The 55,410-nt window shown below is 62.2% G+C and carries 46 protein-coding genes; 22 read left to right on the top strand and 24 right to left on the bottom strand.

What is annotated here, in order from left to right; genetic code table 11:
- Positions 1-78: 78 nt before the first annotated feature.
- Together V3B64_RS19745 and V3B64_RS19740 are read right to left on the bottom strand one after the other, a co-directional pair.
- Positions 79-876: a siderophore-interacting protein gene (locus V3B64_RS19745; protein ID WP_004139602.1), complete on the bottom strand. Its 798-nt coding sequence runs from the start codon at positions 874-876 to the stop codon at positions 79-81.
- A 59-nt stretch (positions 877-935) separates the two neighbouring features.
- The gene (locus tag V3B64_RS19740; protein ID WP_100467709.1) at positions 936-1,496 is read right to left on the bottom strand and encodes a PadR family transcriptional regulator; all 561 of its coding nucleotides are present in this window, start codon (positions 1,494-1,496) and stop codon (positions 936-938) included.
- 568 nt (positions 1,497-2,064) lie between these two features.
- Here V3B64_RS19740 and aceE point away from each other — a divergent pair.
- From aceE to V3B64_RS19725, 3 genes are all read left to right on the top strand, one after another.
- Positions 2,065-4,752 (top strand): pyruvate dehydrogenase (acetyl-transferring), homodimeric type, encoded by a 2,688-nt coding sequence (aceE, locus tag V3B64_RS19735; protein ID WP_004139606.1) that lies wholly within the window; start codon positions 2,065-2,067, stop codon positions 4,750-4,752.
- 73 nt (positions 4,753-4,825) lie between these two features.
- Positions 4,826-5,416, top strand: coding sequence for a hypothetical protein (locus V3B64_RS19730; RefSeq protein WP_154351949.1), 591 nt, complete (start codon positions 4,826-4,828; stop codon positions 5,414-5,416).
- A complete protein-coding gene (locus tag V3B64_RS19725; protein ID WP_154351950.1) occupies positions 5,413-6,489 on the top strand; it encodes a DUF262 domain-containing protein in 1,077 nt (358 codons plus the stop codon). The genes V3B64_RS19730 and V3B64_RS19725 overlap by 4 nt, the downstream gene beginning before the upstream one ends.
- 59 nt (positions 6,490-6,548) lie before the next feature.
- Here the strand turns inward: V3B64_RS19725 and V3B64_RS19720 are convergent, their stop codons facing one another.
- Genes V3B64_RS19720 through dcm form a run of 6 tightly spaced genes read right to left on the bottom strand, consistent with a single transcriptional unit; the run spans position 6,549 to position 17,561 of the window.
- A complete protein-coding gene (locus V3B64_RS19720) occupies positions 6,549-8,342 on the bottom strand; it encodes an AIPR family protein (protein ID WP_154351951.1) in 1,794 nt (597 codons plus the stop codon).
- Positions 8,333-9,361, bottom strand: a complete 1,029-nt coding sequence (locus V3B64_RS19715; protein ID WP_154351952.1) for a PD-(D/E)XK motif protein — start codon at positions 9,359-9,361, stop codon at positions 8,333-8,335. Before V3B64_RS19715 ends, V3B64_RS19720 begins: the two co-directional genes overlap by 10 nt.
- Positions 9,342-12,311: a Z1 domain-containing protein gene (locus V3B64_RS19710; protein ID WP_329914774.1), complete on the bottom strand. Its 2,970-nt coding sequence runs from the start codon at positions 12,309-12,311 to the stop codon at positions 9,342-9,344. Before V3B64_RS19710 ends, V3B64_RS19715 begins: the two co-directional genes overlap by 20 nt.
- A 10-nt stretch (positions 12,312-12,321) precedes the next feature.
- Positions 12,322-13,779 carry an ATP-binding protein gene (locus V3B64_RS19705; protein ID WP_329914773.1) on the bottom strand — a complete coding sequence of 486 codons (1,458 nt, stop codon included), beginning with the start codon at positions 13,777-13,779 and terminating at the stop codon, positions 12,322-12,324.
- Between the two features lie 43 nt (positions 13,780-13,822).
- A complete protein-coding gene (locus V3B64_RS19700) occupies positions 13,823-15,943 on the bottom strand; it encodes a sigma-70 family RNA polymerase sigma factor (protein WP_329914772.1) in 2,121 nt (706 codons plus the stop codon).
- A gap of 40 nt (positions 15,944-15,983) precedes the next feature.
- Entirely contained in the window at positions 15,984-17,561 is a 1,578-nt protein-coding gene (gene dcm / locus V3B64_RS19695) for a DNA (cytosine-5-)-methyltransferase (RefSeq protein WP_107432262.1), read from the bottom strand.
- A 17-nt stretch (positions 17,562-17,578) separates the two neighbouring features.
- Here dcm and V3B64_RS19690 point away from each other — a divergent pair, with 17 nt between their 5' ends.
- A complete protein-coding gene (locus V3B64_RS19690; RefSeq protein ID WP_100467719.1) occupies positions 17,579-18,064 on the top strand; it encodes a very short patch repair endonuclease in 486 nt (161 codons plus the stop codon).
- Between the two features lie 498 nt (positions 18,065-18,562).
- On the opposite strand, the gene V3B64_RS19685 is transcribed toward V3B64_RS19690, so the two are convergent.
- The 4 genes from V3B64_RS19685 to V3B64_RS19670 form a co-directional block, all read right to left on the bottom strand.
- Positions 18,563-18,913, bottom strand: coding sequence for a hypothetical protein (locus tag V3B64_RS19685; RefSeq protein WP_100467720.1), 351 nt, complete (start codon positions 18,911-18,913; stop codon positions 18,563-18,565).
- A gap of 100 nt (positions 18,914-19,013) precedes the next feature.
- Complete coding sequence (locus tag V3B64_RS19680; protein ID WP_329914770.1) at positions 19,014-19,382, bottom strand: hypothetical protein; 369 nt, start codon at positions 19,380-19,382, stop codon at positions 19,014-19,016.
- Positions 19,383-19,835: 453 nt separating this feature from the next.
- Positions 19,836-20,261, bottom strand: a complete 426-nt coding sequence (locus tag V3B64_RS19675) for an energy transducer TonB (RefSeq protein WP_329914768.1) — start codon at positions 20,259-20,261, stop codon at positions 19,836-19,838.
- A 274-nt stretch (positions 20,262-20,535) separates the two neighbouring features.
- The gene (locus V3B64_RS19670) at positions 20,536-21,183 is read right to left on the bottom strand and encodes a HEPN domain-containing protein (protein ID WP_100467723.1); all 648 of its coding nucleotides are present in this window, start codon (positions 21,181-21,183) and stop codon (positions 20,536-20,538) included.
- Between the two features lie 906 nt (positions 21,184-22,089).
- Here V3B64_RS19670 and V3B64_RS19665 point away from each other — a divergent pair.
- The 7 genes from V3B64_RS19665 to V3B64_RS19635 all read left to right on the top strand — a co-directional run bounded on the left by V3B64_RS19665 (position 22,090) and on the right by V3B64_RS19635 (position 35,762).
- Positions 22,090-23,094, top strand: coding sequence for a WYL domain-containing protein (locus V3B64_RS19665; RefSeq protein ID WP_004139622.1), 1,005 nt, complete (start codon positions 22,090-22,092; stop codon positions 23,092-23,094).
- A gap of 88 nt (positions 23,095-23,182) precedes the next feature.
- Positions 23,183-24,946, top strand: a complete 1,764-nt coding sequence (locus V3B64_RS19660; RefSeq protein WP_329914766.1) for a dynamin family protein — start codon at positions 23,183-23,185, stop codon at positions 24,944-24,946.
- Positions 24,943-27,162 (top strand): dynamin family protein, encoded by a 2,220-nt coding sequence (locus tag V3B64_RS19655; RefSeq protein WP_329914765.1) that lies wholly within the window; start codon positions 24,943-24,945, stop codon positions 27,160-27,162. The genes V3B64_RS19660 and V3B64_RS19655 overlap by 4 nt, the downstream gene beginning before the upstream one ends.
- A complete protein-coding gene (locus V3B64_RS19650) occupies positions 27,159-28,982 on the top strand; it encodes a dynamin family protein (protein WP_329914764.1) in 1,824 nt (607 codons plus the stop codon). The genes V3B64_RS19655 and V3B64_RS19650 overlap by 4 nt, the downstream gene beginning before the upstream one ends.
- Positions 28,983-29,524: 542 nt before the next feature.
- Positions 29,525-30,715: a DUF6361 family protein gene (locus tag V3B64_RS19645; RefSeq protein ID WP_329914762.1), complete on the top strand. Its 1,191-nt coding sequence runs from the start codon at positions 29,525-29,527 to the stop codon at positions 30,713-30,715.
- A 131-nt stretch (positions 30,716-30,846) separates the two neighbouring features.
- On the top strand, positions 30,847-32,550 hold the full coding sequence (locus V3B64_RS19640; RefSeq protein WP_329914761.1) for a phospholipase D family protein: 1,704 nt from the start codon (positions 30,847-30,849) through the stop codon (positions 32,548-32,550).
- Positions 32,550-35,762, top strand: a complete 3,213-nt coding sequence (locus V3B64_RS19635) for a helicase-related protein (RefSeq protein WP_329914759.1) — start codon at positions 32,550-32,552, stop codon at positions 35,760-35,762. Before V3B64_RS19640 ends, V3B64_RS19635 begins: the two co-directional genes overlap by 1 nt.
- A 54-nt stretch (positions 35,763-35,816) precedes the next feature.
- Here V3B64_RS19635 and V3B64_RS19630 read toward each other — a convergent pair whose 3' ends face one another.
- Together V3B64_RS19630 and V3B64_RS19625 are read right to left on the bottom strand one after the other, a co-directional pair.
- Positions 35,817-37,109 (bottom strand): XVIPCD domain-containing protein, encoded by a 1,293-nt coding sequence (locus V3B64_RS19630; RefSeq protein WP_049462930.1) that lies wholly within the window; start codon positions 37,107-37,109, stop codon positions 35,817-35,819.
- Positions 37,110-37,136: 27 nt separating this feature from the next.
- Positions 37,137-37,997 carry a hypothetical protein gene (locus V3B64_RS19625; protein WP_049462929.1) on the bottom strand — a complete coding sequence of 287 codons (861 nt, stop codon included), beginning with the start codon at positions 37,995-37,997 and terminating at the stop codon, positions 37,137-37,139.
- A gap of 219 nt (positions 37,998-38,216) precedes the next feature.
- Here V3B64_RS19625 and V3B64_RS19620 point away from each other — a divergent pair, with 219 nt between their 5' ends.
- Positions 38,217-39,143, top strand: coding sequence for an XVIPCD domain-containing protein (locus tag V3B64_RS19620; protein WP_329914758.1), 927 nt, complete (start codon positions 38,217-38,219; stop codon positions 39,141-39,143).
- A gap of 42 nt (positions 39,144-39,185) precedes the next feature.
- Here V3B64_RS19620 and V3B64_RS19615 read toward each other — a convergent pair whose 3' ends face one another.
- Entirely contained in the window at positions 39,186-39,968 is a 783-nt protein-coding gene (locus V3B64_RS19615) for a hypothetical protein (RefSeq protein ID WP_143048150.1), read from the bottom strand.
- A gap of 219 nt (positions 39,969-40,187) precedes the next feature.
- Between V3B64_RS19615 and V3B64_RS19610 the strand changes: the two genes are divergently transcribed.
- The 3 genes from V3B64_RS19610 (at position 40,188) to V3B64_RS19600 (ending at position 43,086) form a co-directional block, all read left to right on the top strand.
- Entirely contained in the window at positions 40,188-41,333 is a 1,146-nt protein-coding gene (locus tag V3B64_RS19610) for a YncE family protein (RefSeq protein WP_329914757.1), read from the top strand.
- Between the two features lie 286 nt (positions 41,334-41,619).
- On the top strand, positions 41,620-42,132 hold the full coding sequence (locus V3B64_RS19605) for a hypothetical protein (RefSeq protein ID WP_329914756.1): 513 nt from the start codon (positions 41,620-41,622) through the stop codon (positions 42,130-42,132).
- Positions 42,133-42,141: 9 nt separating this feature from the next.
- Entirely contained in the window at positions 42,142-43,086 is a 945-nt protein-coding gene (locus V3B64_RS19600) for an XVIPCD domain-containing protein (protein WP_329914755.1), read from the top strand.
- Between the two features lie 3 nt (positions 43,087-43,089).
- Here V3B64_RS19600 and V3B64_RS19595 read toward each other — a convergent pair whose 3' ends face one another.
- A complete protein-coding gene (locus V3B64_RS19595) occupies positions 43,090-43,482 on the bottom strand; it encodes an XVIPCD domain-containing protein (RefSeq protein ID WP_329914754.1) in 393 nt (130 codons plus the stop codon).
- A gap of 75 nt (positions 43,483-43,557) precedes the next feature.
- Positions 43,558-44,037, bottom strand: coding sequence for a nuclear transport factor 2 family protein (locus V3B64_RS19590; RefSeq protein ID WP_329914752.1), 480 nt, complete (start codon positions 44,035-44,037; stop codon positions 43,558-43,560).
- Between the two features lie 222 nt (positions 44,038-44,259).
- Between V3B64_RS19590 and V3B64_RS19585 the strand changes: the two genes are divergently transcribed.
- Positions 44,260-45,072, top strand: coding sequence for an alpha/beta hydrolase (locus V3B64_RS19585; protein ID WP_329914751.1), 813 nt, complete (start codon positions 44,260-44,262; stop codon positions 45,070-45,072).
- A gap of 9 nt (positions 45,073-45,081) precedes the next feature.
- Complete coding sequence (locus tag V3B64_RS19580; RefSeq protein ID WP_097048477.1) at positions 45,082-45,255, top strand: hypothetical protein; 174 nt, start codon at positions 45,082-45,084, stop codon at positions 45,253-45,255.
- Positions 45,256-45,346: 91 nt separating this feature from the next.
- Here V3B64_RS19580 and V3B64_RS19575 read toward each other — a convergent pair whose 3' ends face one another.
- The gene (locus V3B64_RS19575) at positions 45,347-46,027 is read right to left on the bottom strand and encodes a hypothetical protein (protein ID WP_329914750.1); all 681 of its coding nucleotides are present in this window, start codon (positions 46,025-46,027) and stop codon (positions 45,347-45,349) included.
- Positions 46,028-46,160: 133 nt separating this feature from the next.
- On the opposite strand from V3B64_RS19575, the gene V3B64_RS19570 reads away from it, so the two are divergent.
- A complete protein-coding gene (locus tag V3B64_RS19570) occupies positions 46,161-46,820 on the top strand; it encodes a hypothetical protein (RefSeq protein ID WP_182267155.1) in 660 nt (219 codons plus the stop codon).
- 70 nt (positions 46,821-46,890) lie between these two features.
- Positions 46,891-47,859, top strand: coding sequence for a polysaccharide deacetylase family protein (locus V3B64_RS19565; protein WP_132809012.1), 969 nt, complete (start codon positions 46,891-46,893; stop codon positions 47,857-47,859).
- A 3-nt stretch (positions 47,860-47,862) separates the two neighbouring features.
- Here the strand turns inward: V3B64_RS19565 and V3B64_RS19560 are convergent, their stop codons facing one another.
- From V3B64_RS19560 to V3B64_RS19550, 3 genes are all read right to left on the bottom strand, one after another.
- Entirely contained in the window at positions 47,863-48,705 is an 843-nt protein-coding gene (locus V3B64_RS19560) for an MnmC family methyltransferase (protein WP_329914749.1), read from the bottom strand.
- A 127-nt stretch (positions 48,706-48,832) separates the two neighbouring features.
- Complete coding sequence (locus V3B64_RS19555; RefSeq protein WP_049399132.1) at positions 48,833-49,156, bottom strand: hypothetical protein; 324 nt, start codon at positions 49,154-49,156, stop codon at positions 48,833-48,835.
- A gap of 69 nt (positions 49,157-49,225) precedes the next feature.
- Positions 49,226-49,642: a hypothetical protein gene (locus V3B64_RS19550; RefSeq protein WP_049399133.1), complete on the bottom strand. Its 417-nt coding sequence runs from the start codon at positions 49,640-49,642 to the stop codon at positions 49,226-49,228.
- Positions 49,643-49,732: 90 nt separating this feature from the next.
- Between V3B64_RS19550 and V3B64_RS19545 the strand changes: the two genes are divergently transcribed.
- Positions 49,733-50,017 (top strand): hypothetical protein, encoded by a 285-nt coding sequence (locus V3B64_RS19545; protein WP_004139696.1) that lies wholly within the window; start codon positions 49,733-49,735, stop codon positions 50,015-50,017.
- Between the two features lie 119 nt (positions 50,018-50,136).
- Here V3B64_RS19545 and dmeF read toward each other — a convergent pair whose 3' ends face one another.
- The gene (dmeF, locus tag V3B64_RS19540) at positions 50,137-51,108 is read right to left on the bottom strand and encodes a CDF family Co(II)/Ni(II) efflux transporter DmeF (RefSeq protein WP_329914747.1); all 972 of its coding nucleotides are present in this window, start codon (positions 51,106-51,108) and stop codon (positions 50,137-50,139) included.
- A gap of 48 nt (positions 51,109-51,156) precedes the next feature.
- Here dmeF and V3B64_RS19535 point away from each other — a divergent pair, with 48 nt between their 5' ends.
- A complete protein-coding gene (locus V3B64_RS19535; protein ID WP_032130410.1) occupies positions 51,157-51,441 on the top strand; it encodes a metal-sensing transcriptional repressor in 285 nt (94 codons plus the stop codon).
- A gap of 221 nt (positions 51,442-51,662) precedes the next feature.
- On the opposite strand, the gene V3B64_RS19530 is transcribed toward V3B64_RS19535, so the two are convergent.
- Positions 51,663-52,034 (bottom strand): MerC domain-containing protein, encoded by a 372-nt coding sequence (locus V3B64_RS19530; protein WP_329914746.1) that lies wholly within the window; start codon positions 52,032-52,034, stop codon positions 51,663-51,665.
- Between the two features lie 69 nt (positions 52,035-52,103).
- Between V3B64_RS19530 and V3B64_RS19525 the strand changes: the two genes are divergently transcribed.
- Positions 52,104-53,429: a GTP-binding protein gene (locus V3B64_RS19525; RefSeq protein WP_032130408.1), complete on the top strand. Its 1,326-nt coding sequence runs from the start codon at positions 52,104-52,106 to the stop codon at positions 53,427-53,429.
- A gap of 136 nt (positions 53,430-53,565) precedes the next feature.
- Here the strand turns inward: V3B64_RS19525 and V3B64_RS19520 are convergent, their stop codons facing one another.
- Positions 53,566-55,173, bottom strand: coding sequence for an ATP-binding cassette domain-containing protein (locus V3B64_RS19520; protein ID WP_329914745.1), 1,608 nt, complete (start codon positions 55,171-55,173; stop codon positions 53,566-53,568).
- Positions 55,174-55,410: the final 237 nt, after the last annotated feature.

Below are 55,410 nucleotides of genomic sequence, written 5' to 3'. Positions count from 1 at the left end.
CCGCCACTACCTATCGGAGGGCGTGCGGACCAACGGTCCGCACCCACCAAGCAGGGGCTGCACCCACCGGCTGCCCGGTCAATCGCCGTCGGTTTCGTCCGGGTGGGCCTTCCAGTAGCCGGTGGAACGGATCCAGTCGCGCGGCACGCCCAGGTGGCCTTCGATGAACTTGCGCATCATCCGGGCGCGGCGCGATTCGGTGGCGATCCAGTAGAAGACATCGCCGTCCGGTGCCTCGAAGTCGGTCAGCATGTCTTCCAGCAGCGTGCTGCTGGCCGCCGGAAAGCCATTGCGCTCCAGCCAGTGGATACGCACGTTCTCGTACTGCGGCAGGTCCTGGCGTTCGGCTTCATCGCTCACTTCGATGAAGGCCTGCACCTCGGCATCCTCCGGCAGCACGTCCAGCCAGCGGGCGATGGCCGGCAGCGCGGTTTCATCGCCAATCAGCACATAGGCGTCGTAGCTGTCGGCCACCACGAACGAGCCGCGCGGGCCGCCGATCACCAGCGTGTCGCCAGCCTTGGCCTGCTCGGCCCACGGCCCGGCAATGCCCTGGTCGTGCAGCACGAAGTCGATGGCCAGCTCGCCGGTTTCGTGGTCCCACCAGCGCGGCGTGTAGTCGCGGGCCGGTGAGGGCTCCTTGCCGGCCGGATAGCTGCGGCCTTCGGCAGTGACCACCGGCAGCACCATCTCGCCGCTGGCATTGGGGAAGAACAGCTTGATGTGGTCGTCGGCGCCGGGCGAATCGAAACCGGCCAGCTCGGCGCCGCCCAGCACGATGCGGCGCATGTGCGGGGTGACCTCTTCGGTGCGCAGCACGGTCAGTTCACGGAAGCGCACATCCAGGCGCAGGCGCGTGTTGTTGTGTTCGGTCATGGGGTTACCTGTAAAGGTGTCGCGCGGGGGCGCGCGGCGTAGGGGCGACCTGGCTGGAGTCAGTCTGGCTGGGTCATTGAAAAGGATTGGCTCTCGCTACCGGCCGTACCGTTGAGCAGCGCGGATGCCCGCGTCAGCAGCGCCGCTACTTCTTCCGCCTCGCCCTCGGCCCAGCGGCCGTGGTGATGCACCAGCGCCCGCTTGAACTCGCGCAGGGCACCGGCCAGCGGCGGCGGCAGCGAGGCCTTGGTGATCTCGCGGGCACGGTCGAAGGCGCGTCGCTGCGCCAGGCGCACCTGGGTGCGCTGCACCTTCAGCTCGAACTCGCCGGCGGTGGTGATGCGGAAGATCCGCTTGCCGTCCACTTCCTCGGCCTCGATCCAGCCGGCCTGCTCGAAGCTGGCCAGCAGCGGGTACATGGTGCCGGCGCTGGGCGTGTAGGCCTGCATGAACTGGTTGCTGATCAGCTGCATCAGCTCGTAGCCGTGGCGCGGCTGCTCGCCGATCAGGGCCAGCACCAGCAGGCGCAGGTCGCCGCGGCTGAGCACCCGCGGCTGGCCGTTGCGGCGTGGCACTTCCGGATTGGTGGAACGGGCTCTGGGAGAAGCGGTACGGCTCATTTCGATATATCGGTAAACGAGTGTTCAAACGATATATCGATATATCGAAGCCGACAATCATCGATCCGGCCACAAGCAGGTCAGTTTTGGGCCACGGCCGGCCCCGCGCACAGCAAAAGGGGCGCCCCTTGCGAGGCGCCCCGGGCAACACTGTGGAAGGGAGTGAGGCAGGGCCAGACGGCGGACCGAAGCGGGCGAGGCCAACACTCGAGGCCTACCCTGAGGGCAGGGCGGGGGGCGATCCAGAGGCAGGTGCGACACGTTGTCGCCGGTTCAGCGCCGGCACGCGTAGCCGATACAGGTGGGCATGGCGCTGCCCTACAACCGTCATCGGCAGCGGTAACACTGCGTCCTGCACATGGGCGCAGCGGCCCGCAAGCGACAGCCCGCGCAGCCAACAAGGCCCGCCGCAGGGCCTTCAGCGGGCCCGGCAAGCCCCTTGCGGACACTGGCCGGTTGCATCCATACGCCTGCGTAGCCAAGTGACGAAAGCCCTTGGTGCGCTACACTTTGCGGTCTAGAAATCTATACAACAGTCGCGCGCGTGCGTGCGGTTATGGGAGCGCTAATGAACTGGTTGAACGAGGTGCTGAACAACGACCCGAATCCTGTGGAAACCCAGGAGTGGATCGAGTCGTTGAAGGCCGTTATTGATGTCGAGGGCTCCGAGCGCGCGCATCAGCTGCTGGAAGGCATGGTGGAACTGACCCGTCGTTCGGGCGCCTACCTGCCGTTCTCTCCCACCACCGAGTACGTCAACACCATCGAGCCGCAGCTCGAGGCCAAGAGCCCGGGCAATGCCGAGCTGGAATGGCGCATCCGTTCGATCATCCGCTGGAATGCGATGGCCACCGTGGTACGCGCCAACCGCAAGCCGGGTGACCTGGGCGGCCACATCGCCTCGTTCGCCTCCGGCGCTACCCTGTACGACGTGGGCTTCAACCACTTCTGGCGCGCCCCGAGCGAAAACCACCCGGGCGACCTGCTGTTCATCCAGGGCCACAGCGCCCCGGGCATCTACGCGCGCTCCTTCCTGGAAGGCCGCATCAGCGAAGAGCAGCTGGACAAGTTCCGCATGGAAGTGGACGGCGGTGGCCTGTCCTCGTACCCGCACCCGTGGCTGATGCCGGAATACTGGCAGACCCCGACCGTGTCGATGGGCCTGGGCCCGCTGGCTGCCATCTACCAGGCGCAGTTCATGCGCTACCTGGAAAACCGTGGCCTGATCGAGAAGTCCGACCGCAAGGTGTGGTGCTTCATCGGCGACGGCGAGAGCGACGAGCCGGAAACCCTGGGTGCCATCGCCCTGGCCGGCCGTGAAGGCCTGGACAACCTGATCTTCGTGGTGAACTGCAACCTGCAGCGCCTGGACGGCCCGGTGCGCGGCAACGGCAAGATCATCCAGGAACTGGAAGGCGTGTTCCGTGGCGGCGGCTGGAACGTGATCAAGCTGCTGTGGGGCGGTTACTGGGATGCCCTGCTGGCCAAGGACAGCGACGGCGTCCTGAAGAAGCTGATGATGGAAACCGTCGACGGCGAATACCAGAACTGCAAGGCCTTCGGCGGCGCGTATACCCGCGAGCATTTCTTCGGCAAGTACCCGGAAACCGCTGCGATGGTCGCCGGCCTGAGCGACGACGACATCTGGCGCCTGAACCGTGGTGGCCACGACCCGCACAAGGTGTACGCCGCCTACCACCAGGCCGTGAACACCAAGGGCATGCCGACCGTCATCCTGGCCAAGACCGTGAAGGGCTACGGCATGGGCAGCGCCGGTGAGGCACTGAACCCGACCCACCAGACCAAGAAGCTGGACGACGAAGCGGTGCGCCACTTCCGCGACCGCTTCAACATTCCGGTGACCGACGCGCAGCTGGCCGACGGCCAGGTGCCGTTCTACCACCCGGGCCCGGATTCGCCGGAAGTGCAGTACCTGCAGGAACGCCGTGCCGCGCTGGGCGGTTACCTGCCGCAGCGCCGCCGCAAGGCCGACAAGACCTTCGTGGCGCCGAAGCTGGAAGCCTACGAGCGCCTGCTGAAGAGCAGCGGCGAGCGCAGCTACTCCACCACCATGGCGTTCGTGCAGAGTCTGAACATCACCCTGCGTGACAAGGAACTGGGCCCGCACATCGTGCCGATCGTGGCCGACGAAGCCCGTACCTTCGGTATGGAAGGCCTGTTCCGCCAGATCGGCATCTACGCGCCGTTCGGCCAGAAGTACAAGCCGGTCGACGCCGACCAGCTGATGTTCTACCGCGAAGACCAGAGCGGCCAGGTGCTGCAGCAGGGCATCAGCGAGCCGGGTGCGATCAGCTCGTGGATGGCGGCTGGTACCAGCTACTCGGTCAGCAACGTGCCGATGCTGCCGTTCTACATCTACTACTCGATGTTCGGCTTCCAGCGCGTGGGCGACATCGCCTGGCAGGCCGCCGACATGCGTACCCGCGGCTTCCTGCTGGGTGGCACCGCCGGCCGCACCACGCTGAACGGTGAAGGCCTGCAGCACGAAGATGGCTTCAGCCATCTGGTGGCCGGTGGCATCCCGAACGTGCGCAGCTACGACCCGACCTTCGGCTTCGAAGTGACCGTGGTGCTGCAGCACGGCACCAAGCGCATGATGGAAGACCAGGTGGACGAGTATTACTACGTCACCCTGATGAACGAGAACTACACCCACCCGGAAATGCCGGAAGGCGCGGCCGAAGGCATCGTCAAGGGCATGTACCTGCTGACCGACGCCGGCAAGCCGAAGAAGGGCGAGCTGCGCGTGCAGCTGCTGGGCTCGGGCACCATCCTGCGCGAAGCCATCGCCGCCGCCGAACTGCTGGACAAGGACTTCGGCGTGACCGCCGACATCTGGAGCTGCCCGAGCTTCAACGAACTGCGTCGCGATGGTTTCGACGTGGAACGTGCCAACCGCCTGCATCCGGAAGGTGAGCAGCGCAAGGCCTACGTGACCGAGCTGCTGGAAGGCCGCCAGGGCCCGGCGATTGCCGCCACCGACTACGTGCGTGCGTATGCGGATCAGATCCGCGCGTTCGTGCCGATGTCGTACACCGTGCTGGGTACCGATGGATTTGGTCGTTCGGATACGCGTGCGAACCTGCGCCGGTTCTTCGAGGTTGACCGCTACTACATCGCGCATGCCGCGATTGCGGCGCTGGCGAAGGAAGGGAAGATGACCGCGAAGGATGTGGCCCGGGCGATCAAGCAGTACAAGATTGATCCGGAGAAGGCTAACCCTGTTGGGGTTTGATTGAGAAGTAAAAAGGGGCAGCTGAGGCTGCCCCTTCTTTTTACGCCTTTTCAGTAAAGGATAGAGGGGGGCTATGGACAGAAAGAGGGTGATTGTTGAATCAATCGGGAAGGGCACATCGAGTAGTGATGTCGCAATGCGGATGCTTGTTCTTTCCCCAACAGTGGCATTCGAAGGCTGTGAAGACATCGGCTTCTCGATAACAGAATCTATTGCCGAGTTCTTTTCGGTTTCCGTTCGATCTGTCCATGTTTGCGGATCGGCTAAGCTGGGATTTAGTCCTGTAAAAAAGACGCCTTTCTCTAGAGGCGAATCTGACCTTGATGTAGCGATCATAGACCATGATTGCTTTAATCGATACGTCGGCGAAGTGATCGTCGCAACCAACCAGTATCGAGATAGAAGAGGCTTTGCCCGGAAGCATGGCGCCGTGGGTAGTACTTATGACTCTTTTGTTGAGTATCTTGCCAAGGGGATATTTAGGCCGGATATGATGCCGTATTGTGACGCGAGAAAATTGTGGATGGAGTTCTTTCGAAAGCTGTCACTAGACCACTCTGGCGTTTTTTCGAAAATATCTGCAGGCATATATCTGTCCGATGTTGCGTTTAAGTTAAAGCAGTCAAACGTATTCGCAGACATGGGGAGGAAGGGGTTTTTATGATTAAGTATCATGTCCGATCGAGGGATTTAATAACAGTTGTTAACGACATCAATATGGGGCGCTTGATCCTTGATGCGTACTTCCAACGAAATTTGGTATGGCGAGAGGTGCATAAACAGGATTTCATTAAGACCATCTTGCTGGGATTTCCGTGTCCGCAAATATTTATATCAAAGGGTGTAATTGATGTCGAAAATATGGCCACCACTTCTTGCGTGGTCGATGGTCAGCAGCGGCTCAATGCAATAAGTGAGTATATCGCGGGAGTGTTCCCCGTTGATGGAAGTACATATCAAGAGCTTAGTAGCGATGCCAAATCAGAATTCCTGAAGTATGAGTTAGCTGTCATAGAATTGGATTTGGATAACAATGATGGAAGGGTCAAGGAAATATTCCAGCGCCTTAATAGGACTTCGAATTCGTTGACCGCCATCGAGAAACTTGCTTCGCAGTACGCGCCCTCTCAATACATGCTCGTAGCAAGCCATCTGGCGGGAGAACTTGGTTCCATCAATGACGACGAGGAGGAAGACAAGTTCCGAATCGATCCGTCGGTGGATAAGTCGTTCTTTGACTGGGCGGCGGCACATCCGACGCCGTACTTCAATCGATTGTACGACGAGTACGGCGTTTTTAAAGCGCACGAGGTTTCAAGGAAAGTGCATTTGATGCACATATTGAATCTCATGACGACAGTGTTGTCTGGTTTTTTCAATCGAAACGTTCGAGCCAAGGAATACTTGGATCAATACGCTCAGGATTTTGAGGACAAGGAGCTTGTCGTGGGGCTTCTTGAAGCCTCGGCGAAATTAATAGTAAGCGCTCAGTTCCAGCAAGGGTCATACTGGTTAAATAAGGCCAACTTGTTTTCGCTAATTGTCGCCGTGGCTGACTCCATAGTTAGCGGGTCCGTGATTGACCCTGGGAAGCTAAAGATTGAGCTTGGCAAATTCGAGAACACGCTGCCGGATGACTACAGGCTCGCTGCGGCGGAGGGTGTTAATGATTCTCGGGAGCGGAAGCTCAGGAATAAATATTTAGTGGAAATCGTCAAGCTGGCTGCTGCAGTTTGAATGCAGCAAGGGGCGCTGGCAAGTTTGATTGCGGCGCCCCTGCATCCTTGACCCGTGTGCTATCTAAGTTCTGACACGGCGGAGATTAGGGGGCTGAGTTTGAGCGTACGTAACACGTGCCAGCACTCCTCCTTCTTTGCCCACTCGCTGATCATTTTGCCCTTGGCTGAAGCGTGCAGGGCCAAACTGACTTCCTTGGCCCATACCCGGATCTGATCCTTGAAGCCATCAGAGAGGCCTTGTTGCTCCCACACGCGCATCAGATCGATCTTTGATCCGTGCTGCTGGGCCAATAACGCGACCAAGTAGATGGAGACATTGCCTTGGAACGCAGGCAGTAGCGGACGGACGAGCGACTGAACCTGTTTGAATATGATGACTTTGGCAATCATCTGCTTGAACCCGGTTGCATCCGGAACCACAGATTCTCCGAGCTCTTCCCGTTCTTTCACATCGTCCATGAAGCGGGCGAAGTTCTTTTGACCGCCGAGACTGGCTTGGTCTGGTCGTCCATCCCAAGAGTTCAGGAACTTGGCGAGGTCTGTCTTGACCAAGCGCCGGGCCGGCGGAATAACTGTGGTCTTGAGGGCCCGGTACTTGGCAGGCGTACTGCCTTCGCGCGCCAGCTTGGTGTTGTAACTACCTGAGGCACGTTCATAGAACCACCGGCCGACACCGTCTGGTAGATAGACGGTGTCGGAAAGTTTCTCGAGTTCAACATGGAACGGTGAGTTGGCAGACAGATCGGACTGCTTGACAGTATTCTGGCTGTTCGCGAAACGCGAGATGTCGCTGATAAGCGCTTCCTCCGCAGCAGAGTTCTCCGTCTTCAGGATTACCACCTTCGCCGGAACCTGAACCTTGGACAGGTCGGTGTCTGCAAACTTCTTCTTGGTGAAGTAGATGGACGCGGTCGTCTGACCTCCGTTGACGATCTGCATCCCCTTGAGCCAAGCAATGCCAGGTCCTCCATCGCTGGTCTTCCCAAGGCTGACTTCGTCGGCGACCACCACGATGCCGTTGTTGTAGGCGACAAACTTCTCTGGCTCCGAGCGCAGCGTGGCTTGGATGCCCTTGTTGACCTTTCCGGTTGCACTCAAGAATGACCGCACATTCGCCTCAAGAAGTCTGGCACCGTACTTGTCATACAGATGGCGAAGCACGTCGGCTGGGAATACGGTCATCGCGTAGTCATAGCTGTCTTCCTCGCCCCGAATATAGACGCACGGGAGCGGGGTGCCCGCCACTTCCGCAAAATTGACTACCAGCTCGTCCCTCGGCTTTCCCTCTGACAGGTGGCGGTTGAGCCTCTCGATGTCCATCACCTCAAGTCGCACGGTCCGGCCCCCGACCTCCTGCGACTTGAAGTTCTTGGTCTTTACCTGGCCATCCGTCAGCACGTAGATGCGGATCTCCTCGAAGTCCCGATAGCCACGTTCAATGTGCACCGCGAGTTCGTACGCATCGTTCGATGGATCGAGCGTCTTCGTCATCTTTCCCTGGGCAGATTGGGAAAGAAATCGAAAGCAGTACTCCGCTGCTTGCTTTGCTTCAGAGTCCGGAACGGCCTGGACCTTGTCCGAATCCTTGTAGGACGTCACGAACAGGTCAAGGCGTTCTCCGTCCTCAGAGATGGAGTATCCGCTTAGCCTGATGTTTCCGACATGGACGCGCGTATCAACGTGGCAGACCTGTGGCTCATACGTCATGCCCACTTCTTCCATGTGGCGCATCGTAATCTCGGCGAAAACCAGCTCCGGATAGGGATACGCGGCCCCAGAAACGGACATTCGATCCTCTATTTCATCCTGTACTTCCGCGCGAATCTGCGAAAGGAAATCGGTCAATTCCATTGATTCTTCACTCCAAGACTAGTCGAAATATCAGCGTAAGTAGACGCCGTAATCGGAAATGCATCCAGATCGAGCGAGTAACGTGCCTCATGGATTGCTGCGGGCACGCTGGAACGAGTGAGGCGAGGCGATTCAGCGAATACGATTCGATATGTGAGCTCACTGGACCGGAAGCGCCTTGTGTACTCGGCTCGAGTCATGTCCATGTAGCCAGCCGAAACGAGCCGACTGTTCAGCAAGGCAGATGCGCCGGGATCGTGGATTCTTCCAGCCACTTGGTCAATCAAGTCGGGAAGGGTTGATCCCCCACTCAGTTGAGTTAGACGAACCGCCGCAACAAAGAGCGGCTGGTGCAGGCTGTCATCCAACTGATCAAGGTTGGAAATCCTTGCGATAAATCCTGCCGGTGCCAGGGTTGTCTTCACTTCGATTGCACCATCACCAAGCAGGAAGTCGTGTAGCCCGTCGTCAGGCCCGGCCCAGCTGTCGAGAGCGTCGAATTCTGAAACTCCATCGTCCAGAAGGTTTTGAAGAACCAAGAGTTCTCCAAAGAGCCCAATCTCTTCCTCCGTGGAAAGAACGCCATCGCTATCGCGCTTCATGAAGGCTTGCCAGGCACGGATCCTGGAAATCATTGCACTATGAATCCGTAGGCCGTCCTGAGTGGACGTGCTCTCCATCAGGTTCACCAGATCTACCGCCACTTTGGTAAAGAGCTCCAGCGATCCCGACTCCTGTCGAACCAGGGCAAACCACGAATGGCCTGCAGGGTGGCCCTGAAGCTCTGTGCTTATGAGGCTGAACCCCTGGCCGCGTGGCAGCTGAAATGGTTGGGATGGCACGTTTCCCTTGACGCCGACCAGGACGCTCTCTTCATTCCGCGCACCACGACGGCCTGCCATGACGCAGCAGTTGCCGATGCTGAAAAGCTCGATAACCTTCCAGCCATCCCCTGTGGCAAGGCCGCTCAAGGCGCGCCACGCGGCGACCAGCTCTGTGTCACTGCTGGAGCTGAGCATTCATATCCTCCCAGCCGATGTTGTTGATGACGTACTCGGGGATGTCGGAATACTCGCTCTCCCAACCGACGTTGTTCACCTTGTAGGGAACCTTGATATCGGAGCTGCTTCCAGGGAAGCTCACGGCAAATGCCAAGACGGGTGGGGCGCCTGCAAGGTTCTTCGGGCGCTCCCAATCTGCCCCTATCCTGGCGCCCGCACGAGCTGGATCAAGAACATACAGAATCAGCAGGCCCTTCTCTGGCTCCGCCGTCACGGTCGAAGTTCCCTTGCCTCGAACTCGCCGCAGCGCCACGCCACTGGGGGTGTGCGGAGCCGAAGCACTTTTCTTCTCCTCTTTCTTCTCCCAAGTGGATACGGTGAGCGCGAGCGCGGCGTCCCATTGATCCTGGCTCACGTCAATTGACTCGTCGGTCGGATCAAGGAGGACGCCGATCGAGTACCGGCTCCCCTCCATCGAATCCGCCTTTCTGCGCGCCATGCCAACACTAATCCCGGGAGCAAGCTCATAGGGCTCACCCGATTGAGTCCCCAGAACCGCCACTGTCCACCCCGTGAGCTCGTTTGTTTCCGCCATCTTGCGGATGAACTGAGCAAGCACGTTGCTGTTCACCCGGTGGGCGGCTGACAGTGTGCTGTAGCTGTCAAGGAAGTCGACTACGGTTGTGAAGTCGACACCTCGCCAGAGATGCCCCTGCCATTCCTTGGAGCCCCCTTGGAATGCCGCCTTTATGGGGTTGCTCTCGTCAGGTTTTCCCATCTGCACGGCAAGCCGATTACCCGCATCCAGGTTTCGATTCAGAGTCGGTTTATCAGTTGGGAAGCTGACTGTCTGAACAAGCTCTCCACTGTACGAAAGGTGCAGTGTCTTCGCGCTCCGCATCTTGATCTGCGACGTAACCATCATCTCGGGATGCGACTGGACCTTCAGCCCAAACTCCCTCGGCGTGGCCCCAGAATTGGCCATGAGATCGAACTCTTCTCTCAGCTCTGCTGATGCATCAGAGATATGCTTGAACCAGCGAATGAGGTCCGGGGATGTATAGAGACGGCAGAGATCAAGGTAGCCCGGACGGTATCCGAACCACCGACCCATCTGCATCAGCGTGTCGTACATCTTTGATGCGCGCAGGAAGTAGCTGGTGCAGAGGCCTTCCAGCGTAAGGCCGCGAGCAAGCTTGTCGCCACCGATAGCGATGACTTTGAGGCCTCGATCCTTGTTCTGCTCGTAATCCAAGGCATCCTTGGCAGTTCCGTTGATCATTCGCACTTCGATGTCATCGAGTACTCCCGTCAGCGCAGACGCGACGTCTTGCCAAGTAGCATCTGCACTGGGAAGGTCACCCAACCCAAGCTCACGAACCGCGGCAGAAGCAGGAAGGAAGTCACGATTCCACAGCTCCTGCAGACTGGATAGAACGTCGGCGTGGTCTATCCCGCGCCCAATAGCCTGTCGGGCATGCTTGACGTAATCGTCAATGTCAGCCTTTACCACCTTCTGGACGTTGTTGAATCGTGTGACGTGAACGAGCATCGAGCTATGCTTCTTTCCTTGGCCACGGAGCTTCCTGACAGTGCATGCCAGGATAAAGGAGTTGACTGCCTCTCTTAGACTTGGTGGCAGCGCGTGCTCATTGCTCCACACCGGAACATGATCGATCTTGTGGCCCGTCGGCATCCATCCCGTTGTCTTGTCGTCTGACTGGTAGTCACCCACCGGTTGGGTCAGAGGAAGCTGTCCCTCGCGACCCTCCGGGGACGCGCGCCCAAACATTGTCGTAGGGCCAACGTAATTGTCCGGTGCCGCCAGGTTCTGGATGAAGGCGGATGGGAATAGATCAGGACCTTCGTTGCGTGTCTCACCGCGTTCATGAATGAAGATGTTTGCGAAAGGCGTGGCGGTGTAGCCCACGTATGCTGAGCGCGAGAATGAATTCAGTATGCGCCGGATCAGTTTGTTGATCGCTGTTGGATCATGTTCCTCATCGGGATTTCCTTCTTCGTCGACTACCTCTTCACCAGTGTCAACTGAGGCATTGTCAGCTTCGTCATCGATGATGAGCAATGGGAACTTGGTCGCCCTTCTGGCCACGATGGGGAGCTCTTTCGTGTTCGAGGAGGCGGGCTCCGCGCCTGGAACAGGAGCGTCCGCGACGTGCGTCTGAATCCACCTGAGAAGCCTGGCAAGTACCGATTTGTTCTTCTTGACGACAAACAGCCAAGGCCGCTGTTCTGGGCTGATCGAAAACTGCTTTCCAGCTGACTCACCGAAATCACCGTTGTCAGCTCGTGTTGTAGCGCAATTGGGCTTGATGGACAGGTCACTGTCGATCAAGCCGACACCCACGCGCTTGAGCACATCATGCGTAGAGTTGGTCTCATACCCGAGGAAGCCTTCCTCTAGGCGTATCTGGGTCTGGGATCGCAGATTTTTATGTAGGCCGGCGAGGACGATGATAATTTTGTACTGCGCATCCGCCGCCTTGCATACAAGGCCGGTGTAGCTCGCTGTCTTGCCTGACTGCACGTGACCGACAACAAGCCCCCGGCGACTCCACTGGCCTTCACGCAGAGGATCCTCAAGCATCCCTAGAATCTTGTCAGTTGATTTGTCCAGGTTGTCAGCGATATCCCAGGACAGGTCCTTCTCGATCATCTCCCGATACCGCTGCCAGTAGCGCCAGTCCTCTTTCCTGGAGGAGTCGAGCCAGGGTTCATGGCCTCGATCGTCGGAGAGACTGATGTCATCACCGATCCATACACTGAATCGCCGGATAAGCTCGTCCGTAACAGCGTCACGATCAAGATCGGCTGCCCACTTTCGATTCATCATCAGCACCAGGCTGATCTTCTCGTCAATCAACGTAGGAGTGATCGGTCCTGAATCCTTCTCGCCAGCCAGAAGCTCCTGGACAATCTTGATAACGCTGCTTTCGCTTGAGTCACTCATGGTTCTCTCTTCAGTCCTTGGAGATGTTGTCCGGCAAATTCTTGACCAGCTCTGAGTGGAGATCGAAGGGTTCGGTTCTTAGAAGCTGCCGCTTTGCCATGCTCGGCGACATGCCCTTCTTCTCCACCAGGCTCCGGTAGATCACATTGAGAACCTCTCGAACTGAGTCGTCGGGCTCCCCTGTGAATCCCCCCTTTGCATGCTCTCCGCTTTCCGCAGCTTCAAGCCAGATTCTCTGCACTGGGATAGTTTCTTCGAGGACACGCAGCATCGCTTCAACCTTGGTGCCGTACGCTGCGTCATCCAGCAGTTCTTTCACCGCTGCATGCGTACGGTCGACACGGTAGCGTCGCCCTGTCACCGTCTCTCTCGATTGCCACACGGGTACAACCTCGTCGCGGCGGCCCAGCGATGAATTCGAATGCGCCCGATGCAGGAACACCTTGCGCGCCCTGTCGCGCGCGTCTTCGGCCAAGCGGTAGAGCTGATCCCGCAGTGCAGCGGGAGGTTGAGCGGATGACTTGCGGATGTCGATCTTCCATTGCGCATCAAGATCGTTGGGCAGGTCCAGTCGGATGCGCGCGAGCCTGTGAGCCTCGTCCTTGGACCAGGAGCGTCCACGTCCTAGGCCGAGCCAGCTGCCTGCAACCAAAAGTCTCCGTCCACGATAGATGTAGAAGCCTTGCTGACTCGACCATCCTTCGATTCCGCCCGCTTCAGCGTAGGCCTTGTCGTTGAGGCGGTCCTTGTGGGGCAGCACGAAGGCCTGGCTGGTGATTCTCAGACCACCTTCGCCAACGCTCGACTCGGGTGACCTCCAGGTTGCCGGATTTGACGACAGGAATGGGTCCCATGGTCTAACTGCCTTCCCGTTGAGCCGCAGCTCAATGCCGGGGCCGCTGCCGTCAAGATAGCGGTGGAAGATCATTGCGAGGTGGCGCTCCACGTCGTCAATGAGGTCAAGGAAATGCCTGCTTGTGAAGCCTTCAGTGACAATCCGATCGAGTTGTTCCCACAGGACTACTGTCCCTGATGACTGGGCAGTGTGCTGTACCAGGCGTGCCTCTGAGGATGACTCGGGTCCATCAAGAAGGTGCCACTCGCCATCAGGATCTGAAGCAAGGACATCCAGATCCCAGCGCAGGCAGCTAGATTGACCATCCTTGATGCTCAGAACTGTCAACCTTCTGGCTTGTGAGAACGATGCTGTCTTGAGTCCCAGGCCAAAGCGACCCAAGTCCGAGGCTCCCCGTACGTCCAAGGGGTTGCGGTCGCCGAGGCGCATTGCGCTGAATAGCTCAGCATCGTTCATGCCTCTGCCGTCATCTGCAACGGATATCCAGCTGTCTACGCCATTCCAATTGAATCCGACCTCTACTTGGCCGGCGCCAGCGGAAATGCTGTTGTCCACCAGGTCTGCCAGCGCCGTGGCCGTCGTGTAGCCCAGGCCGCGCAGTGCCTCAACCATGGCGTCAGCCCTCGGGGGAGCATTTCGGCCTTGTGGCCTACCTTTACTGTTCTGCTGCATCGTCAGCCTCCGGCTTTCCATTGACCAACTCCCTGAGACGTCGCGAAGGGTGGCGCATCAGTCTTAGCGCCTTGGACTCAATCTGACGTATCCGCTCTCGAGTCACGCCAAAGATCTGGCCGACTTCCTCCAATGTCTTGTCGTTGCCGTCGATCAATCCAAACCGATGCCGGATGACTTCAGCTTCTCTTGAACCAAGCGCACTTAGGCAGTCATCGATCGCTCGCCTACGCAGATATCCATCAGTGACTTCCTCAGGCGGCTGAAAGGTATCTGGAGTGGCGAGGACCAAATCTGCTATCTCATCCTGCTGGTCCCAAGAGACCGCGTCGTGCGCCACATTCAGCAAATTTGCTACATCTTCAACTGATAGATCGCAGACCTTGGCGATGTCCTCGGCGCGCACGTCATCGAATGAGTCTTCACGGAGGATTCTGACTGCTTTTGAAACCTTGTTGACCTTTTCCATGACGTGTATGGGCAACCTTATGACACGCGCTGTGTCTCCGATGGCCCGTCCAACGGACTGTTTCAACCACCACATTGCATACGTAGAAAATTTGTTGCCCCTTGCGTAATCGAATCTGTCGATAGCCTTGAGCAGGCCTATCAGGCACTCCTGAATGCGATCCATGCGTGGCAGAGTGCTCCACGCGTGGCTGTCTGCCACGTGCACTGCGAGTCGAACGTTAGCATGGAACATCTCGAGCTTGAGGCGCGACAGACGCTGCACCGCTCTACGCAGTAGTACGCTTGTGCACCCAGCTGCCCTGAATTCCTTGTCAAACCGTTTAACGGTCGATGAGGTGAGCTCCAGCGCAGATACTGCGGCCAATGCATCCCTAGCAAGACCTTGGTTGTCTGGATCTTCCTGGAAGGCGAAACATCCGTAGCGTGCGCTTTCCAGCATGTCGCTCAGGTTGAGTCCACTGGCGGACCGGGCCGGGGCTGGATCATCATCGGCGTCATCCGAGGCGTCGAGAAGATCACTGGCGCGCTCATCGTTTTCGCTGCTGATGTGGCTGATTTGGCCGACTGAGACGCGACCCCGCTCAAGGTCTTTGGCTAGGCCTGCTATCGAAGCGACAGCATGGGGGCTCTCTGCGATGGCGCGATACGCATCCTTGAGGGACAAGTCCAGTAGAAGACCAATTCGCTCTTCGCCCGTACGGTCAAGCAGAACAGACGACTGCGCAATCTTTGCGAAGTGGAAGTAGGGATCGTTCGTCATGGACGCGAGATCCTGCATGAACTGCTCCAGTTCACCGATCTCGCTGTCCGATGCTGGTTCGCTCTCCTGTTCTAGATGCAGAGGACGTAGCCACTCATCTTCGTCTTCCGGCACGGCGTCAATCTGGCCCATAAGGACAGTGAGCTGGCGAAGTACATCGCCCCTCTCATCGCCTTCAATCTCACGGGAGATGACCTCAAGGTCAAGAGGATTGAAGTTGCCCTCCATCTGGGCGCGATGAACTAGGGCTTCGAAGAGTCCATGTGTCGAGCTGTGATTGAGCTCCCGGACCAGTGAAACTTCGGCGTGACTTGGGAGTAGCTTCGCCAGGTCATTCCAGTCCTCATCGTTATCGACAATTACGTGCTTGGAAATCACCTCCTGCACGATCTGTATTGTCGATCGAAGCGAGGGATCCTCCAGCGGCGCTTCGGTCGCGACTTCTTCCTCCCAAGTGGCAAAGAACTCGGATTCGAATTCAGCACCGTCGGGAGAGGAGTTCTGTGTGGAATCAGTGGCTCCCGTTTGAGCAGATTCCTCGGCCTCACCATCACGTTCATTGCTCCAGAGGCCGTCCAGCGTGGCTGATGAATCGTCAGCCTTCTGGACTGCAAGCCGCTGATCTTCGAGAGCATGCTCCGAAATCAGGCGGCAGAGATCCAGATGCCCTTTGGAAGCGGCAAGCATATGTAGTGTCCGCCCCTGCTGGTCGCGTGCCTCTACGTCACCCCCGAGTTGAAGGTAGCGCAGAACATGCTCCGCATCGCCGCGAAGCGCGGCGAGTCGAAGGAGCGGCTTCAGCGATGATTGCCGCTTGTCCCCGGCGCTGGCTTCACTGCCAGCCCGGGTACCTGTAGAGCCCAGGGACTCCATTTCCCCTTGATTCATTGGTTCCCCCTGTTGAACCCTTTGCCTAGCTGAGTATCGACCACACGACTCGGGCGATCTGTCTGGCAATCAAAGGCGGAACTGCATTTCCGACCTGTACAAATTGTTGAGTCCTATTGCCGAGGAAAACATAGTCGTCCGGGAACGACTGCAACCGAGCGGCCTCTCTGACAGTGAGACTTCGGCACTGGCGAGGATCCCAATGGATGAACGCGTGACCATCTCTCGAAAGGTGGCTGGTCACCGTATTTGAAGGTTTGCCCTTGAGCTGAACGCGGAAGCGATCCGAGAACGAACCACTTTCCCAGTTCAAGTGATCAGGCGCGAGCTTCTTTGGGAAGTCACGGCTGGTCGGTGATCTGTCGTGCTCGCGCGCGAATGCCGCGCAGAAGAGGTAGCGCCCGAGGTCGGATTTCATGTGTCCCCGAGTCTCATGGTTGAGCACGGAGTGCTGCGAGTCGCTCTTGAGCTGCTTGACGTAAGGGTTGCTGTCCTGGGTGTACTTGATCGAGCCGCGCGGAAGCCCGCCGGATGGAACAATCGAGCTGAGCTTCTCGATCAGCTGTGGATGGGATTTGCCCAGAATCCGGACCAGGCGATCCCTCTCCGATTCCATGGCCTTCCGCCATTCTTCGGGATCGTCCTGTTTGCGGCTCAGTCCGCTTCTCAGCCTGGGAAGCCCCTCGAGGGCTTTCTTCACACTGACGGGCTCTGCGGCATTGAGGCCGGGCAAGTCCTCGATTCCATCGGGAAGAAGATCTTCCCGGACACCCATGATGATGACCCGGTGTCTCGCCTGTGGAATTCCGTGGTTCTCACACTTGATGATGAATGCAGACGGATCCTCCGCGACAAGTTCGCTGGTCCGCTTCTGATTCGCCTCAACGTGGATAGGAAGAAGCACATAGCGATACCCGTTCTTTCCCCCCTTCTTTTCCCTTTTCAGGGCTGCAGCAGGGTCGGAGAGATCGCGCATGATTGCAGCGAACATCTCCTTGTTGCCAACCTTGGAAGTCAGGATTCCCTTGACGTTCTCCATGATGAAGACAGCGGGTGAGAACTCGTCAAGAAGACCCAGGTATTGCTTGTAGAGGAAATGCTTCTTGTCGCCCTTTGAGGAGAACCCCTCCACATGCCGCTGGCGAGCCCGGCCTACGACGGAGTAAGCCTGGCACGGGGGGCCTCCGATGAGGATCATCTTCTCGTACTGATCCTTGACCTCGTTGATCCGTGAATAGAGGGCCTGATTGTCCCGCTCTTCTCCCAGAGTGAGGTTGAGCGCTTCTCGCTCGGCTTCAGCCCACAGGTCGCTCCATCGACCGTTTCCAAAGTGTGTTGCCGGAGGAAGGGCGTCGCCCTTCGCAATTTCATCCAGATAGTCGTAGTACTCTTGCGGAACTTGGCCTTCCTGCCGGATGAGAAGGCGATAGAAGGCCCTGAGACGGAGAGTCGAATGCGCAGACTTCTCCATTTCAGCGGATACCGCGAGTTCGAAGGGGTACTTGGCACCTTCTTCGGATTTGAAGCTGCTGAACCCTTCGCCGAGGCCACCGGGGCCGGCAAAGATATCAATTACACCGATGGGCTTACGTACTGCGGTCAAGACGGAGTCTCTGCTAGATGGTTGATGTGATGAGCCCGGCTGTTCGATCAGCACTGATGTCGAGAATCAGGGCCAGGAACACTAAGCCGGAGGTCACTGTCCGAAGGCACCTCTGGGCGCGCGGCTTCCGCTTTCGACTTCATACGAAGGGCCTCGCAGGAAAGCCTGACCTTGTGCTTCCGAAATGGAAGGCTGCGGTGTTCGTACACGGGTGCTTCTGGCATCGCCATGAGGGTTGCCCTCTTTTCAGACTGCCGAAGACACGCGCAGCCTTCTGGGATGCGAAACTCTCCGCCAATCGACAGCGCGACCTGGCGGTAGTCAGGTCGCTTCTGGACATGAGCTGGCGCGTGGCAGTTGTATGGGAATGCGCTATCCGACTCGACTCGAGTGTCGCGAGTGATCGCCTTTCGGAGTGGATATCCAGTGATCGCAAGGGAATAGAGATCCTGGCCAGCGACGGCACAGTAATCTGTGGAGACTTGGATAGCGGTCAACCGTGAAAAATCCATCTGCCTACGACCATTCCCTTGTTCAGTTTCGCGTTCAGAAAGGGTGGTCGCTTTTGATCCAGGATGCCGGCCCCAATCTGTCTGCGGCAGGGTTCAGTGCTCTACTCTGAATGTCTGAGCCGCGCCCCCCGACGCCTGACGGAATCATACCAGGGTGGAAGCCCCTATCGCTGATTCTTTAGTGGCGCCGGATGGCCATAGGGGCGATTGCCGAATGCCCGAGTCGCAGGGGGCAGCCTCTGGGGCATCATGCCCGATTGTTTTGGGCCGCAGAACGCAAGTCGGGCAAGCGGCCGCCAGAGCCTTGATGGAGCTTGGTCTACCCAGACTTCATCGACCCCGTGAGCAGGAAGATGAGCGTGAAGATGGGCGGGGTTGGGGGCATCTCACTCGCCCGGAAGGCCAGATCACTGGCGTCGTGGGTGTTCACGGGGGTTAGGCCGGACGGGAGCTCGTCCAGCATGCTCACGCACTCAGGACTAATGGCCACTACTGCGCCACAATCCGCCCACTCCAATGCGATAGCAGCGGCACAACGCACGGAACATCAATCTGCCTATTCGCATACAGCACGATTACAAGCTGTTCCAATGAGTTATCCACCAGCATCACGGGTATGCCGTCACAGCTGACCTCGAAGTATCGGTCTCCCGCGTACTGCGCGTGCTGTACCAGGCCCTCGCGCACCAGTCGAACGGCTTCCTCGCGCATGACAGCAAACTCAGCGTCGGATACCTTCCGAAACGTCCGCAGATCCAAGCCAGCCTTGGGTACATGCCGGCTGGCGATCGCCGCAGCCACCGCCGCCAGCAGCACAGTGCCATAGATCACAGGCTTCATTTGACGCTCTGCAGATAGTGGGTGGACTAGAAGGCGAACGGTCCGCCGATAGCGCGTGGGTGACCAGCAGTCACGCGACAGATGGCCAGGTCCAACTGGACTACTCCTGCACGTGCAACCGCTCAGTCACCTGCGCCGTCAACGCCACACAAGCCATCTTCAACCCTTCCATAATCCGATCCCCGAGGTACTCCTCGGGCGCGCCGTTCTGCCGCGTGCGCTCCGCAGCCAGCATCAGCTCCGCCACCACGCGCAACCCGGCTAGCGCGCAATCCGCATCCGCCAGCTGAAGACACCGCCCAGGCAGTTGATGCCGCTCCGGCCAAGGCTGGCCATCCGCAGCTGCACCGGTTCCGATGCGGTGCAGCGTGGCGACGAAGGCGTTGGGATCGACGGACGGTTCGCGCTCGGGTTCGGCGTTGTCCGGATCGTACTGTGCGTGCAGGGAACGGAAGTCCGATGTGTTCATGGCAATGCTCCGTACAGGACAGATAGCAGCGCCACCAATAAAGGTGGCGGACGATGCGTGGTTCGAAAGCCGGACAGTAACCAAGCCGGTGGGTCCGAAGACCCCCACGCACCGCCCGCCATGGAACGCGAACGGATTGCCAGCCGGCGCCACGCAAGGTGACGCCGGCTGACAAGCGCAAAACACAAGGCTACTGAACGGGCTTTCGAACCCCGCGCCACCCTTTTCCGGTGGCACGCCAAGAGATACCCGTGCAGCAACCAAATGCCAAGAAACTGCAGGACTGAAGATTGCCAGTCCTGACGCTTTCGGCATTGTCGCACACGGTGTTAAGCCGGCAAGCGATTGCGCCGCAACGTTCTTGAAGGGCTTGGCGCTATTGGCCCCAAGCGCAGGAGCACCCGCAGCCAGGGCCATGGCCTAGGGCCAATAGCGACAGACTGGAGCAGCAGTTCAGCCGGCCGGCGCCTCGGCCTCGGGCACGAAGGTCAGACGGACCCGTACCCGTGCATGCCACGCGACGCCCTCAACCACGACCGGATCAAAGCGCCATTGGTCCACTGCGGTAAGGGCCGCACGATCAAGCTCCCGCAGTCCGCTGGACCGCGCCACCATCACGTTGGAAACGTGGCCAAGCTCATCCAGTTGAGCAACCAGCAGCACCTGCATGGGAGCCTGCAGGAAGGTATCGGGCGATGTGGTGAGGGCCGTTGAATACACAAGGGCGGGTGCCTGCTGCAGCTTGAAGGTGGGGTTGTCACCAGCCTCTACGAACACTTCAGTGGAAACCTGCGGGTCTGCCGCCGTGGCCATGGCATGTGTAGCGCTCAGCAGCATGAGGGCGAGGTTCAGTGCCAGGGCGGCGTTCAAACGGGGCATACGTGGTTTCCATTCCGGTGCGCTGCCAGCATAGCGGCCATCCCCCGGCTGGCTCCCGCCTGGACCGGCTGGCCACGCCCAGGCTGACGTCGTAGTGGCGGGTGATAGCGCGTGGGTAGAACCTTCCAGTCGCCCGGCGAGGATCGTGGGCATGATCATCCCCTTGGGGGTGGGGGATGGCGTGGAGCGTGCATGGCTGGGGCGGGTCCCAGCCATGCGCTCAGTCCCTAAACCGCGTTGCCGGGCCTGCCGACATCTCTGGCCGTGCCATGGTTCAGATGGGGATCATCGGGTAGGCGACTTCACCCAGGTCGGGCGCGTCGTCCCTCATCATCAGATGCAGGATTGCCGGTACCAGTTGGCCCAGGATGGCGGCGCCATCTCGCAACTGCTCACGATTGGCATGGCTGTCCCACGTGGCCCCGCCATGTACCAGCTGGTTGCGCAGTACGTACAGCCGGTCAAGCACGATGGAGAGCACGACTTCAGTACGCCGTTCAACTACGGCCTGCAGCGCCGAGCGCTGGTCCTTGGCAAAGCGCTCTGCCCACTGGTCGCTGCTGTCATGTTCCCGCAGTGCCTTCCAGAAGCGTGCATAGACAAAGCGATTCCCGATAAGGGTTCGGATAGGCCCGGGAAATTGTTTGAACAGGATGTCCTGCAGGCTTCCTTGCTTGTCATGCCTCAGCAAAGCATCGAAGAACCTGCGCAGTTGTTCGCGCTCGGCATTCTCGAATCCGAACTCCTTGGCATAGGCTGCGTTCAGCGCAATCCACAGAAACAGGAATCGCGCGTCCGTATCCTCGTCTTCCTGTTCGGCGCGGTTGAGCCAGCTGATGGCGCGGTGTAGGCGCACGCGCGTCGAGTCCGGCTGTGCATCGCGAATCTGACGATGCACTTCCTTCAGAGCAGTCGAATCCATTTTTCCCCCCTGTAAGATTTGCCATTATGCATGGCACCTCCGGCTGGGAAACTACTCCGAACGTCGCGCACTCCGCCAAGCCTCGGGTAATCCCTGCCAAAGCGCATCCAGAGTGGCTGCGCTGCCGCACGCCAGCGCAGTGGAGCGGCACTCGGGGCAGGCGCGGAACCAGGTCAGTCCCTCGATACGCGCATCCCCGGACGAAGGCAATGTCCGCTTCCAGCCGCAGTCTCGGCAATGGTAGGTCGACTTTTGCGCCAGTCCCCACATGCTCTGCCGAGCCTCAGTCATCTGCGCCGACAAGCTGCTGATCCGTCAGCCAGCGGCCCAGCCCATACAGCGCGAAACCGTAAACCACCGTGGCACCGATAATCTTGAACATGCAGTCCCTCCTCCTGGGTAGTAGCGGGGCGTCCAATGCCCCTGTTCCGATCCTTCGGCGTCCATTCTGCAGAGGGGTGCGACAACCTGTGTCGCGTCACCCGGGCCGATACTCGGCGCTCCCGGGATCGTGGCGGCGCGATTGGATTTCAGACCATTCCTAAAGACATCGCGCGCGAGTTGGCGATAGATTCTGCTGCAGAGCGATCCACCACGAGGCGCCCCGTGCAGGCATGCGTCGCTGCCCGCCGAGCGCCGTGCCATTGGCATCCGTAGCCGGCCGCTATCGGCTTGCGTTTGGATTACTTGAGCCTCCATCGGAACACACATCGTTCCACATCCGCACCCGCAGATGGCCCTGTGTCTGCTGTGAAAGCGTGATCGGATTCAAGATAATCACGAGACCAAGGGAAGGAACCCGTTGTTGGCCGAAGTGGCTTCTTGCGACATCAGATGTCGCAGCTTTCGGTTGAATCGGCTCATCCCCTGCTGGGATGTCGTGGAAACATACAAAGGACTGGCAACATGGACACCGATAACCGCTCCTCGCTGGCGCGCCAGTGGCGTCTGCTGCAGCTGCTGCAGCCTGCTCCGCACTACCGCACCGTGAAGGAGCTCGCCCAGACCTTGGCGGCGGAGAGCTACAAGGGGGGTACTCGAACCATCGAGCGGGATCTGAACGCCCTGTCGCTGCAGTTCCCCATCGAGAGCAATGATCTTCAGAAGCCCTATGGTTGGGCATGGATGCGCGGCGCGGCCGCCTTCAGCATGCCGGGCATGTCCGTCTCACAGGCGGTGGTGCTGCTCACCGCGCAGCGCAACCTGCAGGGACTGTTGCCAGCCAATCACTGGCCTGCACTGACGCCGTTCTTTGACCAGGCAGAGAAGACGCTGGCGGCGGTCCGCACGACGCGTTCCACGCGGCGCTGGCACGAGAAGGTCGCTGTCGTGCCAGCCAGCCAGTCCCTGCTGCCGGCTGCGGTGGACACCGACGTGGCGGTCAACGTGCACCAGGCGCTTTTCAACGAGAAGCAGCTGCGCTTGTACTACGTGGCCCGTGGCCGTAGCGATGCCAGTGAGTACGTCTTCCATCCCTACGGGATGATCCAGCGTGGAACGTCCAGTTACCTGGCTGGACGGATTGATGGGCGCACGGAGACCACTACGCTGTCGCTGCACCGGGTACAGCGTGCAGAAATGCTCGACGCCGACACCGAAGGTGCTGAGTCCTTCGAACTCGGAAACTATGCGAGCCGGGTTGCCGCAGGCTTCGAGAGCAAAGGACCTCTGTCCGTTGAGCTGGAGCTTGATGAAGCCCTGGCCCAGCACCTGGCGGAGACACCGCTCTCCCGTGATCAGAAGCTGGACGTCGGGGACGGTCTTGTTCCCCGTCTGCGGGCCACCGTCGATGACTCCGCCCAACTGCGCTGGTGGCTGCTCGGCCTGGGCGCATCGGTACGCGTTCTGGCTCCCGCAGCACTGGCCGACGATATCGCCGCTCGCCACCGAAGCGCCGCACAGCGCTACTGACGTGTGGGTGCGACGCCGGATGTCGCACGCCCGCAACACAATCTTTCCGCGCTACTCCTTCGACCTACACGCCACACAGGGGAAACAGATGTTCGCTGTTAAGAATCAATGCCTTGGTCTGTTGGACCGGATTACGACGCTGGCTGACAGCGCAGCGATCGAACTGCCTGAAAACCACTCGCTCGCCGAAGAAATGCAGCGGGCCGAACTGTTGGTACCGATCATCGGTGCGTTCAGTGCAGGAAAGAGCTCGCTGATCAACACCTTCCTGGGCGCGGACATCCTCCCGGTCGGTATCACCCCGGAGACTGAGCTGGCCACCGAGTTGCGCTTCAGCCGGGATCTCCACGTTCTGGCGCACCGTGCCGATGGTGGCAGTGATCGGCTCGCCGTGGAGGACTTGCTGTCCATCAAGCCGCGGGCCTCGTCGTACACGCACCTGGAACTGCATCTGGACGACCCGCGCCTGGAAGCGCTGTATCCACAGGTTCTCGTGGACATGCCCGGCTTCGGCTCCTCGCTGGACAGCCACAACAAGGCCATCGCCCATTATCTGCCGCGTGGCGCGCACTTCATCGTGGCCGTGAGCGTGCCCGACGGTACTCTGGCCGAGTCGACGCTGCGCCAGCTTGAAACCATGCAGACCTATGAGGCTGGATTCTCGATCCTGCTGAGCAAGGCGAACCTGCGTTCGGCCGAAGAAGTGGATGCCGTGGAAGTGGCTGTACGGGAGCAGCTTGAGCTGCGCCTGGGCGTTGCGCCGGCCATGGCACGCGACGACCGCAAGCAGGGCAATGGACTGGCCAGTCTGCTGCCCAAGATCAGTGCAAGTGATCTGTGGATCGGCCGCTTCCTGCCGCGAATCTCGCGCCAGCTTGCCCACGCTCGTGCCCAGGTGAAAATGGCACGCAAGGCGTTGGATCAGAGCGATGCGGATATTGATCGCAGCGTACGTCAGCTGAATGATGCCCTGGATGATCTGAACGCCCAGCGCGACGCCCTCGTCGCCAAGCTGGGCCGTAGCCGCCTGAGCCAGGTGGTCGAACAGTGCGTTGAGGAAGTAGGCCAGGCCCTTCGCGAGGCCTCCAGTGAGCTGCAGGCGGCCGCTGCCGGTGGCAACAACCCGCGGTTTGCGCAGGTCGTCAGCGATATTTCCCGCCAGCGCTTGAGTCGTGTGGTCAAGGAACGCATGGAAGGGCTGAGCCAGCAGGCGATTGGTGATCTGGCCAAATCCCTGTCTCAGCGCGAGGTGGATGAGGTTGGCAGTGTCGGCGGACCGGACTGGACGCAGCAGATGCAGACGCGCGTACAGGAGACGCTGACCCAGACCGGTCAAGCGCTCGAGCGCTGGCAGGGCAACCTGCAGAAGGCGCGTGAAGACGAGAAGCTGCTGCGTCCCTATGCCGGTGATGACGAGAATGATCGGGAGAAGACCCAGAGAGCCCGAGTTGCCTTCCGCAGTATCACCACCGTTCTGGCGGTCACCACCAGCGTCGTGGCTCCGGCGATCGAGCTGGTCGTGATCTTCCTGCCGGAGATCCTCGGGTTTGTGTCGCGCAAGCTCCGCGAGGAGGAGCTGCGCAAGACCATCGACAACCAGGTTATTCCGTCGGTGCAGCGCGAGTTCCGGACCAAGCTGCCCGAGCTGCTGCAGGCACAGGTTGATGGCCTGATCGAGCAGGCCGTGCATGAGTTCAAGACGGCCATCGAGGAAAAACGGCAGCTGCTGGAAAGTGTTGTGGCCGAGCAGAGCAGTCCTGCCCGCGCGGCACGCGTGAAAGCACTTGACGCTGCGGAAGCTGGTCTGACCTCCGTTGCGAACGAAGTCGTCGCGCTGGAGTCCGCCCGATGAGTGCTGAAGTGATCCTGGACCGTCAGCAGAAGTTGATCACGTGGCTTGCAGCACACGCCGACATTCTCAATGGCGCCGTCGGGGCTTCGTCGCAGTGGGAGATCGACACGATCGATAGCCTGAAGGAAGCGTTGTTGCGACTGGACGACGAAAATCGCCTGATGGACATTGGCATTGTCGGCCGGGTCAAGGCCGGCAAATCGACGCTGCTCAACGCGCTGGTTTTCAACGGGGAGTCAGTACTGCCGCAGGCGGCGACGCCGATGACCGCAGCACTGACCACGCTGACCTACGGCGAGCGGTTCAAGGCGACCGCGCGCTTCTACTCCCAGGCGGATCTTGCCAACATCGAGCAGGCTGCTGCTGTGTACAGCGACCTGCTTGAGAAGTCGCTGATCGAAGAGCTGCGACGCACGGAAGGGCGTGCGGGCCTGGACCCTGAGCGCCGAAGGGAGCTGGCCGAGCGGGGTGCCCGACGGGCACTGGCCACCCAGCAGCCGTCCTTGCAGGCCTCGCACGAACAGTGGGCGAAGATCACGGCGTCCGGCCTTTCGTTGGCCCGCCTGAAGGAGGACAAGCCGCTGGAGGCTGACGACGTACAGGGCCTGGCGGCGCTGCTGGCGGACTACGTTGCCCCGGAAGGTCGCTACATGCCTGTAACCAAGAGCGTCGACATCGAGATGCCGGTGGAGGCGCTGCGCGGGCTGCGCATCATCGATACGCCGGGGCTGAATGACCCGGTTGCATCGCGCGAGGCACGCACTCACGATCTCTTGAAGTGCTGCGATGTGGTGTTTGTCGTCAGCCCGGCAGCACAGTTCATGAGTCAGGAAGATCTGGACGTGATGGCGCGGATCACCGCTGCCGAGGGCATCCGCGAACTGGTGCTGGTTGCCAGTCAGGTGGACAACACGCTGCATGGTTCGGAAATGCAGGCACAGCTGCATGCTTCGCTGACCGGTCTTCGGCGGGAGCTTGCGGGCCATGCGGGCAAGGTGCTGGATAAGCTGAAGCTCTCCAACCCTGAGATTGGCGATGTATTCCAGGGCCTGGTGGACAAGGGGGAGGATGCGATCATCCACAGTTCCGGCATGTGCCATTCGATGTCGGTCGAGTTCGACAGCGTGGCGGATTGGCAAGGTGGCCGCCTTACGGCGTGGCAGAACCTCAAGGAAACCTACCCGGACTACTTCAGGGACGACAATCCAGGGCTGTCGCGCACCAATCTCGATCAGTTGGCCAACATGGCCGGTCTGCTTGAGGTGGTGGAACAGGCCCGTCTAGCGAAAGCGCGCGTGCTGGCCGCTCGGCGCCAGGACCTGCTGGATGCCAAGGAGCGGAAGCAGGTCGAACTGCTGCGTGAGCTGCGCAAGAAGCTGGCGTTGCGCGCAGGTGACATTGGCGATGTGGGCCTGACTGATCTGAAGAAGAACAAACGGGCGCTTGAGCGCAAACGGATCGATCTCACGCGCGCGCTCGACGAAAAACTGATGCGGGTGAGTAGAGACTTTGTCGAGCATCTCGAAGCTTCCATGGAACGCGTCATCGATTCCGCATTCGACGCTGCCGATTCCGGCGTGAAGCGCACGGTTGGAACCGAGACCCGGAAAGTTCGAGTCGAGTCTCACGGTGCACTCAACTGGCTCGCCAAGAAGCTATGGGATGGCGGCTATCGTGAATACGACGAGACCGATGCAACCATCCTGCCAGCATCGGTAAAGGCTTCGGTGTCGGCTTTCGCAAGTAAGCTGCGGACCGATCTCAACAAGGAAGCGAGGCATGAGCAGGTCAAGTTTGACAGAGCTCTGTTTTCGGAGTTGGTGAGCACGGCCCGTAATGAACTGGGCGATGAACTGGACATTGAAGCTGTCTACTCAGCACTCAAGAGCATCGTCAATAGCGTGGATTTTCCTAAAGTTTCGATCCGGGCACCTGTGCTGGGCACGCCGGCAGCGACCGTGAAGTTGAGAGGCGAGCAGGCGGGCCAGTATCTCGCGGAAGCAATGCATGCAATACACACTTTGCAGAACGCGGCTCAGGATGCGGTCAGCGGCTATGTGGAGGGCGTCTGGTCGAAAATTCCCAAGTCTGTTGCTGGCGAGTTCATTGGATATATCCAGTCGCAGTTCGATGCGCTGCAGAAGTTGATGGAGGAAGCTGAAAAGACGCGGGCGACACTGACCATGATGGATGCGGAGTTGGAGGCAATGCAGTGAGTGGTGATAATGGCAGGCCGTTGTTCGATGGCGCCAGCGCGCAGCACCTTACCTACCTCGCCGGGTGGAAGCCGTGGGGCCGTCGGCCTCACGTGACCGCCATCCAGGAGCAGATGGACGCAGCCAGCCAGCGTTGGATCTCCATCGTGGAGGACCATCGACGGCTCAACATCACGGCGGAGCAACGAGCGCTTGCCTTGGCAGAGCGGGAAGCTGAACTGAAGCACGCATCCGAGGCTCTGGCGGAGCGGGCAACCGAGCTGAAGGATGTGTCCAAGGCCCTGGCCGAGAGTGAGACCACCCGTAGTCGCGAGCGTGACGATGCGCAGACCCGCGAGCAGGCACTGGCTGGCGAACTCGATGCCCAGAGGCAGGCCTCGCAGGAGTTGCAGAAGGAGCTTCAGGATGCGGGCAGGCGCGAACTGGATCTGAGCCAGCGCTACGGCGCCGAGAAGATGGCCCGGGCGCAGCTGACGACGAGTCTGGTGGATGCCCAGGACCGCCTTAAGGTGCAGTCCATGCAGCATGCTGCAACTCAGGCTGCGCTTGAAAGCGAGCAGGAGCAGAGCCGTCAGTTGGGTGGCGATCTGGATCTGCTGCAGGCCGAGCACGCCGCAACGCAGATCCGCTTTGCGCTGGTTTCGCGCCTGCTTGCGGTGCCGCCGCCGCGAAACGAGGGCATCGAAGCCTTCCAGAAGCTGCTCGATGATGACTACATGCGCTTTGCGAGTGCCGAGGCGTCCCTCGCTGACGAAGCGAAGGCGCTGAGGTTGTTGCAGTCCATCCAGCAGGAGCTGCACCTGATGGCGGCCAATCCGGACATCTTCCGCCGTACGGTAGTGGGGGTGGTCGGTGGCTTCAGCAGCGGAAAGTCGGCCTTCATCAACAGCTTCCTTGGCAAGGATTTCAAGCTGCTCTCCAGCGTCACGCCGGCAACCGTCATCCCCAGCTACGTGTATCCCGCGCAGCAGACGCAGATCCAGGCGTATTCGTTCAATGGCGGCTGCATTGATCTGGATGCCGGGTTCTACCAGGAAATGTCCCGTGCGTTTGTCGAGAAGTTCAGCTTTGACCTCAAGCGGATCATGCCCTTGGTAAGCGTCGGTACCAGCATGGACACCGAGCGCACCGGCAACATCTGTCTGATGGATACCCCCGGCTACAACCCGGGTACCGAGGGTAGTTTCAGTCAGAGCGACCGCGCGGTAGCCGTGTCTCACTCGCGGAAGTCGGATGTGCTTTTCTGGGTCATCGGAATTGACGCCAACGGTACGACTCCGGATTCGGATATCGAATTCCTGAAGGAGATTGGTTTCGAGGGACGTCCCGTCTACGTGGTTCTGAACAAGGCCGATCTGCGATCAGCTGATCAGATTGAAGAGATCCTGGGGCAGATCCAGGACGAAATCGAGCTGAATGGCATCACGGTTGAGGGCATCAGTGTTTACTCCTCAAAATACGGCAAGGAGTACGAATTCCGTGGAAAATCCATGCAGGACTTCCTGCGTGAGCGTCCCAAGGGTCGTCTGCCGATGGAGCATGTCGAGGATCGGATCAACGAGGTGTTCGAGCTTTATCGCAGTGCCATCACCGAATCCATCGCGACGGCGAAGGCCTGCCGCTCGGCCGCGCGTGCGCTTGCATTGGACCTGATGCAGGGAGATGTCCAGGATGCGGCAACCATGCGTTCGGCAACCCAGAACGTGGAGACCATCAACGCGGCGATGAACCTCGACGCCCTGTCCAGACTTCTTGTCGATGCGGACCAGATCAATGCCGCTTTCCTCGATGCAGCAAGACGGGTGCTCACGCCCGCTTGATGCGGGTGTGGCCTGGTATGACCGGTCTTTGCCTGAATGTCGCTATGGCTTGGGGTCTGCCTTCCGCCAGGCCTCAGGCAGACCGTCCCAAAGGTGGTCGAGGGTGCGGGTGGGGCGGCCAGAGACGGCGGGTGACCTGCACCGCGGGCAATGGGAGAAGTGCGTCAGCCCCGGCAGACGCACATCCCCCGTTGGCGGGGTGATACGAAGCCAACCGCAGGCTGGGCAGTGATAGGTCCAACGTTGTGTACGTCCCCACATGGGCGGCTTGCCTCCGTATGAATGGCGGGGGCATCCCTGCCCATGGTGCGTCCTGCTGGTCCATCTTCTTTGAGGGCGCGACAGCCAGTGACGCATTGATCGGAAGAATGGCTGGCCGGCACATGCAAGAGCAATCGAGCAGCACAGATACAAGCGTCACCCAGACCAAGAACAGGAACAGGAACAGGAACAGGGGAAAGTGATGAACCAGCAGACCCAATGCACGCGCCATGTATCGCGCCGTGCATCCACGCGCGCACGCGCCTGCGGGAGGATTTGAGATGCCTTCCAGCCTGACATGGCTCGACCATGACGCTGCGGCACAGGCACGCAGCGCTACGCTGCTGGCCCTTCTGGACCAGCCCGGCACCCGCGACGAGCTCGGATTTGGCGGTATCCGCGATGCGTTGTCCGACCAGCTGTTCCCCGGCACCTCCGTCATCCAGACGCGGCTGCGATACATGCTTCTGCTGCCGAGGATGTTCATGGGCCTGGAGGCTTCTTCGGTACGCCCCAGGGATTTTGCAGAGCGTGCGCGGCAGGATGAGCTGAAGCTAAATGATTGCCTGGCGGCGGAGGACGGGGCGTTCGGTCGTGATTCCGGCCACACGCTCAAGCGCCTTGCCAGCTCCGTCTACTGGGCGGGCATGCGCTCCTGGGGCATCTTCGCGCGATCGGGCTCCCAGCAGGACTACTTCTCGGCCATCGAGCAGATTCGCAGGGAGCGCAGCTGGAAGCAGCAACGCGACGACGGGATGGAGGACGCTGAGCTGATTGCACAGACCTGGCATCCCTCACTGGAGAAGCTGGTACCGGTGGCCGCACTGGAAGAGGGATCGCTGTCCCTGACCGCGGACGAGGCGGAGTTCATCCGCGAGCAATGGAAGGTTCATCACCCGCAGACCCTGTTGGTGTGGCTGGCGCAGGACAAGGGGCGATTGGGCGACTGTGCCGACGCCGGGTTCCCATGGCTGCATCCACAGATCCGCCAGGCTCCGCAGCCGCTGCGTGAGCTCGTGGAACACGCGCGTCAGTTCTCCCGTCTCGCCAACGGTGCGTCGCTGGTCTACAACCTTGCCCTGGCGGAGGCGTCTTCCAACGATGAACGTCGTGAGGAGTACGGCCAGGAACTGAAGACCTGGATCGACGGCGTTCCGGCTTCGCAGCTGGGCGAATGGGACATGGTGCAGTTCTGGGAGCAGGTGGAACGGGTGGGGCGTCCGATTCATCCGCGCACCCGCGAGTTCGTGAGCAGCTGGCTTGCGCTGGTCAAGGCCGGCCAGGCCGACAGCCCGCAGTCACGCAGTCTCGTGCGTGAGCGGGAGCGCTCGCTGAAAGGCAATCTCTCGCGCTTCAATCCTGGAAACCTCGATCGCTGGAGCGGTGCGTCCGGCCTCGGAATCCTCAATTACCGGTGGGGCATCACGCGCCGTCACCTTGCCGACCTCCTGCACGGCCTGGAGGCCGCATGATCCATCCATCTGCACGCAGTACTCTGACCGAGGCCTTGCAGCCCCCCAGCGGCTACCGGTTTGATGCCGGCGTCGCCACTACGTACAGCCTGTCGCTGGGCGCGTTGCTGGGATTGCCTGCACATTTCGCCTTGCTCGGCGACCACGACAACAGCGCCGAAGAAGATCCTTTGCGCCTCGTGGAAGGGCTGCGCCGGGCAAGCCGCAGGCTTGCGGTGTTCTGCGAACGGGGACGGATGGAAGCACCGCCAGCAGGCAACGCATTGGCGGTGCTGGCTGAGGGCATGGTGCATGAGGTCTGCGCCCCACACGGCGGCGCCTTCCACCCGAAGATCTGGGCGCTGCGCTATGTGGCCATCGATGCGGCCGCCGAACCTGCCACCGTCGTACGTCTGCTGGTGCTGACCCGCAATCTGACCTGGGACCGCTGTTGGGACGTGAGCCTGCGCCTGGATGGTGTGCCAGGAAAGGCCAAGGAGGCCAGCAACAAGCCGCTGGCGGACTTCCTGCGCTGGCTGCCGCTGAATACCGAAGGGGCGTCGCCGGACCTGGAGCGGCAGGCGATGATCGTATCGTTGGCGAAGGACATCGAGCGCGCTGACTGGGAAAAGCCTCCGGGCTTCACCCAGCTGGCGTTCCACGTGCTGGGTACTGCAAAGCGGGCAGTGCCGTGGAGTCCGCTCGAGGGCGGTGGCAAGGCCCAGGATGTGTTGATCGTCTCTCCCTTCGTACGCGCTGGCGCGCTGCAGACGCTGCGCGAGCACTGCAACGGCGACTTCATGCTGGTGAGTCGCGCCGATGAGCTGGATAGGCTTCCGGCCGGCGCCTGCCTGGCCGATGACAGTGCCTACGTGTTGAAGCCTGACACGCTGCTCTCCGAAGGTGAAGAGGCTGGACAGGCCGATACGCTGCAGGGCCTGCACGCCAAGGTGGCCGTGTTCCAGCGCGGCCAACGGGTGCACGTTGCAGTCGGTTCGGCCAATTACACCAACGCGGTTGTGCAGAACGGCAGCAACGTTGAAGTGGTTGCGGAGCTGAGTGGTCCGGTGAGCAGGATTCCCGCGCCGAGGCAGTGGCTTGACGAGCATCTTCAGCCCTTGCTGGACACGTACACGCCCGGTGGGGGCGAAGATGCGGAGGGCGCAGAGCGTCGCCAACTGCAGGACCAGCTGGAGGCCATCCGTCGCCAGATTGCTGCTGCCGCCTGGACGCTGCACTGCGAAACCCATCCGGTCTCGGGATGGAACCTCGCGCTTTCGTGCCCGGGCCTTCCGCTTGACGGTGCCACGCTGCACGCGTGGCCGTTGGCGGTGGTTTCCGAGCGGGCCCGTGCTGTACAGGCGGGTCAGGTTGATCTGGGAACCTTTGCCGGCCATGAGGTGAGTTCACTGGTTGGCTTCCAGGTCACGCCCAACAGTACCCGCGCCGAGGAGCTGGCCGTCCCGCCGTTGCGCTTCGCGCTGGAAGTTTCACTGGAGGGCGCTCCAGACGACCGCGCGGACGCGCTGGTGGCACAACTGCTGGGTAGCCGCGCGGCGTTCCTGCGCTATCTCGCGCTGCTGCTGGATGATCCCCAGGCCGCAGGCTGTGGAGCGCGCAATCGAGCGGATGGCAGCAGTGGCGGCAGCAGGGATGCGAGTGGCCTCATGGCGAACTACCCGCTGTTTGAACAGCTGCTGCGGATCTATTCCCGCGAGCCTGAACGACTTGAAGCGATTGATCGCATGGTGAAGCGGTTGAAGGACAAGCAGTTCGATGGGCAGCCCTGTCTGCCCGATGATTTCCTGGCCCTCTGGGAAGTTGTGGGAAACGCTATTGGCAAGGAGGCTGCGTAATGAACAGGAATACAGATCTTTCGGATCCGACCCCCGTTCTTGAGCGGCTGAAGGGCTTCCAGCGTAGGACGGTGAACTATGCGTTCCGACGCATGTACGAAGATCACGATCCGGCAATGCGTTTCCTGGTCGCCGATGAGGTGGGGCTGGGCAAGACGCAGGTGGCCAAAGGTCTGATCGCGCGCGTGGTTGCCCATAAGGCAGCCAGCAAAGAGCGCATGGACATCATCTACATCTGCTCCAATGCTTCCATCGCATCGCAGAACCTGGAGCGTCTTCGGCTTCGTTCGACCAAAGCGGTTCGCGCTACCCGGTTGACCCTGCTGCCGCTGGCGCTTGCCGATGGCGGTCTGGAAGGCGACGGTGTGAACTTCATCAGTTTCACACCAGGTACTTCGTTTGAAACAACCAGCCGTGGAGGACTGGCCCGCGAGCGCGTGCTCATCCATCGCATGCTGCAGGGCGTATCCAGGCTCAATGCCAACGGCTTGGCCTGGGTGCTGCGTGGCGGTCTGGGAGATGGCTGGCGGCAGCATTTTGAGCACGAGGACGGCGTGGATGAACCGGATGAGGCCATCACCCGTACGTTTGTCAAGTCGTTGGACAAGAAGCGATTGAGACAGCTTGTCGAAGTCTGTGACAGGCACGCCGGTCGGCGGACGCGTGCACTGGACAGTGACGAGCGCGCCGAAGCCCTCGAGCTGACGTCCTGGCTGCGCACCACGCTGGCGCACTGTTGCCTGAAGGCACTGAAGCCTGATCTGGTGGTGCTGGATGAGTTCCAGCGCTTCCGCGAGCTTCTTGCCGTGCAGGATCCTGACTCCGATGACGAGGCTGCCCCGGCATCTTCTGCTGCAAAGCTGGCGCAGGAGTTGTTCGACCATGAGAACAAGCCTCGCGTGCTCCTGCTTTCGGCCACGCCCTACAAGATGTTCGTCGCCCAGCAGGAGCAGGAGGATCACTACCGCGACTTCCTGGCAACGGCGTCATTCCTGTTCAATGATCCGGAAGAGGTGACCGCGCTCCGCGCTGACCTCGCCGCATTCCGTGCATCGCTGGTGGGCGTGGGGGCATCGCAGGATGATGCACGTGTGCTCAAGGGTGCAATCGAGAGTCGGCTCAAGAAGGTGATGTGCCGGACCGAGCGCGTGGGTGTAACCCGGGGCCGCGATGCGATGGTGAGGGATGTCCCGCTTCCGTTGTCGCTGACATCGGAGGACCTGGCGGACTACGCCTGCGTGGATGCGCTTGCAAGAGCGGCGGGGACGAATGATGTCATGGAGTTCTGGCGCTCCAGTCCCTACCTGCTGAACTTCATGCGTGAGGACGGATACACCTTCAAGCGCCGCATGATGGATCGACAGGGCAAGGCGGCTCTGGGGCGGGCGTTGTCCCAGCATCCGCAGTACAGGACGCTGGATCAGGATGCGCTGCAGCGGTACAGCCCGTTGGTGGCGGCAAACCCGAGAATGGACGTGCTGGCCAAGGATATGGAGGACCAGGGCAGCTGGCGCTTGTTGTGGGTTCCTCCTTCCATGCCTTACTGGGCAGGAGAGGGTGCGTACGCGCAGGTATCCCATTTCAGCAAGACGCTGGTGTTCTCAAGCTGGAACATGGTTCCTGATGCGATTGCCGGCCTTCTTTCCTACCATGCCGAGCAATTGGCCATGGCGGGGCATGCGCTCCAGCCCGGATACGACGCGCCTGGCAAGAGCCTGAGTGCTCGCTTGCGCTTCAACAGCGGCAAGAGCGGGCATGAGGACATGAACGCGCTCACTCTGCTGGTTCCTTCCCTCGCGCTGGCCACAATGGTCGATCCCTTGGCGATGTCGGTCGCTGCAGGTGGCTCGCTGCACTTGGCAGATGCCAGGCGTGAGGCTGCCGGTCGGATCAGGGAGAGGATGGAGTCGCTTGACCTGCCAGCGTCCAGGCACTCGGGGCCGCCTGACGTGCGCTGGTACTGGTTGACGCTGCTTCTGCTTGAGCGTGCGCATGTCCAATCGCATGTGGACCCGTGCTGGGGTTCGGAGGACCTGACGATTGGTGCGGGTGAGGATGAGGAAGACGGTGGCGCCAGCGTTTCAGGGCAGGGGTTCTCCCGTCATGTGGCTTACTGGCGACAGGTATGGGGGCGCGGTTTTGACGAGCCCTCTCTGCAGACGCTTGGGCCACGTCCCGACGACATTGCCGAGGTACTGGCTGATCTCGCATTGGCGGCACCAGGTGTGTGCGCTTTGCGTGCATTGCTGCGCCTGCTGCCGGGAGACAATGAGGCCGACCTTCGCCAGGCCGCCATAAAAATTGCGGACGTGTTCCGCCGACAGCTGAATATGCCCGAAGCGGTCGCCATCATCACTCACGAGGAAGGTGGGGTGTATTGGCGGCGGGCGGTGGCATACTGCGCAGAAGGCAATTTGCAGGCTTTGCTTGATGAGTACCTGCATCTGCTGCACGAGCAGAACGCAGCGGACGAGAAATCTACCCATGCTCAGGCCATCGCGAAGGGCGTGAGTGATGCGGGCCACGTGCGCGCAAGCCAGCTTCACCCTGAGGGTGTGAAGCTGTTGGATGGAAAGCTCGTGCGCGACGATGCGCTGTCATTGCGTTGCCGGTATGCGATGCGCTACGGAAATGCCACCGAGGACGACAAGGTGGTTGCCCGCAAGGACGCGTTGCAGCATGCATTCAACTCGCCCTTCCGTCCCTTCGTGCTCGCATCCACTTCGGTGGGTCAGGAAGGGCTGGACTTCCATTCCTGGTGTCACTCGATTGTTCACTGGAACCTGCCTGGCAATCCGGTAGATCTTGAGCAGCGGGAGGGGCGCGTTCATCGCTACAAAGGACTGGCCGTCCGCCGAAACGTTGCGCGGCTGGCAGGGTTCGTGCCCGACCAGGCCGCCGGTGACCCATGGGCGGGACTGTTCACCAATGCAGAGGTGCCTCACAAGGAAACGCCATTGGCGGGCCTGATTCCATATTGGATCTGCGAGGCACCGGGCGGTGTGGCGGTTGAGCGAAAGGTGTTCCATTTTCCTCTGAGCCAGGACAAGCACCGCTTTGATCGGCTGAAGAGCAGCCTGGCGCTGTATCGCATGGTCTTTGCACAGCCGCGCCAGCAGGATCTTCTGGGGCACCTGCAAGCGCGTGCGGAAGGCGGCGAGGATGTGCAGGCATTGCTGGATACCTGGCGGATCGAACTGCTGCCGGACTGACCGGGTCGGCCGGGCAGGGCGCATGCGCTGCCCCCTGCCTGGCCCACGGAAGGCTCACGCCATCCGCATCCCCTCCCGCTGCACCTGCTGCGCGCTTTCCACATCCTGCGTCTGACGCTGCGCCAGTGCGTCCAGCTGCCGGTAGCTCTGCTCGGCCGGCGCCTGCACGGCCTGTTCGGCGGAGATGGCCACCCGCAGGTGGGCCGGATCATCCAGCGCGCCCTGCACCAGGAACAGGTTCTGCCCCGCACCCCCAGGGCCGTTGGCCTTGCCGAGCATCACGTGGTCCACCTGGCTGAGGTTGTTCTCTTTGGCCAGCACCGCCAGGCGCGCGGTCACGCCATCAGGGTTGTTGCCCAGTACCAGGCCGTGCTCGGCCTGCAGGCTGGCCACCTGGCCGCGGATCTGCTGGTACACCGGATCGTTGGCGTGGTCGGGGCGGTTGGCGGCCAGCTGCGTTTCGCGGCCATCGCGCTCCAGCGGCTCGTTCATCACCACCTTGGGCGTTTCAAGGCGGGTGCGGTAACTGTCCTCGGGGTGGAAGTGCGTGGCCTTCTCCGCGCGCTCCAGGCGCACGGCACGGGCGTCGTCCAGCGAGGCGATGATCCTCGGGTTGTGCTCACGCAGTGGGATGCTGCCTGGCACCTGCAGGTACCAGGCCTGCTCCTTTTCCGAATACATGTGGTACGAACTGCGCGAGCCGATGACATTGGGATCGCTGCTGGGCAGTGCCTCAGCCATGAGCGAGCCTTCGTACAGGCCCAGCCGGCCGACATAGCCGGTGGCGCTCCAGAAGGGCATGGCCAGGTACGCGCTGCCCAGCGTGTTGGCCGCGCGCTGGGTACCACCGACATCGTTGTTGAGCATCTCCTTCCAGACTTCCTCGGCCTTGCCCTCTCCGCGTTCCTTGCGGGTGGCTTCCAGCAGCACACGCGGGGTCCAGCAGTTGGGGTCGAGGTGGTGGCGCTTGAAGGCTTCATCGTGCGCCTGCTGCACATCGCGGCCGGGCAGATTCAGGGCCAGATCGGGGCGCTTGGCCTCCATCCAGTGCTCGCGGCGTTCCAGGTCGCGGTGCAGCAGGGTCTGGCCGAAGGCCTCCCATTCGCGCTCGGTCAGGTTGCGGTTCTGCAGGGCCGGGTTGCGGTCGTGCTGGTCACGGGCCTGCGACTGCGCGTAGGCGTTGGCGACCTGGCCCGGCAGGTTGTCGTTGCGCACCACGCCCAGGGCCAGCAGACCGTAGCCATCGGAATGTTCCTTGTGCGCCAGGTAGCTCCAGTAGCGCTCGCGGTTTCCGCTGTCTGCGTATTCCCTGAGGATCTCCAGATCCTTGCGGGTCAATTCACCCATGTGTCGTTCCTCCTGAACCCTGGTCGGTTACCGCAGCTTGTAGCGGGCCAGCAGGACGCGCGTGGCGTCCTCCACGGCCTTCCAGTCCTTGAGCAGCACGCGCGGGTAGATCGCGCGCACCGATAGCCCATCCTGCGGGTCGGTGAAGGTATGCGTGCAGGTGGCCACCGGCACATCGGGGTCATCCACCAGCGTGGTGCCCTGCACGGTCAGCCCCTCGCGCCCATCCTGCGGCGGATTGCAGGTGATGAAGGTGGCCAGCGCGCCCTGTGTGTCGCGGGCGATGTACCACTCCTGGTCGGTTTCGGGCGTGCGCACCGGCGGCGCGCCGCGCTGCGCGGCATACGCCTCGGAAAACCGCGTCATGCGGGCTTCGTCGATGACGTACGGGGTGAGCCCGAAGTGCGGCGTACCGGCGTTGCGCAGGTCCAGCCGGCGGCGCGGGTCGTCACGGTTGATCGAGCCGTCCTCGGTGGTCGCTTCGGTGCTGGTCTTGCGCGGCAGCAGCTCGGCGATGGGGAGGGCGTCGATGTAATCCAGCGACAGGCTGATGGCGCGGTGGTGGTCGGACATGCTGCGCGAGGCGCGCGTGCCCGGCGGTGCCGCCTGCAGGTCGGGCCACAGGAGGGTGAGGCCGATGCCGCCGCCCACCGCCGGACCCATCTGGTCGTCGTACAGGTTGGCGGGGAAGGCGTAGCGGTGTGGGCCCAGCGTGGCTTCCACGGGGGCGGTGGTATAGGTGTAGCCGTCCACGGTGTGGGACTGTGCGGTGTCGGTCATGGGGGTCTCCCGGTGCTCCGGTTCCTTGGAGGGGGCCTTGCTGCAGGCCGTGCTGCTTGCCAAGGCGATGGCCAGGGCCAACCAGCGGCCCGGCGGTGGCAGGTTCATGCGGCCGTTCCTTGAGGTGTACGAGGCACTATAGGACAGGTTCTGCGGCGTATTCCACAGAGCCGGTCACGCTCCATATCTGCATCCGGTGCCTCAGCGTTCGCTGGTTCACACATTCAGCATGCCTCCACTACGGGCCCCGGGCTCCTCCACCTGCCTCCCATCCCACCTATGCCATCATCCAGCCAGGACCGCAGCACCCATCAAGGCTGAACAGGCATGGAGCAGGCAACACGCTACACGGCAACGCTTTATCTGGCCGCCCCCGGCACCCTGCTTAAGAGTGGAGGCATCTCCCCGCGCGGCCACATGTACCTGCAGGTGGCGGCAGGCGACGTGGCCCACAGCTACGGCTTCGCACCGCCGCGCCAGGCGCCGGGTGAAGCCCCCACGGGTGCGCAGTACGCGCAGGTGCGCCACGACGATGCCGATGAGCATCTGGACCCGTACTACAGCCGCACCCTGGAAATCACCGAGGAGCATTACGGCTGCCTGCGTGATTTCGCTGAGGAACCGGCCGAGTTCGAATTTGATGTGGATCGCCCGGCCACCATCAATCGCTGCAGCGATTTCGTCTGGGCGGCGCTGCACTACGCCGGCCTGCATCCGCTGCCGGCGCCGCTGGATGGCGGCAGCAACCTGGGCGAGTTCGCGGTGTTGTTCAACCTGCCGGAAATCCAGTGCATTGCCGCGCCGTTCCCGGGCAGCGATCTGAATGCCGAAACCCATCATGCGATGCCCGAGCGCGAGGCCGAGCACCATCGCCAGGGTGACCGCGCCAGCGATGAGCCGCCGCCGACGCCGATTGAAGTGGCCGGCACGCTGCTGGACCCTTCTCATCCCGACCATCGCCTGTTCTCGCAGCTGATCCAGAAAGTGGCCGAACTGGATGCCGCGCATGGCCGCCCGTTCGATGCGGCCAGCCAGCGCATCAGCGCCAGCCTGCTGGTGCTGGCCAAGCAGAACAATCTCTCGCGCGTGGACCACGTGCTGCTCAGCCAGCCGACCAAGAGCAGCCATGCGGCAGAGAGCATCTTCATCGTGCAGGGCGACCGCAACGACCCCGGGCACCGCCGCGCCAGCATCGCCACTGAAGTGGCGGCCAAGACGGATGTGGCCGATTCGCTGCGGTTGAAGGAGCAATAGTCCGCGCCAACGGTTGCTTGCTCGGCTGTACGAGCTGTGTCATCAACGCCCGATTAGCAGGCGAATCGCAGTTGGGATTCGATTGGCTTGCTCGTAGTCGCGGCCCAACTGTTGATGCAGCTCGAATACTGCCCACTCCGCATTCTGCAAGCGGACGATATCCTCGAATGGCGGTGCACTTGATTGTGTCGTCAGCAGAAGGTGTTCGTTCACGCCGGCATCCAGCAAAGTCTTCGTCATCAGGATGTCCGTATACAGCGAGCCCTTGGCTTCGCCAATATGAACGCTGAAGATTTGCTTGGTTCCCTCCATCGTCTTCACAGCCCTGTCGCGATTGGTCAAGACCTGCAGGAGTGCTGAGTTCAGTTCCTGAAGGCGCATCTTGGAATCATTTGGGTCTGAGGATCCAAATCCGTCCAGATGTTGGACGTAGTTACTGATGTCGTCGAGTATGCCCTTCCAAACGTAAGTGTGCTCAGGGTCGAAGTATCTTTGCCTCGCTCTTGCTGCGTCGGCCGCCAGATGATTGATGCCTGTAACGTGATCAATCGTAAGCTGCTGCTCGCCAATGAAGGGGAGGTTGTGCTCGGCGCGTGTCTTCTGCATTCGTTCTGCCAGTTCATTGCTGTAGTCGCGTATTTCCTTCAGCGATGTCTGACCCGTTTCACTAGAGACCAAGGGCGTATATATCGTCAATGATGACCACGCCACGTAGCTGATTGCAGCAGCCAGCAATAGCCAAGCGTAGATTTTTGCGCGTGTCCTGATTTCCAATTTTGCTCCGAAACGTGGATTGCCCACTGTGGCAATCGGCGAGTTGGCCAAGTTCTTTAGGCCGTACATCTTCGGGGAGCGGAGATGCCAACGAGCGGTTTCTCGTCCTCACACTGTGGCCGAGACCGATTGGCGCATCGCCAATTGAGAACTGCTACCATTCCCCCGCTACCCAGCCAGCCTACCCCGCGCAGACAGATGCAGGTCGGGCCGTCGTAGAACGGCCCAGCGAGCCAGGACACCCTCCCGTGCCCATTCAAGGACGCTCGCATGTTCCGTAATCCTCTCTTCCGCTCGGCCGCTCTGGCCGTTGCCGTTTCGCTCAGCCTCGGCGTGCCCTCCGCGTTCGCCGACAACGCACCCGCCGCCAGTGCCACCGCCGCCGTGCAGCGCCAGGCTGTGGCAAAGGGCCTGTACGAGCTGGCCTACAGCCCGAAGCAGAATGCCGTGTTCGTGGCCTCGTCCGGCGGTTTCGGCGATGACGCCGGCCCGGCCCAGGTGCTGCGCCTGAACCCGACCACGCTGGCCGTGGAAACCCGCATCCCGCTGGAGCGCAAAGCGTTCGGCGTGGTGCTGGATGACGCCCACAACCGCCTGTACGTGGGCAACACCGTGGACCTGTCGGTGACCGTGGTCGACACCGCGCAGAACAAGGCCGTCGGCACCATCCAGCTGATGGAGAAGAAGACCGGCAAGGACGGCAAGGCTGCTTACACCCACGACCTGCGCGAACTGGTGGTCGACAGCGCGCCCAACCGCCTGTACGTGACCGGCCACAGCAGCCAGCCGGACGTGAGCAGCGTGCTGTTCGTGATCGATACCACCACGCTGAAGGTGATCAACACCATCGACGGCCTGGGCAATGCCAAGGCACCGGGCCTGGCGCTGGATGCGGCCAACAAGCGCGTCTACACCAGCAACCTGCTGGCCGATCTGGTGGTGGTGGGCACCGATTCGAACAAGGTGGTGGCACAGCACAAGATCGCCGCCGAGCAGCCGATGAACATCGCGCTGGACCCGGCCGGCAAGCGCCTGTTCGTGACCGACCAGGGCTCGGAATTCCTGCGTGGCTACCAGGCCAAGAGCAGTGGCCTGGTCAGCAAGCATCCGGGCCAGCGCGTGCTGGTGCTCGACCGCAGCACCGGCAAGGAACTGGCCAGCATCCCGACCGATGCCGGCCCGCTGGGCATCCTGCTGGATGCACCGCGCAAGCGCCTGTACGTGACCAACCGCGAAGCCGGTACGGTGACGGCCTACAACAGTGACAGCTACCAGAAGGTGGCCACCTACACGGTGCCGACCCACCCGAACAGTCTGGCGCTGGATGCGAAGAACAACGTGCTGTACGTGAGCATCAAGAACGGCGAGAAGGATGACAAGGGCGCCGACGAGAGCGTGGCGCGGATTCAGCTGTAAGGCTGTTCGGCAGCGTGAGAGGGAAGGGCAGGGCGATGCGTCCTGCCCTTCTTCATTTTCACCTGAACGGCGCAGTCCGATGCCCTGGAATCCAGCTGGCATCACGTTGTGGCTTACGTACCTGGTGTAGATTTTCAGAAGACGCTACAGACGAGGTCCATGGATGACACTTCGGAATTACCTGTTGAGGACGGCCAGCGCTGCATGCTTGGTTCTGCTGGCGGCCTGCCAACCCGCCGCGGCCCCCGCACCCCAAACCCGCGCGGCCACAGCTCAGGAGAACGTCGTGCCGATCATCCGACCGTTCCCGGTCACCGCCATGCATGAACCGATGGTGGTCGATTTTGAACTGACACCGCCCGGCCCGAACGCTGCCCCCACGTTGCTGATCGGCCTTCGCGTGAAAGGCGAGGATGACGCACAGGCAGCGCAGGCTGCCGAACGCCTCGTGCGCGAGGGACTGCCGGCTGAAGTGCTGCTTGAACGTGTCGAGCAGGTTGGTACTGAGCCGGTGCCGCTGACCCGTCGCCAGTTCAATGGTTTTGAACCTTCTGAAATGGTGGCTGTCGGCTCGGATGGGCATGTGCCCGGCGTAGTACCCGACAGTGCTGACGACGCGTCCCTGGTGGCTGCCGGTCTGATTGGGCCGGACGGGCACTATCGCACCGTGACCTTTGCCTGGGCCGAGCAGGTGAAACCCGGTCACTACCGCCTGCGCCTTCGCCTGCTGTCACCGGCCGCGGGGCTGGGGGCTGTTCCGTCTGAACTGCAGTTGGCTTACACACACCGCGCCAAGTAGGAGTACGTCATGGATGATCGCTATATTGTTTCCATCTACGTTGCCGCACCCGGAACACCGTTGCGGGCCGGTGGAACGTCCATGGCCGGGCATGTGTACTACACGGTCTCCGATGGAAAGACGAGCCACAGCCTGGGATTCGCGCCGGAAGAGCATGGCGCCCGAAGTGGCCCGGGCAAGGTGTACACCAATGATGCAGATCAGTATCAGAAGCCGATCTACCGACGTGATATGGAGATCTCCAAGGAGCAGTACGACAAGCTGCTGGCGTTTGGAAACGCCCCTGCGAAGCATGGCTTTGAGATGAACTACAACGGCGCCAGCAACAGCTGCATCGACTTCACCTGGGGCGCGTTGAATCACGCGGGCCTGCATCGTCATGACATCTTGGGCATGGAGCGGAAGGGCTTCGAGGGCAACCTCAAGCCGCTGGACAACGTGGATGCGATCCGTAGCATCCGCGCGCCATTTCCGGACAGCGAGCTGAACAGGGAAGTGCGCAACCCGATGCCGGAGCGCACGCTTATGCAGCGCCTGATCAGCGAGCAGCATCTTCCGCAGAAAGACAGGGAGCTGCTGGAGTCCATTCGCAGCAAGGTGGCGGAGGTGGACCAGCAGCATGGCCGAGCCTACGACGATGCAAGCGAGCGTATCTCTGCGAGTCTGCTCGCGTTGGCGAAGGAAAAGGGTATCGAGCGGGTGGATTACGTGGCGCTGAGCCAGGCCACTGCAGATGCAGGGGCAGGCCAGCGGATCTTCCTTATCGAGGGCGATCCAGCGAACCCGGCGCATACGCGGGCATCCATGGAGACCGCAACGGCCGCGCAAGCACCCGTGGAGCAATCGTTCACCAAGGTGGAGCAGCTGGAGCAGGACCAGAAGGCGCAGGCGCTTGCGGTAGGTCAGGAGCCTCAACTGGCCGTGCAGGAGCAGAGCATGATGCGGATGAGCTGACGCTCACCCCATCCGCGGAGTGGGATTCTGCATTTCCTGCGCTTGCGGCTCGACCTGCTGTTGCGCCGCCAACCCCAACGCCTGCATCGACTGCTCCACCGGCGTCTGCGCCGCCACAGCGGTCGGCATCATTGCCCGCAGATGCGCAGGATTGGTCGGGTCGCCCTGCACCACGAAGATGTTGTGCCCGGCCGGATGCTGGGCCGTCGCATTGCTGACCAGCACATGGTCGACCTGTTGCAGCCCTTGCTCGCGGGCTAACACGGTCAGGCTGGCGGTGAGGCGCTCGCTGGTCTGGTCGAACGGACGGCCATGCTGCGCGTCCAGCGCGGCCACGCCCTGACGGATCTGCTGGTTGAGGCCGTAGTCCGGGTGGTTGGGGGTGATCTCTGCCATGGCGATCGAACGGTAGCGGTGGGTCGTGGTGGGCCCGGTCAGTATAGATCCGGCCCGTGAAGCACGCCCGATGGGTCAGTCCGCCGGCCGATGGTCGTAGCTGATCACCCGCTCGGCCAACCAGCGCCCGTCCACGCGGTGCCAGATCTGGATGAAGCGGGCCCGGCCCACCCAGCGCTCCACGCCGTCCTTGCCGCGTTCATGGAAGCGGTGGTCGCCGATCTCCAGCGCCCGCTCGTCGCGCAAGGGGAACACCTGCAGCGAAGGTTCCACCAGCTCACGGCGCAGGCTCCAGCCGCCCTTGCGCGCATTGCTGCACATGTTGGCCACGCTGCGGCGGAAGTCCTCGCGGTTGCTGGCTGACTTGCCATCCTTGTCATGGAAGAACTCCATGTCTTCGGTGGCCATCGCGGCGGCCCTGTCGGCATCGCAGGCCTCGAAGGCCACAGCAAAGAGCTGGGTGTCGGCCTGGCGGATCTGTTGGCGCAGGTCATCTGCGGGCGGCGGTGCGGCAGCGAGACCGGCGGCGAGCAGGGGCAGGGTGAGCAGCAGCATGGCGAAACTCCCGGGGAGGGTTCACGCAGGCTCGCATGGCGTTTGGTGCGCTGCAGCCGGCGTCTGACGAAACGGCCGTTCCATGGAGTGAATGCCCGCATTGGCGGCCCGGCTCCGGCGGCGTCGCCTGTGCAGGCGATGTCATGGCGATCGGCGATTCCGTCACGGTCGCGATAGGGGCCGGCCAATAGCCTGAAAGCCTCCCCTTCCACAGGAGCTCCCATGCCTGCTTCCCGCATCCGCCTGCACGTTGAAGACACCGGTGGTGACGGCCGCCCGGTCATTCTGATCCACGGCTGGCCGCTGTCTGCCGATGCCTGGAAACAACAGGTGTCGATCCTGCGCGATGCGCAGCATCGGGTGATCAGTTACGACCGGCGCGGCTTCGGCCGTTCCGACAAGCCGGCCGAGGGCTATGACTACGACACGCTAGCAGCGGACCTGGCCGGGGTGATCGAGGAGCGTGACCTGCACGACGTCAGCCTGGTCGGCTTCTCGATGGGCGGCGGTGAGGTGGCGCGCTATGTGAGCAATCATGGGCAGGACCGTCTGCACAGCGTGGTGTTTGCAGCGGCGGTGCCGCCGTTCCTGCTGCGCAGTGATGACAACCCGGAAGGCCCGCTCACCCAGGAAAAGGCCGATGAAATGCGCAGCGGTCTGGAGAAGGATCGTGAGGCGTTCTTCGATGGCTTCACCCGCGATTTCTTCAGCGCCCATGGCCAGTTGATGGTGACCGAAGAGACGCGTCAGGCGGCGATCGCGTTGTGCCATCAATCCGACCAGAACGCAGCGCTGGGGTGCATGAAGGCGTTTGCTACCACCGACTTCCGCGAAGACCTGAAGAAGATCACGGTGCCAACCCTGGTCCTGCACGGTGACAGCGATGCCATCGTGCCGTTTGAAGGTTCGGGCCAGCGCACGCACCGGGCCATTCCGGGCAGCGAAGTGGTGATCCTGGAAGGCGCACCACATGGGTGCAATACAAGCCATGCGGACCACTTCAATCTGGCGCTGCTGAACTTCCTGAAGCGGTAAGCTGCGGCCATGCGTGAACCGAAGACGCCCCCGTGGAAGAAGCCCAATCCCAAGGGCCAGACGTCGCAGCCGTTGTCGCCTGCGCAGAAGGAGGCAGCCCGGCAGCGTGCGGAAGAGAACGGGCGGCGTTATCCCAATCTGGTGGACAACATGTGGGCCGCGAAGCTGCCGCGCGGATCGTGATCTGTAGAATCGAGCCATGCTCGACTCCGCTCTGCATCCATCCATGCATGGCGTGGATCTACTGCAACAGCAGCCGAGCATGGGCTCGACTCTACAGGTCGACCAGCGGCTTCCAGCCGGGTTCCAGCCAGGGTGAGATCTCGCGCTGGCGGACGGTGATTGACTCCGTCGGCACCCCAGCCAGGCGCGCAAGCTCCGCACGCAACCGTTCGGGGTCCACCGGCACTGCCGTAGCCACCTGCAGCCGATCCCCCTGATGCCTCACCTGCACCGGTAGCGTGGCGTGCGCTTCATGCTCGCCGCCGGTGCGACCGATCGGGTAGCGCATCGTTACCGGCCGCGACAGCTGCGCCAGTGCTGGCTGCCACGCCTGTAGTACGAGGGGCTGCCCGGCAGCGGGAACATGTACTTCAGCAATCGTAGCCGGGTAGCCGGTGATGCTCTCGACCATGACCTGGAAGCGCGCGCCATCCGGCACGACCAGCACGGTGGCGATCAACGTGAAGAGCGAAACGAACACCGCTGCGAGGTTCCAGCTGCGCGGCGCGGAGGCCGGGCGAGTTGCGGTACGCAGACCTGGCTTTCGCCGCAGCTTGCGCGCGTAGATGCGCCGGTCCTTCCTGCGCGGGCTGCTGCTGTGCTCGGGCAGGTTCAAGGGAACCCGTGGAAGGCGCGCCACGCGGGCCTTGATCAGGCGCGACAGCAGCATCCAGGCGATCACGAACGCCAGCAGCGGAAGCAGCGTTCGCACCCACAGATACAGCGTGACCATCCACAACACCTCTACATACGACCATCCATGCTCATCCACATCCTACCGGGACCGCGCGCCGGTTGTCGTATCCGCCAGCCGACAAGCACAGGGCGCTTGGTTAGGATGGTCCTTTGTTGTCATGGATGAACCGATGGTCTCTGCTGCTACCCGCTTCTGTCGTATCTGTGGTCCTGGCCCGATCCTGCTGGCACTGCAGGTGGTGGCGCTGCTGGCGGTAGCCCTTGCAGTCGGCTTCTTCCACTACCGTGTGGGACTGCTGCTGGAGCCGGTGGATGATGCATGCGGTGGGCCCGACCCTGTCGCGCGCATGCAGGTGGCCGAACAACTGCTGGCGCGGTCCACTGCGCTTGCACCGTGGCAACCCTTGCAGTGGATTCCGATGGCGGGCGTGGTACTGGCGCTGCTGGGCGCGATGTCGATCAGCGTCTACCGGCTGGGCCGCCTGTCGGAACGCCTGCGACGTGCCAACTGGGGGCTGATGGCGCTGCACGCCGCGATCCTGGCGCTGGCCCTCAGGGCATTGCACCTGTACGACCTGGCATGGACTGGCGTGGCCAAGTTGTCCCCAGCGGCGTGCCTGGTGGAGCTGGGCGAGCAGGGCCGGTTGCCGCTGGCACAGGCACAGCAGGTGGTGTTCGAGATCCTCACCCATGAGCATGCACCGCTGCTGCGCAATCCCGATGATCTTGCCCTGGTGCTGGTCGCGTTGATGCTGATGGCGATGGCTGCAGGATTCATGTTGTGGCGGGCGATCGTGCGCGAACGTCAGGTGCAGTCGCCCGGCCCATAGCGGGTGTGGGGCCGGCCGCGCGCCCGCAATCGCGCTAGAGTCAGCACTTCGCCCCTGCAAGGATGTGCTGATGCGTTGGTTGCTGCGTGCGGTGCCATTGCTGCTGTGTTCGTTGGCGGTACACGCCGCCGAGGTGGATCGCCGGATCGCGATGACCATCGACGACCTGCCGTGGGCGCGGGTGGACGAGATCGTTCCGCCGGACCTGCAGTCGCGGCACGAAGCGCTGATGGCCCAGCTTCGCCAGGCGGGTGTGCCGGTGGTCGGCTTCGTCAACGAGAACAAGCTTGAGATCAACGGACACGTGCAGCCCGCGCGGGTGCAGATGCTGCGCGACTGGCTGGACGCCGGCTATGTGCTGGGCAACCACACGTATTCGCACATGGATCTGAACGCCAGGGGTGTGCCTGCGTTCCAGCAGGATTTCCTGCGTGGTGAAACGGTGCTGCGGCCGTTGCTGGCCGAACGTGGACTGAAACCGCAGTGGATGCGCCATCCCTATCTGCGTGCCGGACGCACACCGGAAGAACGCGCGGAGATGGACGTGTTCTTCAAGCAGCACGGCTACCGCGTGGCACCGGTGACGGTCGACAACGGGGAGTGGGTATGGGCGTTTGCCTATGCCAACGTGATGAACGAGCAGCCCGATTCCCCGGCGCGCGAGGCGACGCTGGCGCAGCTGCGCAAGGGCTATGTGCCGTACATGCTGAACAAGCTGGACTACTACGAGAAGCAGTCGCAGGCGCTGCTGGGCTACGCGCTGCCGCAGGTCTGGCTGATGCATGCCAACGAACTCAATGCAGCCACCTTCGCCGAACTGGTGGCGGCGACGAAGCGGCGCGGCTATCGCTTCATTTCACTGGATGAGGCGATGCGCGATCCTGCTTACGCGCGCGGCGCCGAGGGCTACAGCGGTCGCTATGGCCCGAGCTGGCTGCACCGCTGGGCAATGGCCGAGAAGAAGCCGAAAGACTTCTACGCCGGTGAACCGGAAGTCCCGAAGTGGGTGATGAAGCTGGCCAAGGTTGACTCGGAATGAAGCTCAGCGCTTGACGGCCAGCACGCCGTCCAGCGCCAGCTCGGCCTTGAAACCGGCTTTTTCCAGGCGTTTGGCCACTTCGCGCGGCACGTCGCGGCCGCTGGTCAGCTTGTTCGGCGCGCCGGTGTAGTGGAACAGGCGCCCGCCCTTGCGGATGACGCGGGCGAGGTGGTCGTAGAACACCTGCGAGTACAGTTCGCCGGCGATGCCGAAGCGCGGCGGGTCGTGCAGGATCGCGTCGACACTGTTGCTGGCCACCTGTTCGATCTGCTGTGAGACGTCACCGTGGCTGAACTGCAGGCGGCCACCGGCGGCGGCCGAGTCCGGATCCGGCGACCACGGGTTGAGCGTGCGCAGCCACATCACATCGGCGTTCTTCTCGAACGAGCGGATCTGGCCGACACCGGCTTCCAGCGCGCAGGCGGCGAAGTAGCCCAGGCCGCCGCAGGTATCGAGGATGACCTTGCCGGCCGGGGCGACCAGCTCGACCTTGCGGCGCGCATCCTCGAACGGTGACAGCTTGGAGGTCGGCAGCATCTTGATGCCGTCGATCTCGAAGGTCGGTGCGCCCCATCCGGTCGGCACCAGCTTGATCAGCGAGCTGCTGTAGCGCGAGATAGGTGCGAAGTCCTCGCCATCCCAGTAGTACAGCGTGCGGTCCTTCAGCTTGCCCGGCCACGGGTAGGCCTGGCCACGGAAGTGGAAGCCGTCTTCGTTCAGGGCCACGCTGTCCTGGCTCCGGCCCAGGTCGAGCGAGCCCTGCCATTCAGCAGCGCCCTTGTCATGGGCACGGCGCAGGGTGTCAGCGCTGTCGCGGGTCAGCAGGGGGCCGGTGTAATGGGGCACGGCGGGTACCGGGGCGGTTCGGGGGAGGGCATGGTACCGCAGCTGTTGCCGTGGCCACGCGTGGCTGCTGCAGTAGATCCACGCCATGCGTGGATGTAGACGGGAGGAGCCGAGCGTGGGCTCGGCGCTACCGCTGGCTGGTGCAGCTGTAGCCGTGTGTGGTTCCTTCCCCTGAAATCACGCCGACGCCACGCGACGGCTGCATGCCTACTCGCGCGCACGACCGACGATGGACCTCCTGGGTTTCCGGTGGCTGCCGATCAAAGTCGTAGCGCAGGCTGCCGTCTTCCTGCATCAGCCAATGCACGGTAACGCGCTCATGGCGACCATCACCGAGATCCCAGTCCAGGGTGCGCATGATCAGGGTCTGGCCATCGGGCAGCTGCCGGACTTCGTCATAGGCACCCTGGGTCTTCGGCGCGCTTACCGCAAGCAGCAGAAACAGCAGCATTGGCATCGCTCCTCAAAGAAGACAGGATGTGCCCATATTGCCCTGAGCCGCCATCAGAATCATTGCGTCTTACGGGCACTTGACCGCATACACCGGCCCAGCCCCGATCAGCATCAGCGCCATGTAGTCACTATCACTGGCCTTGCCCTTCAGCGTCGCGCCCTTGTTGAAGTGGAAGATGCCGAAGCCACCGGCCATGCGGATCAACGCGCTGTCGATCTGCTCGGCGTCATCGCGGAAGTAGCGGCTGATCTCGCTGCGGGTGGCTTTGTGCAGGGCGTTGGGTTCGCGCTGCCACTGGTCACCGCGGCTGAAGGAGACGAAGTACTGGCCGCCTTCCTTGTCGATGCGGAAATCGGCCGGTTTGCGCGCGCCGGTGGCGAAGCAGCCCTGCAACGGGTCGGCGCTGAAAGGAAGCCCGGCATCACCACTGCAGGCGGTGAGCAGCAGGAGGGCACCGGGCAGCAGCAGGCGGAGCGTGCGCATGGGATGTCCCGACGGGGCAGGTGCGGCTAGTGTAGGCAGCACACGGGCGTGGTCCGTACAGAAATTCGGCAAGGACACAGGGGTTTTCGGATGGCGAAGGGCAAGGCACCGTGGTGCGGCGTGGCCAGTTGGCTGGGGATCGTGGTGGGCTGGGGCGCGGGCAGCCTCGCTGCGCAGGCGGCGGTGGCCGCAGGCGGCAATGGCATGGCTGCGGGATTGGGCGTGGGGGTGCTGGGCGCGGCGCTGGTGGGCTGCGGTCTGGCGGTGGCCTCGCGCGTGCGCGGCGAGCGCTGGCCGTGGATCGGCATCGGTGGTGCAGTGCTGAGCGCGCTGCCGCTGCTGATGTACCTGCTGCGGATGATGTTGAAGCTGTAGTTGTAGAGTCGAGCCATGCTCGACTTGTGGGCAACGCAGCCAGGCATGGCCTGGCTCTACTGGTCAGCGGCGGCCGGAGCATGCCATGCCGGCCAGCGGCCGGCACTACCGGATGCGGGTCAGGCGCTGCGGTGAATCTCCACCGTCACGTGCACCAGCTCCTGATGAATCGCCAGCGCGTTGCGCACGGTATCGGCATCCAGACTGACGTCGCTGGTGACCACACTAGCGCTGACCGCGTACTTGCCGCGACCCACCTGCCAGACGTGCAGGTCGGCCAGGCGCGCCGGCCACGGGCCGTGTTCGATTACCTCGCGTACTTCGGCCACCACCGGCGCATCCATCTGCGCGTCGAGCAGGATTCGGCCACTGTCGCGCAGCAGGCCGATCGCCCAGACCGTCACCAGCACGGCGCCGACCAGGCCCATCACCGGGTCCAGCCAGGTCAGGCCCAGCAGCTTGCCGCCAAGCAGGGCGACGATGGCCAGCACCGAGGTGGCGGCGTCGGCCAGCACGTGCACGTAGGCCGAGCGCAGGTTGAGGTCGTGACCGTGCGCATGGCCGTGATCGTGGTCGTGCCCGTGATGATGGTCATGCCCATGCCCATGCCCATGATGGTGATGCGCGTGGCCCGGGCTGTCGTGCAGCCACCAGGCGCAGAGCAGATTCACGCCCAGGCCCACCGCTGCAATGGCGATGGCTTCGTCGTAATGGATCGGTGCCGGCACCCACAGCCGTTCCAGCGATTGCACGGCCATCAGCGCGGCGACGCAGAGCAGGGCGATGGCGCTGGTATAGCCGGCCAGGATCTCGATCTTCCAGGTGCCGAAGGCGAAGCGCGGATCGTGCGCGTAGCGGCGCGCGCAGCGGTAGGCAAACACCGAGAGGCCCAGCGCCAGCGCGTGCGAACTCATGTGCCAGCCGTCGGCGAGCACGGCCATGGAGTTGAACCACCAGCCGCCGATGATCTCCACCAGCATCATGCCGACGGTGAGCCACAGGGCGCGGCGGGTATTGCGTTCGGCCAGCGGATTGCCGTCGTCGAAGCGGTGTTCGTGGCGACGGGCGGCGGCGAGGGCGTCCAAGTGCATGGCGGCGGGAGCTGGAGTGGATACCCCCATAGGGTATATGATCCCGCCATGGCCCATGTACACAAGAATCGAAAGCAGCTGCTGACCCGGGTACGCCGTATCGCGGGTCAGGTGGCGGCGTTGGAGCAGGCGCTGGACAAGCCCGAGGGGGAAGCGGGGGACTGCGCGGGCGTGCTGGTGCAGGTCGCCGCGGTGCGCGGTGCCGCCCACAGCCTGCTGATGGAGCTGCTGCACGAGCACCTGCAGGAACATGTGGTGGGTGCCGATGACCCGCAGCAGCGGGCGGACGAGGCTGCGGTGCTGGTGGAGCTGCTGCGCCGCTACGGCAAATAGCAGGGGTAGTGCCGGCCGTTGGCCGGCAACTGCAGGTTGCGTCCGAAGCTCATGAGGTTGCCGGCCAGCGGCCGGCACTACCCGTGGCGTCCGAAGCTCATGCGGTTTCCGGCCAGCGGCCGGCACTACCCGTGGCGTCCGAAGTTCATGCGGTTGCCGGCCAGCGGCCGGCACTACCCGTGGCGTCCGAAGCTCATGCGGTTGCCGGCCGGCGGCCGGCACTACCCGTGCCGGTGCCGCGCGTTCCAGATGTGCGTGGCGGCCAGCAGCAGGCTGCCGGTGACCGTCATCGGTGTCTCCCAGTCGTGCGAGGGCAGCGCCAGCGCGCCGGCCAGCAGCAGGCCGAGCCCGGTGCCGGCGGTGGCCCAGGCCAGCACGGGCAGTGGGTGGCGGCGCTCGGCCCGCCACAGCGCATAGCCGGTCAGTGGCAGGGCAATGGCCACGAACAGCAGATGCACCCATTCCGCTTCGGCCCACGCGCCGAACAGCGGCAGCGCGGCGGCCAGCAGGGGCAGCGCCAGGCAGTGCAGCAGGCACAGGCTGGACAAGGCGACCGCGCCGGCATCGAGCAGGGCGGCAGAAGGCGACTTCATCGGGGGAGGTTCCTTGCGCGGCAATTGTTATACAGTAACATTTCCGTTCCGCAGCCAACCCGCTCCGACATGAACACTGTTTCCCGCGCCGACCGTCGCCTTCCGGTCACCGTGCTGTCCGGCTTCCTTGGGGCCGGCAAGACCACCCTGCTCAACCAGATCCTGCGCAACCGCGAGGGCCTGCGCGTGGCAGTCATCGTCAACGACATGAGTGAGGTCAACATCGATGCGCAGCTGGTGCGCGAAGGTGGTGCCGAGCTGCGCCGCACCGAAGAGACGCTGGTGGAGTTCAGCAACGGCTGCATCTGCTGCACGCTGCGCGATGACCTGCTGCAGGAAGTGCGGCGCCTGGCTGATGCGGGTCGCTACGACTACCTGCTGATCGAATCGACGGGCATCGGTGAACCGATGCCGGTGGCGGCCACGTTCGCGGTGCGCGACGAGCACGGCTTCAGCCTGAGTGACATCGCGCGGCTGGACACGATGGTGACGGTGGTCGACGGCAGCGCGTTCCTTGCCGACTTCGGCTCGACCCTGCGCCTGGCTGAACGCGGCCAGCAGGCCGGGCCGGAGGACGATCGAGGTGTGGTCGATCTGCTGTGCGAGCAGGTGGAGTTCGCCGACGTGATCGTGGTCAGCAAGGTCGACCAGGTGGACGACGAGGTGCTGCAGGACACGCTGGCGGTACTGCGTGGCTTGAACCGGGATGCGAAGCTGCTGCTGTCCAGCTTCGGTGATGTGCCGTTGGCCGAGCTGCTGGATACCGGTCGCTTCGACATGGAGCGTGCGCAACGCGCGCCGGGTTGGGTGAAGGAGCTGCGTGGCGAGCACACACCGGAAACCGAAGAGTACGGCATCGGCAGCTTCGTCTACCGTTCGCGGCGTCCGTTCCACCCCGCGCGATTCGCCCGCGCGCTGCAGTCCGGCATGCCCGGCGTGATCCGCAGCAAGGGCTGGTTCTGGCTGGCCAACCGCATGGATTGGGTAGGCGAGTTGAACACCGTGGGCGCGGCGACGCGGACGCAGGCGGCGGGCTTCTGGTATGCCGCGCGCGACCGCGTGCGTGCCGGTCTGGAAGACACTGCGCCGTTGTTGCCGCCGACACCGCTGCCTTACAGCGACCTCGGCTGGGCGCGGCAGCAGGCCGATTGCTGGAGCGCACCGTTGCCGGGGCTGGAAGAGTTTCCGGATGCAGCCGCGCACACGGCGATGCAGCGGCTGTGGCACCCGTTGTGGGGTGATCGCCGCCAGGAGCTGGTGGTGATTGGTGTGCACATGGATGAGCGTGCGGTGCGCGCGGAGCTGGATGCGTGCCTGCTCAATGACCAGGAGCTGCGGGCGGGGCCACTGCTGTGGCAGCAGATGCCACAGGCGTTCCCGGTGTGGAAGCGCTGATGGTGCATTGAGGTTTCCTGGGCTGCCGGCCAGCGGCCGGCACTACCCCGGGTCGATACGCCATGCGTGGATGGCCGACATGGTGGAGTCGAGCTTGGCTCGACTCTACAGAAGCGAATCCACGCATGGCGTGGATCTACAAGGCGTCGCGCCATTGCCAGGCGTCGCCGGTGACCTGCAGCACCTGGGTCGGCCGCAACGCCTGCAGCAGGTGCCGGTCGTGGCTGACCATCACCAGTGCGCCCGGCCATGCCGCAAGCAGTTCTTCCAGCGCCTGTAATGCACTGAGGTCCAGTGCATTGCCGGGCTCGTCCAGCAGCAACAGTTGGGGCGCGGGATCGGCATACAGCACACTGGCCAGCGCACCCTTCACCCGCTCGCCATCGCTGAGGCTGCTGGCGGCGCGCTGGATGCGCTGTGCGTCCAGACTCAACAGGGCCAGGCGCGTGCGCAGCTCCCCGGGGTCGGCACTCGGGTTGGCGGCCTGCACGCTGTCGAGGATGCTGCATTCGCCGGACAGCCCCAGCAGCTGCTGATCGAGCAGCGCCAGCGGTGTGTGACGTTGCACGGTCCCATCGCGCGCGGGCAGCTGACCCGCCAGCACCCGCAGCAGTGTCGACTTGCCGCTGCCGTTGTCACCGACCACGGCAATGCGCTGGCCGCGGCGGATCTCCAGCTGCAACGGGGCGCTGCAGCCATGTGGGAGGACCAGATCCTGCGCCTGCAGCAGGCGCGTGCTGCCACGTTCCCCCGCACCGGCAAACAGCGCCAGTTCCGGCGCGGTGTGAACCGCCGAGGCCGCTGCGCGCAGTTGCTCTGCGCTGGCCTGCAGGCGTTCGGACTGCACCTGCTGCGCGCGCCCATGACTGGCTTCGGCGCGCTGCTTCTGCCGGCCAAGCAGGATCGGTGCCTGGTTGGCCTGCTTCGCATCGCGATTGCCGCGTGCCTGGCGTTGCTGCTGACGTTCGTGTTGTTCGCGAGCGCTGCGTTGCTGTTGCCGATGCTGCGCACGTGCATGGTCAAGCTGGGCGGTGGCGGCTTCACGTTCGGCGGCGCGTGTGTCGGCGTAGTGCTGCCATGCGCCGCCATAGCGATGCAGGCCACGCCCATCGAGTTCGACAATCTGCTGCATTCGGCCCAGCAACTCGCGATCATGACTGATCACCAGCAGGCCACCGCGCCACTGCTGCAACTGTTCGTACAGCTGTTGGCGATGACGCGCATCAAGGTGGTTGCTGGGTTCGTCCAGGATCAGCCAGTCGGCACCGCTGGCCCACGCGCCGGACAGTGCCACCTGCATCGCCTGGCCACCGCTGAGGCGCGCAGCAGGCTGGGCGTGATCGAGATCATCGGGCAAGCCCAGCGCCTGCCACTGCTGCTGCAGGCGTTCACGCAGATCCCAGCGGTCGCCTATGCAGGTGAAGTCGGCCTCATCGACGCTGCCGGCTTCGATGCGTGCGAGCGCGGACAGGGCTTCACCCACACCGGCCAACTCACCGACGGTACCGGTAGGTGGATAGCCCGGTGTGGGCAACAGGAACACGCGGCCACTGCCACGCACCTGGCCACTATCGGGCGACAGACGCCCGGCCAGCAGGCGTGCGAGCACGCTTTTACCAGCGCCATTGGCACCGACCAGGCCGGTGGCGACCGGTTCGAAGGAAAACGTCAGATCGGAAAACAGCACACGGCCGTCGGCCAATCGATACGACACGCGATCGAGCGTGAGGGGATACGGGGTCATGCGACCTCCATGGATGCCGGGTTCTCCCCTGCGCGCAGGGGCGGGAAGAGTCAGGCCGTCTGTTGCGAAGACGGCGGCATCAATGGCGCATTGGTCGCGAGCCTCTGGGAGGGATGAGGGGAGATTATACCGCCCGCAGGGCATGCGAATTGTAGAGTCGAGGGGGGGGGGGGGGGGGTGGGGGGGGGGGGGGGCCGGGGGGGGGGGCGGGGGGGGGCCCAGCACGGGGGCAGCTCA

It is taken from the genome of Stenotrophomonas sp. SMYL86 (assembly GCF_036320025.1).
Classification (GTDB): domain Bacteria; phylum Pseudomonadota; class Gammaproteobacteria; order Xanthomonadales; family Xanthomonadaceae; genus Stenotrophomonas; species Stenotrophomonas maltophilia_A.
Note: the sequence above shows the minus strand (reverse complement) of the source record. Positions and strands in the feature narration are given on the sequence as shown.

Bases quoted from the DNA above. Each gene is read 5' to 3' on its own strand.
- V3B64_RS19690 (WP_100467719.1), top strand. From the start codon at position 17,579: ATGGTTGATGTGATGAGCCCGGCTGTTCGATCAGCACTGATGTCGAGA.
- V3B64_RS19570 (WP_182267155.1), top strand. From the start codon at position 46,161: ATGGTCTCTGCTGCTACCCGCTTCTGTCGTATCTGTGGTCCTGGCCCG.
- V3B64_RS19705 (WP_329914773.1), bottom strand. From the start codon at position 13,779: ATGGTTGAGGCACTGCGCGGCCTGGGCTACACGACGGCCACGGCGCTG.
- V3B64_RS19745 (WP_004139602.1), bottom strand. From the start codon at position 876: ATGACCGAACACAACAACACGCGCCTGCGCCTGGATGTGCGCTTCCGT.
- V3B64_RS19645 (WP_329914762.1), top strand. From the start codon at position 29,525: ATGCCTTCCAGCCTGACATGGCTCGACCATGACGCTGCGGCACAGGCA.
- V3B64_RS19620 (WP_329914758.1), top strand. From the start codon at position 38,217: ATGGAGCAGGCAACACGCTACACGGCAACGCTTTATCTGGCCGCCCCC.
- V3B64_RS19655 (WP_329914765.1), top strand. From the start codon at position 24,943: ATGAGTGCTGAAGTGATCCTGGACCGTCAGCAGAAGTTGATCACGTGG.
- V3B64_RS19740 (WP_100467709.1), bottom strand. From the start codon at position 1,496: ATGAGCCGTACCGCTTCTCCCAGAGCCCGTTCCACCAATCCGGAAGTG.
- V3B64_RS19665 (WP_004139622.1), top strand. From the start codon at position 22,090: ATGGACACCGATAACCGCTCCTCGCTGGCGCGCCAGTGGCGTCTGCTG.
- V3B64_RS19595 (WP_329914754.1), bottom strand. From the start codon at position 43,482: ATGGCAGAGATCACCCCCAACCACCCGGACTACGGCCTCAACCAGCAG.
- V3B64_RS19530 (WP_329914746.1), bottom strand. From the start codon at position 52,034: ATGAAGTCGCCTTCTGCCGCCCTGCTCGATGCCGGCGCGGTCGCCTTG.
- V3B64_RS19585 (WP_329914751.1), top strand. From the start codon at position 44,260: ATGCCTGCTTCCCGCATCCGCCTGCACGTTGAAGACACCGGTGGTGAC.
- V3B64_RS19525 (WP_032130408.1), top strand. From the start codon at position 52,104: ATGAACACTGTTTCCCGCGCCGACCGTCGCCTTCCGGTCACCGTGCTG.
- V3B64_RS19685 (WP_100467720.1), bottom strand. From the start codon at position 18,913: ATGAAGCCTGTGATCTATGGCACTGTGCTGCTGGCGGCGGTGGCTGCG.
- V3B64_RS19670 (WP_100467723.1), bottom strand. From the start codon at position 21,183: ATGGATTCGACTGCTCTGAAGGAAGTGCATCGTCAGATTCGCGATGCA.
- V3B64_RS19565 (WP_132809012.1), top strand. From the start codon at position 46,891: ATGCGTTGGTTGCTGCGTGCGGTGCCATTGCTGCTGTGTTCGTTGGCG.
- V3B64_RS19535 (WP_032130410.1), top strand. From the start codon at position 51,157: ATGGCCCATGTACACAAGAATCGAAAGCAGCTGCTGACCCGGGTACGC.
- V3B64_RS19725 (WP_154351950.1), top strand. From the start codon at position 5,413: ATGATTAAGTATCATGTCCGATCGAGGGATTTAATAACAGTTGTTAAC.
- V3B64_RS19675 (WP_329914768.1), bottom strand. From the start codon at position 20,261: ATGCCCCGTTTGAACGCCGCCCTGGCACTGAACCTCGCCCTCATGCTG.
- V3B64_RS19580 (WP_097048477.1), top strand. From the start codon at position 45,082: ATGCGTGAACCGAAGACGCCCCCGTGGAAGAAGCCCAATCCCAAGGGC.
- aceE (WP_004139606.1), top strand. From the start codon at position 2,065: ATGAACTGGTTGAACGAGGTGCTGAACAACGACCCGAATCCTGTGGAA.
- V3B64_RS19610 (WP_329914757.1), top strand. From the start codon at position 40,188: ATGTTCCGTAATCCTCTCTTCCGCTCGGCCGCTCTGGCCGTTGCCGTT.
- V3B64_RS19720 (WP_154351951.1), bottom strand. From the start codon at position 8,342: ATGGAATTGACCGATTTCCTTTCGCAGATTCGCGCGGAAGTACAGGAT.
- V3B64_RS19710 (WP_329914774.1), bottom strand. From the start codon at position 12,311: ATGAGTGACTCAAGCGAAAGCAGCGTTATCAAGATTGTCCAGGAGCTT.
- V3B64_RS19545 (WP_004139696.1), top strand. From the start codon at position 49,733: ATGGCGAAGGGCAAGGCACCGTGGTGCGGCGTGGCCAGTTGGCTGGGG.
- V3B64_RS19715 (WP_154351952.1), bottom strand. From the start codon at position 9,361: ATGCTCAGCTCCAGCAGTGACACAGAGCTGGTCGCCGCGTGGCGCGCC.
- V3B64_RS19600 (WP_329914755.1), top strand. From the start codon at position 42,142: ATGGATGATCGCTATATTGTTTCCATCTACGTTGCCGCACCCGGAACA.
- V3B64_RS19700 (WP_329914772.1), bottom strand. From the start codon at position 15,943: ATGGAGTCCCTGGGCTCTACAGGTACCCGGGCTGGCAGTGAAGCCAGC.
- V3B64_RS19680 (WP_329914770.1), bottom strand. From the start codon at position 19,382: ATGAACACATCGGACTTCCGTTCCCTGCACGCACAGTACGATCCGGAC.
- V3B64_RS19660 (WP_329914766.1), top strand. From the start codon at position 23,183: ATGTTCGCTGTTAAGAATCAATGCCTTGGTCTGTTGGACCGGATTACG.
- V3B64_RS19590 (WP_329914752.1), bottom strand. From the start codon at position 44,037: ATGCTGCTGCTCACCCTGCCCCTGCTCGCCGCCGGTCTCGCTGCCGCA.
- V3B64_RS19630 (WP_049462930.1), bottom strand. From the start codon at position 37,109: ATGGGTGAATTGACCCGCAAGGATCTGGAGATCCTCAGGGAATACGCA.
- V3B64_RS19520 (WP_329914745.1), bottom strand. From the start codon at position 55,173: ATGACCCCGTATCCCCTCACGCTCGATCGCGTGTCGTATCGATTGGCC.
- V3B64_RS19575 (WP_329914750.1), bottom strand. From the start codon at position 46,027: ATGGTCACGCTGTATCTGTGGGTGCGAACGCTGCTTCCGCTGCTGGCG.
- V3B64_RS19730 (WP_154351949.1), top strand. From the start codon at position 4,826: ATGGACAGAAAGAGGGTGATTGTTGAATCAATCGGGAAGGGCACATCG.
- dmeF (WP_329914747.1), bottom strand. From the start codon at position 51,108: ATGCACTTGGACGCCCTCGCCGCCGCCCGTCGCCACGAACACCGCTTC.
- V3B64_RS19625 (WP_049462929.1), bottom strand. From the start codon at position 37,997: ATGAACCTGCCACCGCCGGGCCGCTGGTTGGCCCTGGCCATCGCCTTG.
- V3B64_RS19635 (WP_329914759.1), top strand. From the start codon at position 32,550: ATGAACAGGAATACAGATCTTTCGGATCCGACCCCCGTTCTTGAGCGG.
- V3B64_RS19555 (WP_049399132.1), bottom strand. From the start codon at position 49,156: ATGCTGCTGTTTCTGCTGCTTGCGGTAAGCGCGCCGAAGACCCAGGGT.
- V3B64_RS19550 (WP_049399133.1), bottom strand. From the start codon at position 49,642: ATGCGCACGCTCCGCCTGCTGCTGCCCGGTGCCCTCCTGCTGCTCACC.